The sequence below is a fragment of the Paraburkholderia fungorum genome, assembly GCF_046027605.1.
Lineage (GTDB): Bacteria > Pseudomonadota > Gammaproteobacteria > Burkholderiales > Burkholderiaceae > Paraburkholderia > Paraburkholderia fungorum_F.
In genome coordinates this window covers 56606-109949 of sequence record NZ_JAQQEF010000026.1, presented here as the reverse complement: position 1 = coordinate 109949, position 53344 = coordinate 56606, and the positions used below count along the sequence as shown (strand labels likewise).

At 62.3% G+C, this 53344-nt stretch carries 44 protein-coding genes (1 of these 44 only partly in view); 12 read left to right on the top strand and 32 right to left on the bottom strand.

Annotated features, from left to right (window positions below):
• Positions 1-102: 102 nt before the first annotated feature.
• Positions 103-1758 carry a Na+/H+ antiporter gene (locus tag PQR53_RS31285; RefSeq protein WP_408462950.1) on the bottom strand — a complete coding sequence of 552 codons (1656 nt, stop codon included), beginning with the start codon at positions 1756-1758 and terminating at the stop codon, positions 103-105.
• Positions 1759-2142: 384 nt separating this feature from the next.
• On the opposite strand from PQR53_RS31285, the gene PQR53_RS31280 reads away from it, so the two are divergent.
• Both PQR53_RS31280 and PQR53_RS31275 read left to right on the top strand, forming a co-directional pair.
• Positions 2143-3411, top strand: a complete 1269-nt coding sequence (locus tag PQR53_RS31280) for a sensor domain-containing phosphodiesterase (RefSeq protein ID WP_408462947.1) — start codon at positions 2143-2145, stop codon at positions 3409-3411.
• 180 nt (positions 3412-3591) lie between these two features.
• The gene (locus PQR53_RS31275; RefSeq protein WP_408462944.1) at positions 3592-4293 is read left to right on the top strand and encodes a copper homeostasis protein CutC; all 702 of its coding nucleotides are present in this window, start codon (positions 3592-3594) and stop codon (positions 4291-4293) included.
• Positions 4294-4410: 117 nt separating this feature from the next.
• On the opposite strand, the gene PQR53_RS31270 is transcribed toward PQR53_RS31275, so the two are convergent.
• The 9 genes from PQR53_RS31270 to PQR53_RS31230 form a co-directional block, all read right to left on the bottom strand.
• A complete protein-coding gene (locus PQR53_RS31270; RefSeq protein ID WP_408462942.1) occupies positions 4411-7998 on the bottom strand; it encodes an indolepyruvate ferredoxin oxidoreductase family protein in 3588 nt (1195 codons plus the stop codon).
• A gap of 238 nt (positions 7999-8236) precedes the next feature.
• Complete coding sequence (locus PQR53_RS31265; RefSeq protein ID WP_408462939.1) at positions 8237-9244, bottom strand: ion channel; 1008 nt, start codon at positions 9242-9244, stop codon at positions 8237-8239.
• A gap of 229 nt (positions 9245-9473) precedes the next feature.
• Positions 9474-9719 carry a hypothetical protein gene (locus PQR53_RS31260; RefSeq protein ID WP_408462936.1) on the bottom strand — a complete coding sequence of 82 codons (246 nt, stop codon included), beginning with the start codon at positions 9717-9719 and terminating at the stop codon, positions 9474-9476.
• A 61-nt stretch (positions 9720-9780) separates the two neighbouring features.
• Entirely contained in the window at positions 9781-10008 is a 228-nt protein-coding gene (locus PQR53_RS31255; RefSeq protein ID WP_179735633.1) for a hypothetical protein, read from the bottom strand.
• 129 nt (positions 10009-10137) lie between these two features.
• Positions 10138-11055: a carbohydrate kinase family protein gene (locus PQR53_RS31250; protein WP_408462933.1), complete on the bottom strand. Its 918-nt coding sequence runs from the start codon at positions 11053-11055 to the stop codon at positions 10138-10140.
• A 5-nt stretch (positions 11056-11060) separates the two neighbouring features.
• Positions 11061-12332 carry an AGE family epimerase/isomerase gene (locus PQR53_RS31245; protein ID WP_408462930.1) on the bottom strand — a complete coding sequence of 424 codons (1272 nt, stop codon included), beginning with the start codon at positions 12330-12332 and terminating at the stop codon, positions 11061-11063.
• Positions 12329-13315: a LacI family DNA-binding transcriptional regulator gene (locus PQR53_RS31240; protein WP_408462927.1), complete on the bottom strand. Its 987-nt coding sequence runs from the start codon at positions 13313-13315 to the stop codon at positions 12329-12331. The genes PQR53_RS31245 and PQR53_RS31240 overlap by 4 nt, the downstream gene beginning before the upstream one ends.
• Before the next feature lie 183 nt (positions 13316-13498).
• Complete coding sequence (locus PQR53_RS31235) at positions 13499-15352, bottom strand: EAL domain-containing protein (RefSeq protein ID WP_408462924.1); 1854 nt, start codon at positions 15350-15352, stop codon at positions 13499-13501.
• 279 nt (positions 15353-15631) lie between these two features.
• Positions 15632-16660, bottom strand: coding sequence for a bile acid:sodium symporter family protein (locus PQR53_RS31230; protein ID WP_408462921.1), 1029 nt, complete (start codon positions 16658-16660; stop codon positions 15632-15634).
• A gap of 555 nt (positions 16661-17215) precedes the next feature.
• Between PQR53_RS31230 and PQR53_RS31225 the strand changes: the two genes are divergently transcribed.
• The 4 genes from PQR53_RS31225 to icmF all read left to right on the top strand — a co-directional run bounded on the left by PQR53_RS31225 (position 17216) and on the right by icmF (position 24367).
• Complete coding sequence (locus PQR53_RS31225; RefSeq protein WP_408462918.1) at positions 17216-17797, top strand: hypothetical protein; 582 nt, start codon at positions 17216-17218, stop codon at positions 17795-17797.
• Between the two features lie 675 nt (positions 17798-18472).
• Complete coding sequence (locus PQR53_RS31220; RefSeq protein ID WP_408462916.1) at positions 18473-19561, top strand: porin; 1089 nt, start codon at positions 18473-18475, stop codon at positions 19559-19561.
• 293 nt (positions 19562-19854) lie between these two features.
• A complete protein-coding gene (locus PQR53_RS31215; protein WP_408462913.1) occupies positions 19855-20793 on the top strand; it encodes a LysR family transcriptional regulator in 939 nt (312 codons plus the stop codon).
• A gap of 127 nt (positions 20794-20920) precedes the next feature.
• Entirely contained in the window at positions 20921-24367 is a 3447-nt protein-coding gene (gene icmF, locus PQR53_RS31210; RefSeq protein ID WP_408462910.1) for a fused isobutyryl-CoA mutase/GTPase IcmF, read from the top strand.
• A gap of 76 nt (positions 24368-24443) precedes the next feature.
• Here the strand turns inward: icmF and PQR53_RS31205 are convergent, their stop codons facing one another.
• On the bottom strand, positions 24444-25403 hold the full coding sequence (locus tag PQR53_RS31205; RefSeq protein WP_408462907.1) for an NAD(P)H-dependent flavin oxidoreductase: 960 nt from the start codon (positions 25401-25403) through the stop codon (positions 24444-24446).
• Between the two features lie 310 nt (positions 25404-25713).
• On the opposite strand from PQR53_RS31205, the gene PQR53_RS31200 reads away from it, so the two are divergent.
• Positions 25714-26604: an alpha/beta fold hydrolase gene (locus PQR53_RS31200; protein WP_408462904.1), complete on the top strand. Its 891-nt coding sequence runs from the start codon at positions 25714-25716 to the stop codon at positions 26602-26604.
• Between the two features lie 127 nt (positions 26605-26731).
• On the opposite strand, the gene PQR53_RS31195 is transcribed toward PQR53_RS31200, so the two are convergent.
• Positions 26732-27202 (bottom strand): Lrp/AsnC family transcriptional regulator, encoded by a 471-nt coding sequence (locus PQR53_RS31195; RefSeq protein ID WP_408462901.1) that lies wholly within the window; start codon positions 27200-27202, stop codon positions 26732-26734.
• A gap of 114 nt (positions 27203-27316) precedes the next feature.
• On the opposite strand from PQR53_RS31195, the gene PQR53_RS31190 reads away from it, so the two are divergent.
• On the top strand, positions 27317-28216 hold the full coding sequence (locus PQR53_RS31190; protein WP_408462898.1) for a DMT family transporter: 900 nt from the start codon (positions 27317-27319) through the stop codon (positions 28214-28216).
• A gap of 321 nt (positions 28217-28537) precedes the next feature.
• On the opposite strand, the gene PQR53_RS31185 is transcribed toward PQR53_RS31190, so the two are convergent.
• The 6 genes from PQR53_RS31185 to PQR53_RS31160 form a co-directional block, all read right to left on the bottom strand.
• Positions 28538-29458, bottom strand: a complete 921-nt coding sequence (locus PQR53_RS31185; protein ID WP_408462895.1) for an MBL fold metallo-hydrolase — start codon at positions 29456-29458, stop codon at positions 28538-28540.
• Positions 29455-29964, bottom strand: coding sequence for a MaoC family dehydratase (locus tag PQR53_RS31180; RefSeq protein ID WP_408462892.1), 510 nt, complete (start codon positions 29962-29964; stop codon positions 29455-29457). The genes PQR53_RS31185 and PQR53_RS31180 overlap by 4 nt, the downstream gene beginning before the upstream one ends.
• Positions 29961-30197, bottom strand: coding sequence for a DUF1289 domain-containing protein (locus PQR53_RS31175; protein WP_408462889.1), 237 nt, complete (start codon positions 30195-30197; stop codon positions 29961-29963). The genes PQR53_RS31180 and PQR53_RS31175 overlap by 4 nt, the downstream gene beginning before the upstream one ends.
• A gap of 4 nt (positions 30198-30201) precedes the next feature.
• Positions 30202-30723 carry a YbaK/EbsC family protein gene (locus PQR53_RS31170; RefSeq protein WP_408462886.1) on the bottom strand — a complete coding sequence of 174 codons (522 nt, stop codon included), beginning with the start codon at positions 30721-30723 and terminating at the stop codon, positions 30202-30204.
• A 29-nt stretch (positions 30724-30752) separates the two neighbouring features.
• Positions 30753-31679, bottom strand: a complete 927-nt coding sequence (locus PQR53_RS31165; protein WP_408462883.1) for a hydroxymethylglutaryl-CoA lyase — start codon at positions 31677-31679, stop codon at positions 30753-30755.
• Positions 31680-32011: 332 nt separating this feature from the next.
• Entirely contained in the window at positions 32012-32953 is a 942-nt protein-coding gene (locus PQR53_RS31160) for a 2-hydroxyacid dehydrogenase (protein WP_408462880.1), read from the bottom strand.
• A 378-nt stretch (positions 32954-33331) separates the two neighbouring features.
• On the opposite strand from PQR53_RS31160, the gene PQR53_RS31155 reads away from it, so the two are divergent.
• Together PQR53_RS31155 and PQR53_RS31150 are read left to right on the top strand one after the other, a co-directional pair.
• Complete coding sequence (locus PQR53_RS31155; protein ID WP_408462877.1) at positions 33332-33934, top strand: RBBP9/YdeN family alpha/beta hydrolase; 603 nt, start codon at positions 33332-33334, stop codon at positions 33932-33934.
• A gap of 86 nt (positions 33935-34020) precedes the next feature.
• Positions 34021-35046 carry a sulfate ABC transporter substrate-binding protein gene (locus tag PQR53_RS31150; RefSeq protein ID WP_408462874.1) on the top strand — a complete coding sequence of 342 codons (1026 nt, stop codon included), beginning with the start codon at positions 34021-34023 and terminating at the stop codon, positions 35044-35046.
• Between the two features lie 146 nt (positions 35047-35192).
• Here PQR53_RS31150 and bioB read toward each other — a convergent pair whose 3' ends face one another.
• From bioB to bioA, 4 genes are read right to left on the bottom strand one after another with little or no spacing between them, the layout of a single operon-like run.
• On the bottom strand, positions 35193-36281 hold the full coding sequence (gene bioB / locus PQR53_RS31145; RefSeq protein WP_408462871.1) for a biotin synthase BioB: 1089 nt from the start codon (positions 36279-36281) through the stop codon (positions 35193-35195).
• 34 nt (positions 36282-36315) lie between these two features.
• Positions 36316-37035, bottom strand: coding sequence for a dethiobiotin synthase (gene bioD / locus PQR53_RS31140; protein ID WP_408462868.1), 720 nt, complete (start codon positions 37033-37035; stop codon positions 36316-36318).
• Positions 37032-38216, bottom strand: coding sequence for an 8-amino-7-oxononanoate synthase (bioF, locus tag PQR53_RS31135; RefSeq protein ID WP_408462865.1), 1185 nt, complete (start codon positions 38214-38216; stop codon positions 37032-37034). The genes bioD and bioF overlap by 4 nt, the downstream gene beginning before the upstream one ends.
• Positions 38216-39565 (bottom strand): adenosylmethionine--8-amino-7-oxononanoate transaminase, encoded by a 1350-nt coding sequence (gene bioA / locus PQR53_RS31130; protein ID WP_408462862.1) that lies wholly within the window; start codon positions 39563-39565, stop codon positions 38216-38218. The genes bioF and bioA overlap by 1 nt, the downstream gene beginning before the upstream one ends.
• A gap of 1050 nt (positions 39566-40615) precedes the next feature.
• Between bioA and PQR53_RS31125 the strand changes: the two genes are divergently transcribed.
• Positions 40616-40876 (top strand): hypothetical protein, encoded by a 261-nt coding sequence (locus PQR53_RS31125; RefSeq protein ID WP_408462859.1) that lies wholly within the window; start codon positions 40616-40618, stop codon positions 40874-40876.
• On the opposite strand, the gene PQR53_RS31120 is transcribed toward PQR53_RS31125, so the two are convergent.
• The 8 genes from PQR53_RS31120 to PQR53_RS31085 all read right to left on the bottom strand — a co-directional run bounded on the left by PQR53_RS31120 (position 40873) and on the right by PQR53_RS31085 (position 49655).
• A complete protein-coding gene (locus tag PQR53_RS31120; protein ID WP_408462856.1) occupies positions 40873-42177 on the bottom strand; it encodes a dienelactone hydrolase family protein in 1305 nt (434 codons plus the stop codon). The genes PQR53_RS31125 and PQR53_RS31120 overlap by 4 nt on opposite strands.
• Positions 42178-42773: 596 nt before the next feature.
• Positions 42774-43223, bottom strand: a complete 450-nt coding sequence (locus PQR53_RS31115; RefSeq protein ID WP_408462853.1) for a YchJ family protein — start codon at positions 43221-43223, stop codon at positions 42774-42776.
• Positions 43224-43230: 7 nt separating this feature from the next.
• Complete coding sequence (locus PQR53_RS31110) at positions 43231-44361, bottom strand: acyl-CoA dehydrogenase family protein (RefSeq protein WP_408462850.1); 1131 nt, start codon at positions 44359-44361, stop codon at positions 43231-43233.
• A 36-nt stretch (positions 44362-44397) separates the two neighbouring features.
• Complete coding sequence (locus PQR53_RS31105) at positions 44398-45075, bottom strand: SDR family oxidoreductase (protein WP_408462847.1); 678 nt, start codon at positions 45073-45075, stop codon at positions 44398-44400.
• A gap of 47 nt (positions 45076-45122) precedes the next feature.
• Positions 45123-46331, bottom strand: coding sequence for an acetyl-CoA C-acetyltransferase (locus tag PQR53_RS31100; protein WP_408462844.1), 1209 nt, complete (start codon positions 46329-46331; stop codon positions 45123-45125).
• A gap of 7 nt (positions 46332-46338) precedes the next feature.
• Positions 46339-47115 (bottom strand): carbonate dehydratase, encoded by a 777-nt coding sequence (gene can / locus PQR53_RS31095; RefSeq protein WP_408462841.1) that lies wholly within the window; start codon positions 47113-47115, stop codon positions 46339-46341.
• Positions 47116-47208: 93 nt separating this feature from the next.
• Positions 47209-49038: a bifunctional isocitrate dehydrogenase kinase/phosphatase gene (gene aceK / locus PQR53_RS31090; RefSeq protein ID WP_408462838.1), complete on the bottom strand. Its 1830-nt coding sequence runs from the start codon at positions 49036-49038 to the stop codon at positions 47209-47211.
• Positions 49039-49250: 212 nt separating this feature from the next.
• Complete coding sequence (locus PQR53_RS31085) at positions 49251-49655, bottom strand: MerR family transcriptional regulator (protein WP_408462835.1); 405 nt, start codon at positions 49653-49655, stop codon at positions 49251-49253.
• 254 nt (positions 49656-49909) lie between these two features.
• Between PQR53_RS31085 and PQR53_RS31080 the strand changes: the two genes are divergently transcribed.
• Positions 49910-50983, top strand: a complete 1074-nt coding sequence (locus PQR53_RS31080) for an MBL fold metallo-hydrolase (RefSeq protein WP_408462832.1) — start codon at positions 49910-49912, stop codon at positions 50981-50983.
• 89 nt (positions 50984-51072) lie between these two features.
• Here PQR53_RS31080 and PQR53_RS31075 read toward each other — a convergent pair whose 3' ends face one another.
• Both PQR53_RS31075 and PQR53_RS31070 read right to left on the bottom strand, forming a co-directional pair.
• On the bottom strand, positions 51073-51456 hold the full coding sequence (locus tag PQR53_RS31075) for a DUF3828 domain-containing protein (RefSeq protein ID WP_408462829.1): 384 nt from the start codon (positions 51454-51456) through the stop codon (positions 51073-51075).
• Positions 51457-51846: 390 nt separating this feature from the next.
• On the bottom strand, positions 51847-53344 hold the 3' portion of the coding sequence (locus PQR53_RS31070; RefSeq protein WP_408462826.1) for an ABC transporter substrate-binding protein. 89 nt of this gene lie beyond the right edge of the window; 1498 of the gene's 1587 nt are visible here — the last part of the coding sequence; its start codon lies off the right edge, out of view — the gene reads right to left on this strand; its stop codon occupies positions 51847-51849.

Genomic DNA, 53344 nt, shown 5'->3' with positions numbered 1-53344 from the left:
ATAGGCAAACAGAAACAACCGCCACGCAGGCAAAAGACCAACCAAAGGCCAACGCCATAGGCAAAACAGACACCACTGCGAACGCAAAATACCCCCAATCTTTCACTTCCTCCGCGCGGTCAGCGCAGTCTCCACCAAATCCACCTCCCGCATCAGCTTATTCAAAGTCTCATCATTAATCGCTTGAGAATTGCGCAGCGCCAGCAGCGCCTTGCGCTCAGCTCGCATAGCAGCCAACTTCATCCGAAACTCCAGCGCATCGGCACGGCGCGCCATTTCCCGTGGCTCCCGCTCCTCGTACAACGTGGCGAGCCGTCGCCGATACACATCCATCACCCTCGCGGTGACATCCGCCGCATACGCGGATGCCGACTCATCCAGATCCACGCACTCAGTATCGTGCACCTCGTCGACAGCACGAATCGCCGCTTGCGCCGCCATCGTGCGTGCCATCGCCTCCTCCGCGGCGTGCGGATCCCTGCCGCGCCGCCAACCGCGCAACAACAGCGGCAACGCCACAACTGCAACCAGCAGCGATAAAAGAATCACCCCCGACGCAATGAAAATCGCCAGGTCCCGTCCCGGCAGCGGCGCACCGCCCGGCAACACCTCGGGCAACGACAACACACCCGCCAACGTCACCGCGCCGCGCACGCCAGCCACCGTCGTCACGGTGACCGTGCGCAACCCCGGCACAGCATTCACCACGCCATGCTTCGCCGCGCCGCGGCTCGCGAACCAGCGTAGCAGCCAGACCCACACAAAGCGCATCGCATACAACGCCGCCGCCACGGCGCCGATATAGCCGATCAGCAGCCATACCTGCGCATTGCCGGTCTCGTGCGCGTCGAGCAACGCGCGGCCGAGAATATGCGGAAACTGCAGCCCCAACAGAATGAACACCATGCCGTTGAAGACAAACTCGATCATCGTCCACGTGCTATTCGCGCGCACTCTCGATGACACCGGCCCGACATGCACAATGCTCGCGTAATTCATCATCATGCCGGCCGAGACCGCGGCCAGAATGCCCGACAACTCGAAGCGCTCAGCAGTCAGATAAGCGGTGAAGGGGATCAGCAGCGTCATCACCACGCCCGGCGCCGGATCGCCGTCTTCGTCAAGACTCAGAAAGTGTGCCGACACAAAACTGAACAGCCAGCTCACCGCCGCGCCCGTCGCGAGACCGCCCGCGGCGATGATCACGAAACTGATCGACGCATCGCGCAGCGAAAACACGCCCGTCAGCGCCGCGGCAATCGCAAACTTCAACGCGACAAGACCCGACGCGTCGTTCATCAACGCCTCGCCTTCAAGAATATGCATCAGCCGTCCAGGAATCTTGCCCTTGCCGACGATGCCGGTCAGCGCCACGGCATCGGTCGGCGACAACACAGCGGCAAGCGCGAATGCAACCGGAAGCGAAATCGACGGCACCAGTGCGTGCACGAAGTAGCCCACCACCAGCACCGTCATGAAAACCAGGCCGAGCGCGAGCATCAGAACAGAGCGGCGCGCCATGAACAATTCGCGCTTGGGAATGCGCCATCCATCCGCGAACAGCAGCGGAGGAATAAACAGCATCATGAAAATTTCCGGATCGAAGGTGACGTGCAGCCCGAGCCGCGGCCATGCGAGCAAAGCGCCGATCGCGATCTGCACGAGCGGCAGCGGCAAGGCGACCGGCAGCATCCGGGTAACCACGCCGGAAGCGGCGACGGCGAGCAAGAGAATCAGTACGGTAAAGACAATGTCCATCGGTCTATTTCTGGAGATATAACGGTGCTTCCACCGCTATCATCTGCGATGTCGCCGCATAACGGTCATGAGGCGCGCGGAACGCGGTAAGCCCGAAGTTTAGCCCGACGGCGCGTCACGCCAGCGCCAGCTGTGCAGTGTCCAGCGAACGTGGCCAGCAAGGGTTCCCGTAAGGCGGTGCACTGTAACGGTGCGCGGCGCGCCCACCGGCGGCGCATCGACCCTTTCACCGGTGCAATCCTTCATGCAATTTTCAGTCGAATGTGCGCCAGCGTGCGCATGGAGCTTGCTTAACGTATATCGATGACGCACATTTTGAGAAACGGTGCCGAGGTTGTTCGCCTCCGCGTTCGGACCGGCCCGGCTCTCGCGTGAGAGGATTGCATGACGATTGCGCAACAGGAAAGAACGGCCAGCGTGCCGCATGGCTTCGATGTCGAGGTGACGTCGGGGCTCGAGCGTTTTTCAGCGCAGCATGGCGAGCTGACGCTGACCAGCGTGTTTCAACCGATTTTCAGTCTCTCGCATATGCGGGCGGTCGGCTACGAGGGGCTGCTGCGCGCGCACGATGCGCTCGACCGTCCCGTGTCGCCGCTCGACGTCTTCGGCGAAGCGGCACGTCTCGGCGACGTGTTGCAAGTCGATCGGCTCGCCCAGACTCTGCATCTGGAGAACTTCAAGGTGCTCGGCGCCGAGCGGGAATGGCTGTTCTTGAACGTCCATCCCGGCGCGCTCACCGATCCGTATCTCGCCGCTGCCTTGCTGGCCAACCTCAAACGGCTCGATCTGTCGCCGCGGCGGATCGTGCTCGAGGTGCTCGAGCAACGCGCGGAGGATCTCGAACGTCTCGCCGAGGCAGTACGTCAGTTCCGTGAGCGCGGTTTCCTGATTGCTCTCGACGACTTCGGCGCGGGTCACTCGAATGTCGAGCGGATCTGGCAATTGAATCCCGATATCGTGAAGCTCGACCGCATCATGCTGTCGCACGCCGCGCATCGTGCGGATATGGCGACGATCCTGCCGGGGCTGGTGGCGTTGCTGCACGAAGCGGGCAAGCTCGTGTTGATCGAAGGCGTGGAAACGGAGCATGAAGCGCAGATGGCGCTCGCCTGCGACGCCGACTTCGTACAGGGCTTTTTCTTCGGACGACCCAATCCGGGCGCGGCCGATGCGGCGCACGCCACGACTTGCATCAGCGAAGTCACCGACCGTTATCGCGATCAGGCCGAGGCGCGCGAGCGCCGCAATGCGAGCCGCCTCGCACCGTACCTGCGGGCGTTCGAGCGCGCCGCGGAGCGGCTTGCCGCCGGCGAACCGCTCGAGGAGGTGTGCTGGAATTTCCTCGCGCTCGACCATGCCGCGCGCTGCTTCCTGCTCGACGCGAACGGCAAGCAGGCGGGGCGCAACGTCGTATTGCGCGCCGATCGCGCGGCGCATGAGACGCGCTTTTTGCCGTTGGCCGATGCGCAAGGGGCGAACTGGCTGCGCCGTCCGTATTTCCGCGCGGCGATCAGCGCGCCGGAACGCGTGCATGTGACGCGTCCGTATCTGTCGATCAACGAGGCGTTGCCGTGCGTGACGCTCTCGGTGGCGACGCATGTCGGTGAGCAGACGTGCGTGCTGTGTGGCGATATCGATTGGGTTGAGGAATAGCGGTTCGGGTAGTTTGTTTCGGTAGGTAAGCGGCGATGCTGGCGGTTCAGATCGGAACGGAAGGCGGCGATTCCAATGGTTCGATCTGGAGCGTGAGTAGCAATCCTGGCGGTTCATATTGGGAGGGCGCGCGTGGCGGTTCTGAGATCATGTCGTTTTTAACGACCCTCAGCCACGCCTATGTCCGTCCTACTCGAAGTGATCGCCACGACCGTTGCCGACGCCCGCCTTGCAGCGCAGGCGGGTGCGAACCGTCTCGAACTCGTCACCGCGATGGGTGAGGGCGGTCTGACACCGAGTCTCGGGTTGATCGAAGCGGCGGTCGCCGCGGCGAGCATCCCCGTCAACGTCATCGTGCGACCGCATAGCCGCTCGTTCGTATATGACGCCGACGACTACGCCGTGATGCTGTGCGACGTGCGCGCCGTCAAAGCGGCCGGTGCGAACGGCGTGGTGATCGGCATGCTGACGGCAGACGGTGAGATCGACCGCGAAGGCCTCGCGCGCGCGATCGATGCGGCGGACGGTCTGGCCATCACCTTCCATCGTGCGTTCGACGAAACGCGTGATCAGCGAAAAGCGCTCGACGTGCTGCTCGGTTTCGATGCCGTGACAAATGTCCTGACCTCGGGCGGCAAACCTTCGGTACTGCAGGCGGAGTCGATCATGCGCGACATGGTGCGGCAAGCGGCCGGGTCACATTGCACGGTGCTAGCGGGCGCGGGATTGACGATCGATGCAGTGGCCGGTTTCGTGAGCGCGACGCAGTTGCAGGCGGTTCACTTCGGTTCGGGCGTACGGGTTGGCGGCAACGGACTCGCACCCGTCGATGCGGCGAAAGTCGCGCAGGTGCGAGCGCTGCTGGACGCAAGGCACGGCTGATTCGTCAGGCGGAAATCGAAGCAGCCGGACGCAACGCCCAGCAAAACTGTCAGGCAAAAAAATGCCGCTTCGAGGTTCAACCCGAAGCGGCATTTTTCATCGCACGTGCGAAAGAACCTACTTCGCGACGACCACCGGAATCCCGCGCAATTGTCCGGCGCCCTTCACCTCTTCCAACGACTTCTTCACCGACACGCTCGTCGCAGCTTCGATCTGCAAGCGCGCAGCGAGATCACGCTCGCCGCGCTTCACGCCTGCCAGATTCGCGAGCTTAACGTGACCATAACCCCGTACACGCGCATGCAGATCGGCGAGCTTCGCGACGTCTTCGAGATTGTTTGCATCGAGCTTCGAGAGCGCGCGTTGCAAGGTGGTCTCGTAGTCGCCGGCGAGTTCGCGTTCCATTTTGCGTTCGAGCGTGCGGCCGAACGGATCGAACATCGTGTCGCGCAGACCGCTGAATTTCGCCATCACGCCGAGAACCGGCCACATCCATTGACCGAAAGTCTTCTTGGTCGGATTCACGCCCGCCGGAGCACGCGTGAGTGTGGGCGGCGCGAGGTTGAACTTGATGCCGAAGTCCTTGCCCGCCACACCTTCGAATTGCGCTTCCAGTGCTTCACGGAACGTGCTATCCGTATGCAGGCGCGCCACTTCGTATTCGTCCTTCACCGCAAGCAGACGATAGAACGTCGTCGCTATTGCGCGCGTGATGCGCTCGCTCTTTGCATCGACCGCGGTTTCGGCGCGCCGCGCCGCATCGACCAACGCGCGATAACGCTGTACGTAGCGCGCACCGCCGTACGTCTGGAGACGGCCCTCGCGATGCGCGATCAGTTCGTCGAGCGTATCGACACGCACCGGTTGCGTGGCCAGATGGCGTGCTTGCCACAGCGATTCCAGCGCGGCCGGGTCTTCCGCGGCAACACGCCCGATTGAGAACGCCAGTTGATTCATTTGCACGGCAACGTTGTTCAACTCGATCGCGCGCATCATCGCGCTGAACGAGACCGGGACGAGGCCGAGTTGCCAGGCGTAGCCGAGCATCAGAATGTTCGCGCCGATGGTGTCGCCGAGGAAACGTGTAGCAAGCGCCTGGGCGTCGCACGTCGACATGCGCTCGGCGCCTGCCGCGTGACGCATCTTGTCGATTAGCGCGTCGGCATGCAGCGTCGCGTCCGGGTTCTGCACGAAGGTCGCATTCGGAATCGCGTGCGTGTTGACGACGATCCGCGTGCGGCCATGACGCACCGTTTGCAGCGCATCGGCGCTCGCGCCCACCACCATATCGCAGGCGAGCAGCACGTCGGCCTGTTGCGTGTCGATGCGGACCTGGTTGAGCCACTCGTCGCGCGCGGCAAAGCGCACGAACGACAGCACCGAGCCGCCCTTTTGCGCAAAGCCCATGAAGTCGAGTACCGACGCGCTCTTGCCTTCCAGATGCGCAGCCATGCTGATCAATGCGCCGACCGTCACGACACCCGTGCCACCGACACCCGTCACCAGGATGTCATACGGCGCGGCATCGAGATGCGTCGCGGGAATCGGCAACGCTTCGACGCGTGCGGCGAGCGCGGCCGGATCGAACGCGGCGCCCGCGGCTTTCTTCAGCTTGCCGCCTTCCACGGTGACGAAGCTCGGGCAGAAACCGTTCACGCACGAATAGTCTTTATTGCACGACGATTGATCGATGCGGCGCTTGCGCCCCAACGCGGTCTCAACCGGTTCAACCGACAGACAGTTCGACTGCACGCCGCAATCGCCGCAGCCTTCGCAAACTTCCTCGTTGATGAACAGACGCTTGTCCGGATCGGGAAACTCGCCTTTTTTCCTCCGACGCCGTTTTTCCGCCGCACAAGTCTGGTCATAGATCAGCACGGTCACGCCGTCGGTGTCGCGCAATTCGCGCTGCACGGCGTCCATTTCGCTGCGATGGTGGAACGTCGTGCCCTTCGGAAACTGGTCGTGATGCCCATCGTATTTCTCCGGCTCATCGCTGACCACGACGAAGCGCGACACGCCTTCGGCTTCCACCTGACGCGCGATCTGCGGCACGGAGATACTGCCGTCGACCGGCTGGCCGCCCGTCATCGCGACCGCATCGTTATAGAGAATCTTGTACGTGATAGTGGCTTTCGCGGCCACCGCCTGACGGATCGCGAGAATGCCCGAATGAAAGTAGGTACCGTCGCCGAGATTCTGGAAAACGTGGCGCGTTTTCGTGAACATCGAATGCGAGGCCCAATCGACGCCTTCACCGCCCATCTGAATCAGGCCGGTGGTATCGCGCTCCATCCACGACGCCATGAAGTGACAGCCGATCCCCGCATGCGCGATCGAACCTTCCGGCACTTTGGTCGACGTGTTGTGCGGGCAGCCGGAGCAGAAATACGGCGTACGCTTCACGCTATCCGCGGCATTCGAGAGAATCTGCGGCGCGACCAGGTCGACCACACGTTCGCGGCGATCCAACGCCGGCTTGTGTTTCGCGAGCCAGTTCGCGAACACAGGCAGAATGCGCGACGGCCGCAATTCACCCAGCGACGACAGCAGCAGCGTGCCGTCTTCGGCATTCTTGCCGATCACGATCGGACGCGTGCCTTGCGTGCGGTTATACAGATAGTCTTTGATCTGCTGCTCGATGACCGGACCTTTTTCCTCGATCACCAGCACTTCGGACAAACCGGACACGAACGCGTCGATGCGCGTCATTTCCAACGGGAACGACAGCCCCACCTTGTAGATCCGCACGCCGGCCGTTTCCAGATCGGCGACGGTCAGATCGAGCCGGCGCAGCGTTTCCATCAAGTCCAGATGCGCTTTGCCGCACGTGACGATACCGACGTCCGCGTGCGGACTCGGCGCAATCCATTTGTCGATGCTGTTGGTGCGCGCGAAATGACGGACGGCGTCGAGCTTTGCGTGCATCCGCGATTCAATTGTCAGGCTCGGCAGATCGGGCCAGCGGTTATGCAGGCCGCCTGCCGGTGTTTCGAAATCCTGTGGAGTCGCCCATTCGGTTTGCAGCGCGTCGAGGTCGACCGTCGAGCCGGATTCGACCGTTTCCGAGATCGCCTTGTAGCCGACCCACGCGCCCGAGAAGCGCGACAGCGCCCAGCCATACAGGCCGAACTCGAGCATGTCGGCAATGTTCGACGGATTCACCACCGGCATATGCCACGCCATCAACGCGAAGTCGCTCTGGTGCGGCATCGACGACGACACGCAGCCGTGGTCGTCGCCCGCCACCACCAGCACGCCACCATGCGGCGACGAGCCGTATGCGTTGCCGTGTTTCAGCGCATCGCCCGCGCGATCCACGCCGGGGCCTTTCCCATACCACATCGCGAACACGCCTTCGACGGTGCGCTCCGGGTCCGACTCCACCCGCTGCGTACCGAGTACCGCGGTGCCGCCGAGTTCTTCGTTGATTGCCGGCAAAAAGCGAATATCACTCGCCGTGAGCAGTTTTTTTGCTTTCCACAACTGCTGGTCGACCATGCCGAGCGGCGAGCCGCGATAACCGCTAATGAAGCCGGCCGTGTTCATGCCGTGCGCGCGGTCGGCTGCGCGCTGCATCAGCACGAGGCGCACCAGCGCCTGCGTGCCGGTGAGGAAGATGCGGCCGCGCGTGGCGGTGAGGTTGTCGGACAGCTTGTAGTCGGCGAGAGCGGGCGTGCCGTCGACGGGCAGGCGAGCGGTCATGGGTGAGTCTCCAGTGTTTTTGCATCCGCGCGCCGTGGTGTGGGGGCCACAAAGGTGACGCGGCGAAAGAGACTCTATTTTTTAGCGCCGATTGGAGTGAATTTTTTCTACTTGCTCGGGTGAATGGCGAATGAGCGCGACGAGCCGCGCGTTTTAATGAAGTTTTGAGATGGATCTGCCACGCGGCGGGCGGGTTCGGGTATGCCCTGGTATATTGCCGCCCGCAAGGCGCGCGATTTTAGCTCCGCGAATCCGCGGCCGGTTCTACCGCTGCGGAAGCCTGCACCACAGTCGCGACGGACGGCGGGTCGAGCGGCACGACCTCGTCGAAATGCGAGTAATCGATATGACTCACGCCGTTTTCCTCGCGCATGATGTCGACATATTTGTACTGCCAGCAAATCTGCTCGCATGGCCACATGTGACGCGCCTGCATGGTCTGTGAGGTCGATTCGTCGACCCCGTCGAGCGTAAGCAGCAGCGACGCGTCGCGCCCCTTGAGCGTCTCGGCGTTTTCGCCGAACAGCGGGCTGTTTTCGTCGATCACGTGCATCAGGACCCAGCCCAGTTTGAATACGGGATGTTGGTCGCGCACCAGCGTCAGATCGTAGAGCTTGCGCAGCGTAAAACCTTCGACGGTGGTGTCCAGGCGCATGATGCGCAGCCTCGCACGCGCTTCGGCGATCACATTCTGGCGCGCGTTGGCAGCGCGCACCATCAGCGTCATACGGCCGTCGAGCGGCCGCACGACCGCATAGCGGGCAAACACGATCTTCGCGTGCGGGCGCGAGAAGCGCGCGAAGATCAGCCCCGTTGCCAACGCAATGCCGGACATGCCGACAAAGATCTCGAGCGTTGCGACCGAGTGCGCGTAGACGGTTTGCGGATGCATGTCGCCATAGCCGACCGTCGCGAGCGTTTCGACGCTGAAAAAAAATGCGCCGCCGAAGCCCGATGGAAACTGATTGGCGATCGGCGCGTTGCCGAGCATGTAGAGCGCGGCAAACAAGGTGTTGAGCAGCAGGAACAAGACGCCGAGCGAGATAAAAAACATCGGCCAGCGGACGACGAGTGCACGGTGATAGAGGTCCTGCCAGATAGGCGTCGGCATGCCGTGGGTAATGACGACGCGGTCGTCGAGGCGCATCTCGCGGCTACCGCGCGGGCGACGTTTTCGCGCTAGTGCCTCGGCTTCGGCTTCGGTGTCGCCGATGGCGGGAAAGCGGTCTGACTGTTCGGTAGCCATCGCCTGCTCGGGAAGGTGAGAACGCGCAAAGCGTAGCACGCCGCCTTGCGCGCGAAAGGTGATTTTCGGCGTGCTGCGCGCAGGCCGTGACGGCGGCGCCACGGCGCCGCGGTGGTGCGCGCGTGGTGCTCTGGGCGAGCCTGCGGGGGGCACTTCAGATGAGCGTATTCGAGCTACTGCGATTGCGCTCGCCTGGTGCACACCGTCGATCAACGCGCCTGCCTTCGGCCTACGGAAAGGCTCGCGGTTTCGGAATGCCGGCGCCGTGTTCGATGTCGTCGACGGCTTGCTGGTGCGCCGCGGCGACCGCTTCCGCCTGGTCGGCGTAGCCGCTATCGCCACCGATCGTGGTCCACGGCTTGACGGCTTTCTCGCGATGCCGGATTTCGTATTCCGCGTCCCAGCGCGCGCCGTTCAATTCGAGAGGGCGGACGTGAATCGAGTACACGCCGTAGAGGAAGAGCTGTTCAGCCATGATCGCCTCCAGCCGGTTGCTTCAGAGGTGGCGCAGTGCGACGGGCGCGGCGCCGGGTTGCCTAAAGTTCGATTTCCCCGAGGATGCGGTGCGCGAGGGCCTTGGCTTCCTCGAGGGCTTCCTCCGGCGTGGACGAGGTGGCGTCGACTTCGTAGACCGTATTCTCCTGGTCGGATTCATCGCCTTCGTCGCGGGAAAGGGTGACCACACCCTGCCACGTGTCGCTCTTTACTTCTCGTGTTGACGCGGTGGCTGTGTAGATGCCTTTGGTATAAGTGATGTCATCCATGGCGATGCTCCTTGTTCCAAAGGTGTGGGTTTTTTCATCCTAGCACCGTTGGTCGAGGTTCGGTTTTTTGCCCGAAACCCGGCTTGACCACCGCGTTGACCACCCTACACGCCGCACAGGACAAACAGGCTACAGCAGCGCCACCACTTCATCCAGGGTAGGCGCGTGCGCACCCGCATGACGGCAAGCCGCCGCGCCGGCCGCGAGAGAAAAGGCAAGATGCTCCGGCCACGCGCGCTGCGGCGCGGTCATCAGGCTGAACAGCAAGCCGCCGATAGAAGCATCGCCGGCACCCACGGTATCGACAACTTCAACCCGGGGCGGCCGCGCCTCCACAATCATCGCGCCGTCGATCAGCACGGACGTCTCGGGCCCGCGCGTCACCAGCACGGTGGCGGCCGGGTTCATGGCCCGCAGCTGGGCAAGTGCGCCGGCTTCGTCCTCCGTCTTGAACAGCATCCGCAAATCCTCATCCGACACCTTGATCAGATCGGCCAGCGCGGCCATCTTCCGCAACGTCGGCTCGTAACCGTGCTCCATCAGGTTCCGGTAATTCGGATCGAAGCTGATCTTCACGCCACGCGCGCGCAACTCGGCGGCCAACGCGGCAAGCGTGTCGCCCAGCGGCTGACGCACGAGGCTGATGCAACCAAAATGCGCCCACTTCACCTGTTCGATCCAGCCAGCCGGCAAGCGAGTGGGATCGAAGGCCAGGTCGGCGCCGTTCTCGCCCATGAAAAAGTAGGCAGGCGGATGGGTTTGATGAACGATCGCCAGAAGGGGCGGGCGCTCCACACGCTGCATGAAGCGCATGTCGAGCCCCGCGGCGACGCTTGCGTTCCACAGCTCATCGGAGAAATTATCGACGCCCAGCGAGCCGGCACACGCGGTCGGCAAACCGAGCCGCGCCACGCAGCGCGCGACGTTCCAGCCGGCGCCGCCAGGACGCGAGAGCCATTGCGAGGCGCCGGTCCGCACGAGATCGGTGAGGATGTCGCCGGCCGAGACGAAGAAGGGGAATTCGGTGTTCGCGCTCAAGTTGCTCATTTTGCTTACTCCGCGGATTCGGACGCAGCGGCCGCGCCGTCAGGCAGTGCGTGCGCCAGCACCTCGTAGCACGCGCCCATCGTGTGATAGTCGGTCTTGCCGGCGGGACTCTTTTCGTCGCTGTACTTACGGTTGTCGCACGTGAGGATGCGGTACCACGCGCCGTACTTGTGATCGACGAAATGCGCCCAGCTGTAGCGCCAGATCTCGTCGTACCAGTCCCAGAAGCGTTCGTTGCCGGTGCGCTTGCCGAGCAGCGCCGCGGTCGCGAAGGTCTCCGCCTGGACCCAGAAATACTTGTCGTGGTCGCACACGGTGCCGTCCGGGCCGAAGCCGTAGTAGAGGCCGCCGTGATCTTCGTCCCACGCATGGGTCATCGCGGCGTCGAATAGTTCGATCGCGCGCGGCAACAGCCACGGCAACGGGCGATAGCGCTCGAGAATCAGCAGCAGCTTGGCCCACTCGGTCTGGTGCCCCGGCTGGAATCCCCACGGACGGAAGATGTTCGAGCTGTCCTCCTCGTTGTAATGCCAGTCGACCGACCAGTCCGCATGAAAGTGCTCCCACACGAGACCCTGCGAGAGCTTCGCCTGGCGCAGCGTGATGTTCGACGCCACCCGTTCCGCGCGATCGAGATAGACCAGGTGGCCGGTCGCCTCGTGCGCGGCCAGCAGCGCCTCGGTGGTGTGCATGTTGGCGTTCTGGCCACGGTACGAACTGACGCGCCAGTCGGGCGTCGCTTCGTCCGCGTAGAGACCGGCGGCGGCGTCCCAGAAGCGGTGTTCCATCAACTCGAAGGTCGCGCCGATCATCGGCCTGGCTTCCTCGATACCGGCCATCGCCGCATGCGAATACGCAAGCAGCACGAACGCGAGGCCGTAGCAGTGGCGCGTCGCGTCGAGCGTGCGTTTGCGGCCGTCACGCCATTCAAGTTCCCAGTCGTAGCCTTCGTGCGCGGCGTCCCAATGCGCTTCGCGCAGGAAGCGCAAACCGTGGCGGGCGTACTCGAGATGCTGCGGGTCGCCGAACTGGCGATACGCCATCGCGTAGTTGAAGACGTAGCGGCACGTGCTCACCAGATGCCGCGTGGTCGTGTCGTAGACGGAGCCGTCGTCGCGGAAGAAATGGAAGAAGCCGCCGCTCGGATCGAACACGTTGGGCGCGTAAAAGCGCAGCGTGTCCTGCACATGGGAGAGCAGAAAGTCGCGGCTGCGGAAGCTGTCGACGGCCGGCACGGCGGCGCCGTTGGCGGGGTGAAGCGGATCGGATTGCGTCATGGCGTTTTTACCAAAGTACTGGCACGGGCAATGAGATGGACGGGCAGATGGACTTCGAGTTCGGCGGGTGCGTCTTCCAGCAGCAGCTCGACGCCGCGCCGGCCGAGCGCTTCCTTGTCGACCGAAATGGTGGACAGCGGCGGCGTGGCATGGGCGGCGGCGGGAATGTCGTCGAAGCCGATGATGGCAATGTCCTCGGGCACGCGGATGCCGCGCGCGAGGCACGCGCGCAGCGCGGCGAGCGCGGCCGCGTCGTTGTAGGCGAAGACGGCGTCGGGGCGTGGGCCGGGCGCGTCGAGCAACCGGTGCATTGCGCGCGCGGCGCCGCTGTCAGGGTCGAGGCCGGCGTCGATGGTGACTTCCAGCGACGGGTCGAACAACAAGCCCGCTTCGAAAAACGCGCGCCGGTAACCGAGCGCGCGCTGGGCGATGCTGAAGTGCGCGAGCGAGCCGCCAATGAACGCGACGCGCTTGCGCTGCTGTTCGAACAGATGCCGCATGGCGAGCGTGGCGCCGGCGGCGTTGTCGAGATTCACTGAGCGCAGGCCGGGCGCCCACAGGTCGATCAAGACGAGCGGGCGTTGCATTGCCACCAGCGTGCTCAGCGTTTCAGGTTCGACAAAACCGGCGATCGCCACCGCATCCGGCGCATGCAGCCGCATCTGCTGGATCACGTCTTCTGTCGGACCGGCGGTCAGCACCGAAGGGACGATGCCGCGTTCGCGGCAGGCGTCTTCCACGCCGTGCAGCACGTGCGAGAAGAACGGGCTGACGGCGAAGTTGTTGTGCTGACGATGCAGCAGAAACGTGAGGCGGCGGATGCGCGGGCGCAGCTGGGCGGCGTCATAACCCAACTGCCGCGCCGCTTCGACGACGCGTTCGCGGGTGGCCTCGGAAAGGCCCGGCTGGTTCTTCAATGCGCGTGAGACGGTGCCGATCGACACGCTGGCCGCGCGGGCGACGTCGCGGATGGTGGTGGCCATCGAATGAAGCGGCCGCAAGAGGGCGGCCGCACGCTGTTTAAGTTCGGCCGATTGTATAGTAAAACGTGGCTAAAACAGCTTTGCAAACACCTGATCTACACTCGGAAATACCCGTAGATGGTAGTGCTGGCGTGTTTTATGTTGTTTAGTAAAATGACTAAACAAGCTTTGGCTTTGCTTCCCTCAGTCGAAAGGCCTCGCCGCCACATCGGCCTGCCCCCGCAGCAGCGCCACACTCTCATCCGCGTCGATCAGCACGAAACCGCTCGTCTCCTGCTTCGCGCGCCGCTTCGCCAGCGCCGCGACCGACGCAATTTCCTCGCTGCTGTAGAACGCCGGGCCGCCAGCCGACTCGACGCGCACGCAGCCGATCGCCATCGTTACGAAGGTAAAGAAGGTCGGATTGCCGCGCCGGTCTTCACCGTGAATGCCACCGCCCAGCCGGTCGGCGGGCGCGTAGAAGCGCTGCGCGCCTTCGTTGAACAGGTGAATTGCGCGCAGCACGCGGTCCTGCCAGTCCTCGCTCTGGAACAGGATCAGGAAGTCGTCGCCACCGACGTGACCGAGGAAATCGCGAGTCGGCTCGCAGGCGTCGGCGAGCACGGCGGCGGCGAATTTCAGCACTTCGTCGCCCTGCCAGTAGCCATATTGGTCGTTGAAGGGCTTGAAGTGGTTCAGATCGACGTAGCAGGCGTAGAAGCCGGCGTCGTTGCCCAGCAGGCGGGCAATGTGCGAACTGATCGGAATGTTGCCCGGCAGGAAGGTCAGCGGATTCGCGTAGCGCGCGGCTTCGATGCGCACCTCGGTCACCGCGCGCACCAGGTTCTCTCCGGTGCCGAGACCGACATACTTGCCGTCGTTGTCGGTGATGACGAAGCCGTCGGCGAGATAGCGCTGATCGTCGCTGGCGAGCAGCTTGGCCATCTGCTCGACGCTCATCGACTTCTCGATGATCACCGGCGATGCGTTTGCAAACAGCAGGCACGGCCGCTTGCCGAACAGCTCGCGGTGATAAGGCAGCGCGTAGCGGTCCATGAAACTGCGCCGGTTGATCAGCGCGACCGGCTCGTCGTGCTCGACCACCGCCACCGCGTGCAGATCGGGCAGGCGGTTGAACAGTTCGAGCACGTCGTTGTTGGTGGCGTGGCGCGGGAGCGCGGGCGCGTGCACCAGCATCTTGGCCGACGCCATGCCGCCCGACGGCGACGCGCTGCTTACCGTGCGCGTGGTTTCCGGGAACACGGCGATGTGGCCTGCGCGTAGCGCGTCGCGGGCGTCGTCGGTGACGCTGCTGGCCGGCTGCGCATGCGGCCGGCCGAAGAAATAGCCCTGCCCGCAGCCGATTCCCATGTCGCGCACCACGATCAGATCCGCTTCGTCCTCGATGCCTTCGGCCACCAGCCTGGCGCCGCTCGCATTCGCGAAGTGCTGCATCGCGCGCACGGCCTCGAATTTGAGCGAATCCCCGGAAATACCGTGGATAAAGAAACGGTCGATCTTCACGACGTCCGGCTGCAGCCGCACCCAAAGGCTCATGCTGGCGTTCGCGGTGCCGTAATCGTCGAGCGCAAACTGTGCGCCGGTCGTGCGCAGCGCCGAAATGACGGGCACGAAGCTGCCGATGTCCAGAATCGTGCTTTGCTCGGTCAACTCGATCACGATTCGCTGCGGATCGACGCCGCGATGACGCAGCAGCGCGACGATGTCATCGCGTGCATCGGCCAAGTGACGCATCGCGCCCGCACTGAAATTGAGAAACAGCTTGCCTTCGACATCGAGCTTCGCGAACGCCTCGATGCAGGTGCGCGCGGCGGCCTGTTCGAGTTGCAGCGCGCAGCCCTCGGCGAGCGCCTGCGAGAACAGGGCGAAGGGCGCCTCGAGCGGCGTGCCGGCCGGCCCGCGGATCAGACCTTCGTAACCGAGGATCGTGCCGTCGTCGAAATCGATGATTGGCTGGAATACGGCGGACAGTTCACGCCGGGCGATCAACTCCTCGATGCGCGGCGTAGCGGATCGGGAGGGCGAGCGAAATTGCATGGCAGTCAGGCGTGGCGATCGACCTTTGTCTTATCGGCTCATTCGGTCTGGGAGTTAAGTGAATTTTTAGTGAACGCTGAGACCGGAATGGTGCGTCGCGAGCCCGTGGCTCGCCGCGGGCTGGTTTCGCCACGGCCAGGACATTGCCTATGCCATCCGGCTGAGGCGACAGCGACCGCGTTTGAGCGTGAAATAACAAAAAAGCCGCACGAGGCGGCTTTCTTCAAATGACGCTCAGGGAGGGCGCTTATGAATGTCCTGTTTGCATTGCGCGCGTATTCAACGGCGCGCGACGGCGGCGGCGGGCCGCTCGCGCAAGGCAGCGCGGGTTTCGCCGCTCATGTCGCGAGCACCCCAGCGCTGCGCGAGCGCGGCGCACACCATCAGCTGGATCTGGTGGAACAGCATCAGCGGCAAGACCACGGCGCCCACCGCTTGCGAGGCGAAAATCACCTTGGCCATCGGTACGCCGGCGGCGAGGCTCTTCTTCGAGCCGCAGAAGATGATGGTGATCTGGTCGGCGCGGCTAAAGCCGAGCCGCTTGCTGACGAAAATCGTTACGGCAAGTGCGAGCGCCAGCAGCACCACGTTGATCAACAGCAGGCCGCCGAGCGCGGACAACGAGATCTGATGCCACAGGCCCTCGGTGACGGCCTCGCTGAAGGCGCCGTACACCACCAGCAGGATCGAACCCTGGTCGACGAACTTCAGCACGCCACGATTACGTTCGATCCACTTGCCGATCAGCGGGCGCAGCAACTGCCCGGCCACGAACGGCACCAGCAGCTGCAGCACGATGTTGCCCACCGTATGCCACGGCGAGGCGCCGTTACTTGCAGCCTGATTGGTGACCACGAAGCTGACGAGTGCGGGGGTGATGAAGATGCCCAGCAGGCTCGAGGCCGACGCGCTGCATACGGCGGCCGGCACGTTGCCTTTACCAATGGACGTGAACGCGATCGACGATTGAACCGTCGACGGCAGCGTGCAGAGGAAGAGGACCCCCGCATAGAGCGTCGGCGTGACAAGTGGCGAAAGGAGCGGCTTAAGCGCGAGGCCGAGCAGCGGAAACAGCGCGAACGTGCTGAGCAGCACTACCAGATGCAGACGCCAATGCGTCGCCCCCGCTACGATCGCCTCGCGTGAGAGCTTGGCGCCGTGGAGGAAGAACAGCAGACCGACCGCGATATTCGTCACCCAGTTGAACGCAACGGCGGCCTGTCCGTGCACCGGCAGGAAGCTGGCAAGGATCACGGTACCCACGAGGCACAAGGTGAAATTGTCGGGAAGCAGTTTCGGGCGAGCCATGGCGGAATCTCAATTCGGTGATGCGGAAGCAAAGGCGTGCGCAATGCGTCGCCTCAAGCTATGGGAAACGCCTATTGTTATTGAAAACCGATTGAATAGGCAAATTCATTTGCCGAATCGATTAATGAGCATCGCGCATCAAGTTGCTACATCGATCGGCGTCGGGCGACGTCCGGGGCCGATTCCAGTATTGGCGAGCGTATTTGTTTGGTCCACTCCCGTTTGACAATCTAACGAAAAAAAACGGCGGTGATTTGTCATACGCATGGACGCTCCGCGGGCCTCGCCGAGTCGCTCCCGCAAGCGGTTTCAGGGCTTTCATGCAAGGGCTCTGTCGCGGAAAAACGTCGCAGTAACAAGGTGTTACAACAGCGCTCGAGGCCTAACACTTTTTGCCTCGACACCCTTTGCCGGCGCCCATAAATTACTGGTCAAAGGCCGTCGGGAAGCCCCGCGCCGCGACAGATGCGCAGCGCTCGTGCCAGTCCCAGAAACAAGTCCATCGCAGCTCGAACGGTGGGCTTCAGGCAAGTCTTCGGGCATGTGAGTCACTTGGTGGACGGGTTGTCGAGAACGAAGCACTGGGCGTTGGGCGCGGTTATCGCCGCGCTGTGCTCGTTCGCCTATGCGAAAGGGTCGGACATGCCGCATGGCGGTGGCGGCGGTGGTTACCCGCATGCGCCTGCGGGCCACGCGATCGGGTATCCGCATGCCGCTACGGGCTACGCCATGCGCGGCGATGCGCGTAACGGCGGTTATGCCTATGGCGCTGCCAATGTAAGGCCGGCTCGCAACAACGTGGCCGATGCTCACGCGCGCTTGCCACACGGCGGCGCGAACTTCGCCGCAGGCAGCTACGCCAATGGCTTTGGCGATTACAACTCGGGCATGCGCCGTGTCGCCGGATCGTTCGGATATCCTAACGACGGCCGTGGCAGCGTGCAGTACGCCGGGGCTATCACGCCCGTCAGCGCCGAATCGCGCTCGGTTCCGCGGCCACCGGCCAATGCGCCGGTTCGCGCCGGCTCGATTCGCGCCGATGTGGCCCGCTACAACGAAGAGCGCGGTGCCTCGCGTGCCATGCAGCGCCCCCCGGACGATCCACGTCAGCAGGAAGGTTCGCCGTACCGTAACTAGCGGCACCGCTTCTCGCTTCACCGGACGCCCTCGCGTTACCGAATGCCCCTTCACCGAATGCTCTTTGCATTGCCGAACATCTTTTGTCTCACCGAGCGCCTTTCGCCTCACCGAACGCCTCTCTCACCAGAATCCCCCGTCTCACCAAACTCCCCCGTCTCACCAAACTCCCCCGTCTCACCAAACTCCCCTCCCACCCTTCGCTCAATCCGCTTCCTGGCTCTGACAGCCGGTTTAAAGCGGCACTCCGCGTCGCCGCCATCCAAAAAGCCTCTGTCAATCTGACGTTTCGACACCACACTTTTTTGAAAACATTCGGCACAAAAACGCCTCCCGTCGTCAAATTTGGTCGTTTCTCCCGCGGCGCGTCATCCGTATGTCATCTGAACCGTTATCACCCGGTCGGGTGCAATGTCAGTAACGCTTTGCGCCGGACCGCGAGGTTCGCGGCGACGCGGTGACGACGTGCACGGCCATCGCGTTATCAGGCCGATAAGCGACAAAACTAATCAGACCGCTATACCCGCAATAAGCCACGATATTTTTGTTCATAAAAATGGTCCGCAAAGATGGTCCCGCCCAGATTGGCTCGATGATCGGACGGACAACAACAATGGTTCGCGCGAGCTCCCCCATTCGCACAGCCAAACCTTTTTGACAAAGACAGGAGAACCCATGAAAACAAGCATCAGCAGTGCGCTGAAGACCACCCTCAAGGCAACCGCGTGTGCCGCTCTGCTGGCCAGTGCATCGTCTGCTTTTGCGCAATCGAGCGTGCAACTCTACGGTCAGGTCGACGAATGGGTCGGCGCGCAAAAATTTCCGGGCGGCAAGACGGCCGTCCAGGTGTCTGGCGGTGGCATGTCGACGTCATACTGGGGCTTGAAGGGGGCTGAGGATCTGGGCAACGGCTACAAGGCGATCTTCGCGCTGGAAGGCTTCTTCCTCGCGCAGAACGGCCAGTACGGCCGCTTCACGGGCGACACGATGTTTTCGCGTAACGCGTACGTCGGTATCGAATCGCCGTACGGCACGGTGACGGCAGGCCGTCTGACCACGCCGCTGTTCGTGTCGACGATTCTATTCAACCCGTTCGTCGACTCATACCAGTTCTCGCCGATGGTATGGCATACGTATCTCGGCCTCGGCACGTTCCCGACGTATTCGACCGATCAGGGCGTCACGGGGGACTCGGGCTGGAGCAACGCGGTGTCGTACTCGTCGCCGAACTTCAACGGACTGTCGGCAACGGCGATGTACGCGCTCGGCAACACGGCCGGTGAGAACGGCGCGAAGAAGTGGAGCGGCCAGGTGCTGTATTTCCACGGTCCGTTCGCGGCGACCGCGGTGTATCAGTATGTGAACTTCAACAATGTGCCGGGCGACCTCGGCAGCTTCGATACGTCGGGCGTTCCGGGCCTGAAGAGCCAGAGCGTGGCGCAAGCCGGCGTCACGTACGATCTGAAGTTCGTGAAGTTCTTTGGGCAGTATATGTACACGTATAACCAGCAGACCATTTCGAGCTGGCACGTGAATACTGGCCAGGGCGGCGTCACGGTACCGGTCGGCCCGGGCACGGTGATGGCGTCGTACGCCTATTCGCGCGACGGCGGCGGCTTCGACCAGACCCGTCAGACGGCGTCGCTCGGCTATGACTATCCGCTCTCCAAGCGCACGGATATCTACGCGGCGTATATGTACGACAAGATCAGCAGCCAGTCGAGCGGCAACACATACGGCGTCGGTATGCGCGCGAAGTTCTAGGCGTTTGGGGCGAGGCAAGGGACGCTTGCTTGCGAGCGGCGCCTGAAGCCAATCCGCTGAATTCAGGCAACCCCAAGCCCGCGCTGCAGAACTGGGGGCAAGTCCCCAAAGGTCGCCCAGCTGAATCAGGCAACCCGAGTCCGCCCCGCCGAATCAGGGCAATTCCCCACAGCCCACCTTCTCCGGAAGGTGGGCTTTGTCGTTTCTGGTCCCCGCGCCGGCCGGATTTGCCGACTACCTTTTGATAAACCCGGCAAAATGGAGCCGATTAATTCCTCCAGCGAGTGATTGAGATGGATACCCTCGTCAGCATGAAAGTGTTTCGTCAGGTGGTCGAAGTCGGCAGCTTTGTCGGCGCGGCCGAACGGATGGAGATGTCGGCGGCGATGGCGAGCAAGCACGTGATGCACCTCGAACAGCAGCTCGGCGCGCGCCTGCTGAACCGCACCACGCGGCGTGTCGCGCCGACCGAGGCGGGCCGCGAATACTACGAGCGCTTGAGTCAGGTACTCACCGAACTCGAGGAAGCCGAGCAAGTGGTCAGTGCGGCGAGCGTCGTGCCGCAAGGACGCTTGCGGGTGTCGTCGCTGTCGGCATTCGGTTTGAGCCACGTGATGGTCGCTGTGGCCGACTACGCCTCGCAGTACCCGCAGGTCACCGTCGACATGACCCTGTCGGACCGCGTGGTCGAACTGATCGACGAAGGCTTCGACGTCGCGATCCGGGCTTCGCCGAGCGGGCTCAAGTCGTCTTCGCTGATCGCGCGGCAGATCGCGACCGCCCATCTGGTGTTGTGCGCGTCACCGGCCTATCTGCGCCGGCATGGCACGCCGAAGACCATCGCCGATCTGGCGCGCCACAACTATCTGCAATACGCGGGCGTGTCCGCGCTCGAAATCGCCTCCGCGACCGGCGATGGCTCGCCGCGCGTGCGGCTGTCCGGCAATCTGATCGTCAACCACCTGGAGGCGCAGCGCGTCATCGTGCTGCAGGGCGCGGGCATCGCCATGCTCGGCACCGAGGTGATCGGCGACGATCTGGCCGCGGGGCGCCTTGTGCCGCTGCTGGTGGATGACGTGCCGCCGCGCGAGTTGCCAATCTATGTGGTCTACGCGAGCCGCCGGCATCTGTCGGCCAAGGTGCGCTCGTTTGTCGACTTTCTTGCTGAGCGCTTTGCGAACGAATCGCTTTGGCCTTCGCTCGAGCAGATCAAGGCGCTGGCGGTGCGTTAGGCGGCTTGAGACGCACACTCCCATCATCCGCGCGACAGGTTGTACGGCCTCGAGCCGTTCGAGGCGCGCCGACCCGTTTAGCTATACTGGCTTCCAACACCCATACGCGTCACGATCTGGGGGAGATATGACCGATCTGTCCACGCCGCAGCGTGCCACCAATCACAAGCTGCCCGCGGGCCGGCGCCTGCGCTTTGTCACCGCCGCTGCCTTGTTCGATGGCCACGACGCGTCGATCAACATCATGCGGCGCATTCTGCAAACGAGCGGCGTAGAGGTGATCCACCTCGGCCACAACCGCTCGGTCGATGAAGTCGCCACCGCTGCCCTGCAAGAAGACGCCGACGGCGTCGCCGTGTCGAGCTATCAGGGCGGCCACAACGAATACTTCCGCTATCTCGTCGATCTGCTGCGTGCACGCGGCGGCGAGCGTATCAAGGTGTTCGGCGGCGGCGGGGGCGTGATCGTCCCCGAAGAAATTGCCGAACTCGAACGTTATGGCGTCGAGAAAATCTATTCGCCGCATGACGGCCAGCGGCTAGGCCTGCAAGGCATGATCGACGACATGATCGCGCGCTGTGCTGAAGCCGCGCGTGCCGCTGCCGCCGTTCGGCAAAGCCCGATTGGCGAGTGGGTAGGCGATCTGTCGGCGTGCGGGTTGCCGCGTTTCGAACCGCGCGCTGAGTTGCTCGTCAAGTCGCACGACGAGGCGTCGGCCGACCCCGCCGCCATCACCTTCCGCCGCCTCGCACAACTGATCAGCGCGTACGAAGCGGGCCGCGTCAAATCGGCCGAGCAGGAAATACTATCCGTCCTCGCTGATGCGACCGACGTTCCAGTGCTCGGCATCACGGGCACCGGTGGCGCGGGCAAGTCCTCGCTCACCGACGAACTGATTCGCCGCTTTCGCCTCGACTATGGCGACGCCCTCACCATCGCCGTGCTGGCGATCGACCCGTCGCGCCGCAAATCCGGCGGCGCGTTGCTCGGCGACCGTATCCGCATGAACGCAATCGGCGACTGGGGCGGTGGCGCGCGCGTCTACATGCGCTCGATGGCGACGCGCGACGCATCGAGTGAAATTACGAGTTCATTGGAAGACGTGCTCACGCTGTGCAAGGCCGCGGGCTTCGATCTGATCATCGTCGAGACGTCCGGGATCGGGCAGGGCGACGCGGCGATCGTGCCGTTCGTCGACGAACCGCTCTATGTGATGACACCGGAGTTCGGCGCGGCGAGCCAGTTGGAGAAGATCGACATGCTCGACTTTGCCAGCTTCGTCGCGATCAACAAGTTCGATCGCAAGGGCGCGCCGGATGCGTTGCGCGATGTGGCGAAGCAGGTCCAGCGCAACCGCGGCGACTTCACGAAGGCGCCCGACGCGATGCCGGTATTCGGCACGATCGCTTCGCGCTTTAACGACGACGGCGTGACGGCGCTCTATCACCATGTTGCCGAAGCGTTGAGGTCGCATGGCTTGCGCGCCGGCGGCGGTCGTCTGCCGCCGCTCGGCGACTTGCGCTTTTCGAGCGGCCGCAACGACATCGTGCCGCCGGCCCGCGTGCGCTATCTGGCCGATGTCGCGCAAACCGTCCACGCGTACCGCGAGCGTGCCGACGCGCAAGCGCGCGTGGCGCGTGAGCGCTGGCAACTCACCGCAGCGCGCCGGATGCTCGACGAAGCTGATGCGGGCATGGACGCGCCTTCTGCAGTCTCCGGCTCGAGTGTCACGGCAAACTCCGCAAGCGCCCCTCAAACGCAACTCGAGCAACTCGACACGCTCATCGCCGAGCGCACCGCCGCCCTCGGCGAACACGAACGCAAGCTGCTCGACGCCTGGCCGCAAACCGTCGCCGCCTATTCCGGCGATGAACACATCGTCCGCATTCGCGACCGTGAGATCCGCACAGCACTCGCCGTCACGACATTATCCGGTTCCGAGGTCCGCAAAGTCGCGCTGCCGAAATTCGTGGATCACGGCGAGATCCTGCGCTGGCTGATGCTCGACAACCTCCCCGGCTACTTTCCGTTCACCGCCGGCGTGTTCCCGTTTCGCCGCGAAAACGAAGACCCGACGCGCATGTTCGCCGGCGAAGGCGATCCGTTGCGCACCAACCGTCGTTTCAAATTGCTCTCCGAAGGCATGCCGGCCAAACGTCTTTCGACGGCCTTCGATTCAGTCACCCTCTACGGTGAAGAGCCGCACGAGCGGCCCGACATCTACGGCAAGGTGGGCAATTCCGGTGTCTCCGTCGCGACGCTCGACGACATGAAAACGCTCTACGACGGCTTCGATCTGTGCGCGCCGCAAACATCGGTGTCGATGACGATCAACGGTCCGGCGCCGACGATTCTCGCGATGTTTTTCAACGTCGCGATCGATCAGCAGATCGCCTGCATGGCGCAGCAGCAAGGCCGTCCGCTCACGGAAGACGAACTCGCCGCCGCACGCCGCACAGCGCTGGAAAACGTGCGCGGCACGGTACAGGCCGACATCCTGAAGGAAGACCAAGGCCAGAACACCTGCATCTTCTCGACCGAGTTCAGCCTCAAAGTCATGGGCGATATTCAGGCGTACTTTGTCGATCACGGCGTGCGCAATTTCTATTCGGTGTCGATCTCCGGCTATCACATCGCCGAGGCCGGCGCGAATCCGATCTCGCAGTTGGCCTACACGCTCGCCAACGGCTTCACCTATGTCGAGGCCTATCTCGCGCGTGGCATGTCGATCGACGATTTCGCGCCGAATCTGTCGTTCTTCTTCTCGAACGGCATGGACCCGGAATACACCGTGCTCGGTCGTGTCGCGCGACGCATCTGGGCGATTGCAATGCGCGAACGCTATGGCGCCAATGAACGCAGCCAGAAGCTCAAATACCACGTGCAGACCTCGGGGCGCAGCCTGCACGCGCAGGAGATCGATTTCAACGATATCCGCACCACCCTGCAGGCGCTGATCGCGATCTACGACAACTGCAATTCACTGCACACCAATGCGTTCGACGAAGCGATCACCACGCCCACTGAAGACTCGGTGCGCCGTGCAGTGGCCATCCAGTTGATCATCAACCGCGAATGGGGTCTCGCGAAGAATCAGAATCCGAATCAGGGCAGCTTCGTGATCGAGGAGCTGACCGATCTGGTGGAAGAAGCCGTGCTGACGGAATTCGATCGACTCACCGAACGCGGCGGCGTGCTTGGCGCGATGGAAACCGGCTATCAGCGCGGGCGCATTCAGGATGAGTCGATGCTGTACGAGCATCGCAAGCACGACGGCTCGTATCCGATTGTCGGTGTGAACACGTTCTTGAGCGCGCATCCGCATGAAGCGCCGCAGCCGATTGCGCTGGCCCGCTCCACCGACGAAGAAAAGCAGAGCCAGTTGAAACGTCTACGCGATTTTCAGGCGCGGCATCGCGACGACGCGCCCGCGGCGCTCGAGCGTTTGAAGCGCGCGGTGATCGACGACGACAACGTGTTTGCGGTGCTGATGGACGTTGTGCGCGTCTGCACGCTGGGGCAAATCACGCACGCGTTGTTTGAGGTAGGCGGGCAGTACCGCCGCAATATGTGACACCGTTGTTTGCTGTGCAGCGGCTTCGCCTCAGGCGGCGCCGCTGCAATGCCGTCACGCAATCAAACTCAACGGCTTACCGCGCAATCCCGAGCCGGGCTTTCGCGTCGTTATATTCGTCCGTCAAACGCTGAACCAGCTCACCCACGCTCGGCACGTCGTCCATCAGGCCGACCCCCTGGCCTGCGCCCCAGATGTCTTTCCACGCCTTCGCCTTGTCGCTGCCGAAGTTCATCGCGGTCTTGTCCGATTCCGGCAGCGCCTCTGGATCCAGCCCCGCGTTCACGATACTTTCGCGGATGTAGTTGCCATGCACGCCGGTGAACAGGTTCGTGTAGATGATGTCCGACGCCGTGGAATTGACGATCGCCTGCTTATAGCTGTCGACCGCGTGCGCTTCTTTGGTCGCGATGAAGCGCGTGCCCACGTACGCGAGGTCCGCACCCATGGCCTGCGCGGCGAGAATCGAGCCGCCGTTGGCGATCGAGCCGGACAGCACGATCGGGCCGTCGAACATGCGCCGCACTTCGCCGACCAGCGCGAACGGCGAGGTCGTGCCCGCATGGCCGCCGGCACCCGAGGCCACCAGGATCAGCCCATCGACGCCCGCTTCCAGCGCCTTCTGCGCATGCCGCAGATTGATCACGTCGTGCAGCACGATGCCGCCATAGCTATGCACCGCGTCGACGATCTCACGCGCCGGTGCGCGCAGGCTGGTGATGAAAATCGGCACCTTGTGTTCGACGCACACGCGCACGTCGTGCTCGAGCCGCGTATTCGACTGATGGACGATCTGATTGACGGCGATCGGGCCGATGATTGCATCGGGATGGGCGGCCTTGTGTTCGGCGAGCTGTGCCTGGATCTGCGTGAGCCATTCGTCGAGCAGCTCGGCCGGGCGAGCGTTCAGCGCGGGGAACGAGCCGACAATGCCAGCCTTACATTGCGCTAACACGAGTTCGGGATAGCTGACGATGAACATCGGCGAAGCGACAACGGGCAGCGCGAGTTTTTGCAGGACGGCGGGCAATGCCATGATGCGAGTCTCCTGATAAGCGGGCCGGTGCGGTGCGGAGCGCCCGGCAGATATGAGTTTAGCGGCACATGGCCTAGGGTGCGTCGAGGCTGACGAGCGTTATGCTGCCGTCATAACCCCACCACACGTTGCCACGGTCGCTCTGGCATTTAAGAACGATCGTTCGATTATAGGCGAAGCTGCCACGTCGCGTCTGTTTAGAACAGTTGGAAGGAGTGTTCAGTTTCTATGCTTGAGTGGGCTAGCCCACCCCGCGTCGACACAGTGCGCTCCTACAATGCTTTGACTTCCAAACGACAAGAGACTCGCTATGGCCTTCGAGGATTTCACGCCCTTTCGCGTCGCCGTGGGCGACGTCGATATTTTCGGAGTGAAGGGCGGGGCAGGGCCGCCCCTTCTATTGCTGCACGGTCACCCGCAGTCGCATCTGATCTGGCAGCGGTGCGTAACGCAACTGGCCGAACACTTCACCGTCATCGCCACCGACTTGCGCGGCTACGGCGCCTCGGGCAAACCGCCCAGCGACGCCGAACACACTCCGTACTCCAAACGCGTGATGGCGGCCGATCAGGTCGCCGTGATGCGCCACTTCGGCTTCGAACGATTCCTGGTGTGCGCGCATGATCGCGGCGCCCGGGTCGCGCACCGGATGGCGCTCGATCATGCCGACGCCGTCGAACGGTTGATGCTGCTCGACATCGCGCCCACGCTTGCGATGTACGAAGCCACCGACCGCACCTTCGCGACACATTACTTCCACTGGTTTTTCCTGATCCAGCCGGAGCCGCTCCCGGAGACGCTGATCGGCGCGAACCCGGCCGCCTATGTCGACGCGGTAATGGGCGGCCGTCACGCGGGGCTGGCGCCGTTCGCGCCGGAAGCGCTGGACGCGTATCGCAGCGCGCTGGCGCAACCTGGCGCCGTGCATGCGATGTGCGAGGACTACCGGGCGTCGGCGAGCATCGACCTGGAACACGACCGGGCCGACATCGAGCGTGGCCACAAGATCGGCTGTCCGCTGCGTGTGCTGTGGGGCGACAAGGGTGTGATCGAGAAGTGCTTCGACGCGCTGGCGGAGTGGCGTCACGTCGCGCGGGACGTGAGCGGGCGGTCATTGTCGTGCGGGCATTACATTCCTGAAGAAGCACCGGACGAACTGGTCGCGGAAATGCTGTCGTTCTTCGAAGCGGTCGATCAGTAAGGCACTTTCGTTTATACGCAATGCAGGCGCCGGCTCGCTGACGCCCGATGCGGCCACCGTTTCGTCTACTGCACGACGCAGCAACGGTTTCGCTCAAGCTCGACGCAACGCAACCGCGCGCTTTCCCTCAGCCAAGCGGCGGCAAACGGCGCGCAACCGGCGTCGACTTAACGATCGCGGTGCTGGTCTCCGCGCGCTCGGTGACCTTCGATAGAATCTCGTCGAGCTGATCGATCGAATGCAGATACAGGCGGCAGATGAAGCAATCGTCGCCCGTCACCTTATCGCATTCGACAAACTCCGGAATCCGCCGGATCACGTCTTCCACCAGATGCAGCTGCCCGGGCAACGGCTTCACGCGTACGATTGCCTGCAACGTGAAGCCGAGCGCGCGCGGATCGATCTGTACGGTGAAGCGCTCGATCACGCCTTGTGCTTCGAGCCGGCGGACGCGTTCGGACGTACTCGGGGCCGAGAGGCCAACCAGACGCGCCAGTTCGCTGACCGGTTGGCGGGCGTCGGCCGCTAGCGCGGCGAGCAGCGCACGGTCGGTTTCATCGAGTGTCGCCGGCATAGGGGACGTAAGGCGTTTGGTCATGGCGGCCTTCGATTATGAGGTTGCCTTGTGGAACGACTTAAGTTTAGCCATGTATTCGGGCGCGCGGATTAATTACACTGCTGGTCATACAGGAATTCGTTCGAGGATCGAATCATGGCGTCAAATGAAATTCGCCGCGGCGCGGCCGAAATGACCATGGCCATGCTGATGTCCGGCACCATCGGCTGGCTGGTGGTGTCGTCGCAGCAGAGCCCGTTCAATGTGGTGTTCTTTCGCTGCATCTTCGGCGGCGCGACGTTGGCGCTCGTGTGCGCCGTGCTCGGCCTGTTCAGGCGCCAGCTCTTTTCGTGGAAGATGCTAGGCCTCGCGCTGCTCGGCGGCGCGGCGATCGTCATCAATTGGGTGTTGCTGTTCGCGGCCTATTCGCGTGCTTCGATCTCGATGGCAACCGCCGTCTACAACACGCAGCCGTTCATGCTGGTCGCGCTTGGCGCGTTGGTGTTTCGCGAGCGCATCAGCGCGTCGACGCTCGCCTGGCTGCTGGTCGCGTTCATTGGCCTCGTGTTCGTGGTGAAGGTCGAGCCGGCGGTGCTGGCGATGCCGGGGCAGTATCTGGTCGGGATTGCCTATGCCGTGGGCGCGGCGGCCATGTATGCGGTCTCGTCGATCATCACGAAGCACTTGAAGGGCACACCGCCGCATCTGATCGCGCTGATTCAGGTGTCGCTCGGCATCGTGATGCTGGCGCCATTCGTGCGATTCGATGCGCTGCCGACCAGCGGCGTGCAGTGGCTCGAATTGATCGTGCTCGGTATCGTCAACACGGGGCTCATGTATGTGCTGCTTTACGGCGCGATCCAGAAGCTGCCGACTTCGATGACCGGTGCCTTGTCGTTCATCTATCCAGTGGTGGCGATCATCGTCGATCGGGTTGCGTTCGGGCAGACGCTCGCGTGGATTCAGGTGCTTGGCGCGGTGCTGATCCTGCTCGCGGCCGCGGGTGTAAATCTCGGCTGGCGGATCGTGCCGCAGAAACGGTTGTCCTCAACCTGAGAAGCGCAACGCAGATGCGGTAGCGGAAAATATTACGGATTACGGAGCAACTGGATGCACGCATTGTTCATATAGACAAACCAATGGCGTCCCATTCGCGCGACTACGTGGCTTCGTATCGTTGTCTGTATACGGGTTTAAAAGGCGGCGTCAAGCTTCTGTAGGGAAATCACTGATGCGGTCAAAAAACCGGCGCGCGTATCATTCACCTCGACGCTGATCACGTCCGACAGAATTTCCGCCGCTCGCCTTGATGGTTGAGCGGCTTTCTTTTTGTGGCGACGGTTTTGGTGTTTTCCCGCTCCCGCCTGACCCGCGACGTCACGCCTCGCGCGCGACGATGCGCTCGCCATCGATTGCCAGGGGGCCGTTTCTGGCCGCCAACTCCTCGACGATCGTGTGGATCAGCGCTGGCCATTCGCCACGCGGCTTAAGCATGGTTGCCGCGGCGCGCATCACGGCGGCGTCGTCGAGCATTTGCAGCAACGTGTCAAAGCTCATCGCGCGGACTTCGAGCAGCTTGAACACGATCAGCACCTTCAGTGCATTCTTCGCATTGCGCGCCGGATCGGCGCGCAGCCACGCAACGCGTGAAAACGCCCGTTCAAGCGCCTCGTCGACGTTGGTGAAGGGCGAACCATGGCCGGGAATCACAAGCCGCACCTCGAGCTTCGCAATGGTTTCGAGCACCGCCTGTTCTTCGGCGAAACCGCTTTCACCTTCCAGCTCGGGGAAAATCACGCCAAAGCCGTTTTCCCACAGCGCGTCCGCGCTGATCAGGATGCGTTCGTCAGCGCAATACAGCATCAACGAATGTGGATCGTGGCCAGGCGCGCCGAGCACCTGCCAATCCAGCGCGCCGAGCCGTAGTTGCGCGCCGGGCGCGATCGTTTCGGTGAAGGTGAAGCGCTCGCAGCGCTGGCCGGTGGCGCGAAACGTCAGACGGGTTTCGTCCCACTCGCCGACTGCATCGGCCTCGGATGCGGGAATCGCAGTACGGCACGGCCACGTCGATTGCAATAGCGCGTTGCCGCCGCAGTGATCCGAATGCAGATGCGTGTTGACGATCAGATCGAGCGGTCGCGCGCCGAGCGTGTTTTGCACCAGCGCGACGGTTTGCGGCGCGTGCGTTGCGTAACCGGTATCGACGAGCGCGGCAGAGGTGTCGTCGACCAGCAGCACGTTGTTCGACGAAAGCCAGCCGCGTTCGAAGACTCGGATCGATTCTGGCAGCTTCGTCATGGTGTGTTTGCGTTGGTGCGTGTGGTTGCGCTTGTGCCCACGTCCCTGTCCGCGTCTGAACGCTCCGATGCTTCGGGTTTCGCCATCACCAGGATCGTCGACGTGCCAATCAACATGGTTTCGCCGTGCTGGTTCACCACGCTCCCTTCGAGATGCGTCAGATCGCCGTTCAGACTCGGCTTCCAGTAAGCATCGCGCACGCGCCAGGTGATTGTCAGCGTGTCGTTCGCATGGACCGCCTTCTTCAGCTTGATATCGAATTCGAGGCCGAGCGGCTGCGCGTAGGTCGAGAAGTGCGTGGCCAGCAACGCCATGAAATGCGCGGTGGGCTGCGTGCCGGATGCGATCAAACCGCCAAAGCGGCTTTGCGCGGCGTACGCCTCGTCGTGATGCAGCGGGTTGAAGTCGTTGACGAGCGTGGCGAAAGATTTCACCGAGTCCACCGATAATTCCAGCGTCGAGTGGAACGTCTCGCCGATCGTCACGATGCGCGGTGCGGCATTCATCGCTGCTCCTTCGCCGGGTGTGCCTGCTTTGCCATGAACTGCACGTGACGTTCCTCGACCGCGTCCCAGACGGCGCGCTTCGCATCGTTGTCCAACAACGACCAGCCCGCGATCTCGTCGATCGTGCGCAAACAGCCTTCGCACCAACCGGTTGATGCGTCCATCTTGCACACGCTGATGCAAGGTGAGGGCACGGCCGCCTCGTCGTCTTCGCTATCGATGCCCGCTGTCATGGCTTCATACCGTCTCGCGCAATGCCACGTCGATGACCGGCGCACCCGTCAACGCAATCAGTTCCTGCGCGCTCAGATTGAACACCGCATGCGGATGACCCGCGGCGGCCCACAGGCTGCCGAGCGCCAGCAGATCGGCATCGATCAGCGTGACCGGTTCCGTGGCGTGGCCGATCGGGCACACGCCACCGATCGCGTAACCGGTTTTCTCGCGGACGAACTTCGCATCCGCGCGGCCGATTTCGCCGACTTGCGCCGCGACCTTCTTTTCGTCGACGCGATTCGCGCCGCTCGCGATCACCAGAACCGGCGCATCGTCTTCACGGCGGCGAAACAGGATCGACTTGGCAATTTGCGCAACCGAGCAGCCGAGGCCGGCCGCGGCTTCGGCGGAAGTTTTGCCGGTTTCCGGCAGCATCACGACCCGTCCCGCGTGGCCGCGTTCGCGCAACAATAGCGCGACACGGCGGGCGGAATCGGGCAACGCGGCGAGATCGTCGGAATCGAGAGAAGCGTGGTCCGTCATTGTTCTAGGTCCTGAATGGATGGCAAGCGTCAAACGCAGTTGGCCTGTTCGCTGCGCGCTTTGGCGAGCAGCGCCTTGCCGGCGCGCGATACGTTCGGCCGGCTAATCGACGTCGAAATGAAATCGCCGATCGCGACGACTTGCGCCAGGTCGATGCCGGTCTCGATACCGAGGCCGTTCATCAGATACAGCACGTCTTCGGTCGCGACGTTGCCGGTTGCGCCCTTCGCATACGGGCACCCGCCCAGTCCCGCCACCGAAGCGTGATAGATCTCGACACCTTCCTGCAACGCGGCGTAGATATTGGCGAGCGCCTGGCCGTAGGTGTCGTGGAAGTGACCCGACAGACGTTCACGCGGAAACACCCTGGTGACGGCCTCGAACACTTCGCGCGTGCGTTTCGGCGTGCCGACGCCGATCGTATCCGCGATATCGATCTCATCGCAGCCGAGCGCAGCAAAACGTTCGACCACATCGACTACCGACGCCAGCGGCACTTCGCCCTGATACGGACAACCCAGCGCACACGATACGCTGCCGCGAATCCGCAGGCCGTGTTCCTTCGCCGCCTGCGCGACAGGCGCGAATCGATCGATGCTTTCCGCGATGCTGCAATTGATGTTTTTCTGCGAGAACGCTTCGCTGGCCGCGCCGAAGATCACGATCTCGTCCGCGCGCGCGGCGAGTGCGCCTTCGAAGCCGCGCAGGTTCGGCGTCAGCACCGAGTAGATCGTGCCGGCACGGCGTTCTATACCGGCCATGACATCGGCGCCGTCGGCCATCTGCGGCACCCATTTCGGCGATACGAACGACGCGGCTTCCACGTTGCGAAAGCCCGCCGCCGACAAGCGGTTGATCAACTCGATCTTGATCGCGGTGGGGACGAATTCTTTCTCGTTCTGCAGTCCGTCACGCGGACCGACTTCGACGATTTTGACGTGCTGGGGCAAGGCCATGATATGTCTCCTGTGTCGACCGGAGTTTGCGCTTTAGCGCATTACTCCGGTCCCATGCAAAGCTGTCGACCGGAGTTTGCGCTTTAGCGCGTTACTCCGGTCCCATGCAAAGCTGTCGACCGGAGTTTGCGCTTTAGCGCGTTACTCCGGTCCCATGCAAAGCTGTCGACCGGAGTTTGCGCCTTAGCGCGTTACCCCGGTCCCATGCAATGAGCCCGCGCGTGGCGGCGCTCCTTCAGTTTGACTCGATAGTGCTCAGAACAGTGTTCGATATTCGTTTCCAGTATCCGAGCTCGGCGTCCACGTCGAATACCCATGCCTGGTACCCACGCTTAGTACCCACGCTCGATGTCAACCACCCCGCTCACCGTTTCGCCGCGCATCAGCGCCGCCATTTTTCCGGCGACTTGCGCGACACTCTCTTCGCGCAACGTGAGCGCGGACACATGCGGTGTGATCGTAATGCGTGGCTCCCGCCAGAACAGATGATCGGGCGGCAAGGGTTCCTCGCGGAACACGTCCAGCGTCGCGGCGGCGAGCTGGCCGCTGGAGAGCGCTTCGAGCAGATCCTGTTCGACCAGATGCCCGCCACGCGCGACGTTGATCAGATACGCACCCTTCGCGAGCTTCGAGAAGGTGCGCCGGTTCAGCACGTCGCCGGTATCCGGCGTGTGCGGCAACAGGTTGACCAATACTTTCACGCCGTCGAGAAATGCATCGAATTGCTCAACGCCTGCGAAGGTCGTGATGCCGTCGATTTGCCGCGCGCTGCGGCTATATCCGCGCACCGGCATGCCGAAGGCCGCGACTGCTTGCGCGACATGCGCACCGAGCACACCCAGGCCGAGCACGCCGACGGTGAAGGTCTCGCGCGGATGGGGATCGAGTACTTGCCAGCGGCGCTCGCTTTGCAGCGTTTGATACTCGTCGAAGCGGCGCAGGTAGCGCAGCACGGCATGGGTGACGTACTCCGCCATCTGCGGGGCCATGCCGGTGTCTTCGAGCCTGATCAGATGCGCGTTGCGCGGCAACGTACCGGGGTGCTCGTGTTCGAGCGAGAGGATCGCATCGACGCCCGCGCCGAGATTGAAGATGGCGCGCAGATCGTCGCGGCCGGCTAGCATCTCGCGTGGCGGACGCCATGTCACCGCGAAATCCGCCGGTTCGGTGTCGCCTGCCTGCCATTCACGCAGCTCCGCTTGCGGCAGCGCGTGGGTAAGGTCGTGAAGCCACGCGGCGGAATCGGCATGCGGCATGTAGAAGAGGATTTTCATACGGTCTGGATGGCGTGTGCGTTGTCGAGTCTGATGGCGGGAAGGGCCCGGTAGATGGGCCGCAACGCCCGCGGCGCTTCAGACGACGCTTGCGGCATGGGCCACCTCCTTTTCTGGATAGGCTTCATTCTACTTTTTCGACGCCAATCGCGCGCGTTTGCGCACGGGCGTGCGGTTTGGGTGGTGACGCCGGCTTGACCCTATACCTCGGCTGGGCTCGGCCGCGCGCCTCGAACCATTGAACTGCGGGCAAGGGCCGCCCGGGTCGATCCGCCATGGCCGCGCATTTACCCCATAAACAAAGCACAAAAACTTGGTTCGCCCTTGCGGCGCCCGGCGGGACAATCACTTTCCGGATTCCGGCAGCGAGGGACTGACATGCTTTCATGCATCAAATCGACATGGCCGCCGCGGCTCGTCACCGTTCCCGGCCTGCACGGCAGCGAGGGCGCGCACTGGCAAACATGGCTCGAACGGCAATTCGCGCGCTCGCTGCGCGTCGAACAGGCCGACTGGGAAGCCCCGGACCTTGCTGTCTGGGCGAAGTCGCTGCGCGATCTGCTCGCGCGCGAACGTGGGCCGTTCGTGCTGGCCGCCCACAGCTTTGGCTGTCTTGCGACTGCGCACGCGTTGCAGCAGGCCTCGTATGCGAACGATGTGGTCGGCGTGTTGTTCGTTGCGCCCGCGAGCCCGGAGAAGTTTGCCTTCGCGGGCCCGTTCGACGCCCGGCGTCTCGGCGTGCCGTCGATTCTGATCGGCAGCGAAACCGATCCGTGGATGCCGCTCGCCGGTTCGCGCGATCTAGCGCAGCGTTTCGGCAGCGCATTCGTCAATCTCGGGGACGCGGGACATATCAACACGGCGGCGGGATTCGGGCCCTGGCCGCGCGCCAAGTATTTCATCGACACGCTGGTGCACTGCGCGGCGCCGCTGCGCTTTCGCGAGGAGACGCTCGAGGTCGCGCAGCACGCGTTCGTTTGAGCGACCAGAAAGCGATCCGTTAGAATCCCGCTTCACGCCGCGCGCTCGTGCGGCTGCAGATTTTTTCATCGATAGGCGGGGACAAGATGGCAGGCAAGACGGGGACATCGCGCTGGCTGGCAGCCGGCATGACGGCAATGACGCTCGCGCTCGGCGGCGTATCGACAGCGCACGCGGACACATCGCTGCTCAACGTGTCGTACGACGTGACGCGCGAGTTGTACAAGGACATCAACGCCGGCTTCATCGCGCAATACAAACAGAAGAGCGGCGAGACCGTGTCGATTCGCCAGTCACATGGCGCGTCGAGTGCACAGGCGCTGTCCGTGCTGCAAGGATTGCAGGCAGACGTCGTGACGATGAACCAGCCGAACGACATCGACCTGCTCGCCGAAAAGGGTCAACTGGTGCCCGCCAACTGGCGCACGCGTCTGCCGGACGATAGCGCTCCGTACACCACGACGATGGTGTTCCTCGTGCGCAAGGGCAACCCGAAGCACATCAAGGAGTGGGACGATCTCGCCAAACCCGGCATGCAAGTCGTGATCGCCAACCCGAAGACCTCGGGTAATGGCCGCTATGCCTATCTGGCCGCATGGGGTTATCGCAAGCAGCACGGCGGCACGGATGCGCAGGCGATCGATTTCGAGAAGGCCATCTTCAAGAACGTGCCGGTGCTCGACACAGGTGGCCGCGGCGCGACGACAACCTTTACGCAACGCGGTATTGGCGACGTGCTGGTGACGTTCGAGAATGAAGTGTCGTTGATCGACACGGGCGTGGGCGCGGGCAATTTCGAAGCGGTCTATCCGTCGGTGAGCCTGCTGGCTGCGCCGCCGGTGTCGATCGTCGACAAGGTGGTCGACAAGCGTGGTACGCGCAAGGAAGCGCAGGCCTATCTCGACTATCTGTGGTCGCCGGCCGCGCAGGAAATCATCGCGCAACATCATCTGCGTCCGCGCGACAAGAATGTGCTCGCGAAGCACGCGGCTGAGTTCAAGCCGATCAAGTTCTTCACGGTCGAGGAGATATTCGGCAGCTGGCAGAAAGCGCAGCAAACGCATTTCTCCGACGGTGGGACGTTTGATCAGATCATCGTGGATAAGAAGTAAGTCTCTGCCTCAGATGTAGAAAGGCCGCCTCGTTTCCGAACGGCACCCAGGATCGTTGGACGGAGGTCCAAATCAAGGGGGCAGTTCTTTGCGAGGCGGCTTTTTTATTGCGCGTGTTCATCACGCGCGGTTGATACTTCGGATCTTCAGTTCGGCGCGCCGTGTTTATCGCAGCCATGCTCACAGCCGCTCTGATCCAGCGGCATCTGTTGCGCCGCTTCCGCGCGAATGCCGAGGCGTTCGAGCAGCTTGCGGTCCGCTTCGGCTTGCGGATTGCTCGTGGTCAGCAACTGGTCGCCGTAGAAAATCGAGTTCGCGCCGGCAAGGAAACACATCGCCTGCAACGCTTCGTCCATCTGCTCGCGGCCCGCCGACAGACGCACCATCGCGCGCGGCATCGTGATGCGGGCAATCGCGATCGTACGGACGAATTCGAACGGATCGATGGCTTCGGTGCCGGTCAGCGGCGTGCCTTCCACCTGCACCAGGTTGTTGATCGGCACCGATTCTGGATACGGCTCCATGTTCGCGAGTTGCGCGATCAGGCCGGCGCGTTCACGGCGCGATTCGCCCAGGCCGACAATACCGCCGCAGCACACATTGATGCCCGCCTCGCGCACGCGTTCCAGCGTGTCGAGACGGTCCTGGTACGTGCGCGTCGAAATGATCTGGCCGTAAAACTCCGGCGACGTATCGAGGTTATGGTTGTAGTAGTCGAGGCCGGCTTCGCGCAGACCTTGCGCCTGATGCGTTTCGAGCATGCCGAGCGTCACGCAGGTTTCGAGGCCCATCGCCTTCACGCCGCGGATCATGTCCTTGATCGGCTCGAGGTGACGGTCCTTCGGATTGCGCCACGCCGCGCCCATGCAGAAGCGCGTCGCGCCGTTGTCCTTGGCGACCTTGGCGGCGGCCAATACTTCATCGACCGGCATCAGCTTGTCGGCTTGCAGGCCGGTGTCGTGATGCACCGACTGCGGACAGTACGCGCAATCTTCTTCGCAGCCGCCGGTTTTGATCGACAGCAGTGTGGACAGTTGCACGGTGTTGGCGTCGAAATGTTCGCGATGGGTTTGCTGCGCGCGGAACATCAGGTCGTTGAACGGCAGTTCGTACAACGCGACGATGTCGGCGACGCGCCACTTGGCGGCCGGCCTGGCGCCCGCTGCTGCATTGTTGGCGTTGTGATTCGAGGCAGCCGTGTCGGCTGGGCTCGGAGCGATGTTCAGTTGCGTCATGTCGTCAATCCTCATGGATGGATGTGATGGATTCTCAGCGTTGCGCGTGGCGCAGCATCTGCAGGAGTCGGTTGATATCGAGTTGCCCGGCCGCGAGTTCGGGCGAAGCCGGCGTCAAATGCGGCACGATGCCGAGCAACGGTGCGTCGTATTCACGCGCGAGATGCTCGCGGATCGACGCGATGTTTTCGTCGGGGAACGTCATGTCTGGATCGATGCGATTCGCCACCCAGCCGGCAAGCGTCAGCCCGCGCCTGGCGATCGCTTCAGCGGTGAGTAATGCGTGGCTGATGCAACCCAGGCGCATGCCGACCACCAGCACGACCGGCAGCTTCAGCGCGACGGCGAGATCGGCGGTGTCTTGCGTTGCGCTCAGCGGCACGCGAAAACCGCCGACGCCTTCCACGACGACGATCTCCGCCTGTTCAAGCGCTCGCGCATGGCAATCGACGATGTGATCGATGTCGAATGTGACATTTTCCAGCGCGGCGGCGATATGCGGTGCGGCCGGTTCCTTCAGCAGATACGGCGTGCGAACCTGCGGCGGCAGCAGGACGCTCGACGCGGCGTCGAGTTGATCGGCGTCTTCGTTATGCAGCACACCGTTCAATTCGAATGCGCCCGCGGCAATCGGCTTCATCGCGGCGGCTTGCAGTCCTTCGCGAACGAAGCCGCGCAAAAGCGCCGCGGAGACGAAGGTCTTGCCGATTTCCGTATCGGTGCCGGTGACGAATAGGGACAGCGCCGTGCTCATGCCGCTTTCGCCCCGAGTTGTTGCAAGCCCGCTTCGAGCCGGTCCAGATCCGCGTGCGAGTGCGCAGCGGAGAGCGAAATGCGCAGCCGCGATGTACCCGTGGGCACCGTGGGCGGGCGGATCGCCGGGACCCACAAGCCGGCGCGATCGAGCGTGGCCGCAATGTCCAGCGTGGCGTCGTTCGCGCCGATGATCAGCGGCTGCACAGCGGTGTGCGAATCGACCGGCAACCACGGCGTCGCCTTCAACATCGCACGCGTGCGTTCGATCAACTGCTGAAGATGCGCACGCCGCGCGTCGCCTTCTTCGCCGCCGATGATACGCAGACTCGCGGACACCGCATGCGCCGCGGCGGGCACGGAAGCTGTCGTGAAGATGTACGGACGCGCGCGCTGCACGAGCCATTCGATCACCGTTCCATGCGCGACGACGAACGCGCCCGACACCCCCGCGGCCTTGCCGAGCGTGCCGATCGAAATCAGATTCGGCGAGCGTAGCGCGGCTTGTGCAACCGCGCCGCGTCCTTGTGGACCGAGCACGCCGAAACCGTGCGCATCGTCGACGATCAGCCATGCGCCGTGCTGTTCCGCGAGTTCGAGCAGACGCGGCAAGGGCGCGATATCGCCGTCCATGCTGAACACGGTATCGGAGACGATCACTTTGACGTCGGCGTCCGACGCGTCGAGCATCGCGCTCAACGCTTCCATGTCGCAGTGCGGATAGATCTGCACATCGGCGCGAGACAGGCGCGCGCCGTCGATCAGCGACGCGTGATTCAGTGCATCGGAGAAGAGCGTGGTGCCGCGGCCCGCGAGCGCGGTGAGCGTGGCGAGATTCGCCATGTAGCCCGTGCTGAAGTAAAGCGCGCGCGCGTTGTCGACGAAGCCGCCGGCGAATTCAGCGAGATCGTCTTCGAGTTGTGCGTGCGCGCGCGAGTGGCCGCCGAGCAGATGCGAACCGCCGCTGCCCGCGCCGTAACGCTGCGCGCCCTCCGCGATGGCCGCGATCAGTTGCGGATGTGCCGCGAGCCCGAGATAGTCGTTACTGGCGAAGCCGATGATCTCGCGGCCGTCGACGGTCATGTGCGCGGCGCACGGCGTGTCAGCAGTGCGGCGGCGACGGCGCAGGCCGCGCGAGTCGATGTCCTTGAGGCCTTCGGTGAGTGTGTCGAGCAGGTGCATTAGCAGGTCTCCGCGAGCGTTGCTTCGAAGGTTTCGCGAGTGCGCGAGGCGAGCAGCGCGATTTCTTCGTCGTCGAGGATGTACGGGGGCATCAGATAGACCGTCGTCGAAATCGGCCGTAGGAGCAGCTCGCGCTGCAACGCGTTTTCGAAGAAGCGGCGCGAGAATGTTTTGGCTTGCTGAGCGTCGTCGATCACTGCGTCGAAGGCGAAGATCGTTCCGCACTGACGCAGATTGCGCACCTGTTGGTGATCGGCGAGCGGCGCGAGCGCGGCTTTCAGCTTTGCGGACTTGTGTGCGTTGACGGCGAGCACGTTGTCGCTCGCGAACAGATCGAGCGTGGCGAGCGCCGCGCGGCACGCGAGCGGATTGCCGGTGTACGAGTGCGAGTGCAGGAAGCCGCGCGCGGTATCGTCGTGATAGAAGGCCTCGAAAATTTCATCGCGCGACAACACGATCGAGAGCGGCAGATACCCGCCGCTGATGCCTTTCGACAGACACAGGAAGTCCGGCCAGATACCGGCTTGTTCGCAGGCGAAGAAGGTGCCGGTGCGTCCGCAGCCGACGGCGATTTCATCGGCGATCAGATGCACACTGTACTGATCGCAGAGCGCGCGCAGTCCGGCGATATACGACGCGTCGTGCATCGCCATGCCGGCCGCGCATTGCACGAGTGGCTCGACGATCAGCGCGGAGATTTTCGTGGCGCGAGCTTCGAACAATGAGCGAACCTGATCGAGCGCACGGCGCGCGACGTCGGCCGGGTTTTCACCGGCTTGCGCGAGGCGCGCATCGGGCGAAGCGACGACGTGCGCGCTGCGGATCAGCGGATCGTAGGCATCTTTGAAGAGCGCGACATCGGTGACGCCGAGCGCGCCGATGGTTTCGCCGTGATAGCTGTTGGCGATGCAGACGAATTCCTGCTTGTCCGCGAAGCCGCGATTGCGCCACGCGTGGAAGCTCATCTTCAGTGCGATTTCGACGGCGGACGCGCCGTCGGATGCGAAGAAGGCGTGGCCGAGCGTGTTGTTGGTGAGCGCGCTGAGGCGCTCCGCGAGTTCGATGGCGGGCTCATGCGTGCAGCCGGCGAGCATGGCGTGTTCTAGCGTGTCGAGCTGGTTTTTCAGCGCCGCGTTGATGTGCGGGTTGGCGTGGCCGAAAAGGTTGACCCACCAGGAGCTGATCGCGTCCAGATAGCGGTTGTTCGAGCGGTCGTAGAGCCATGCGCCCTGGCCTCGCGCGACGGCGATGAGCGGCAGGTGCTCGTGGTGTTTCATCTGGGTGCAGGGATGCCATACGGCACGCAGGCTGCGGGTGATCCAGTCTTCAGGGGATGCTGACTTTTCCAAAAGGTACTCCGAGGTGCTTTTTTGCCGTTGCACGGCTGGCTTTTTTAGGGCCTTTCATTCGCGGTTTTTCTTTGCGCTGCGCGCGGCCTTGGGGAGGCTTGCGGAGGTGAGATTAGCGGTTTATTTCGTGCTGCGCACTAGGGGTTGGGGGGTGGTTTTTGCCTGCGGCGCTGGGGTTTGGTGCTGTTCGATGCAGGTGGTTTCAGATTCGGTCTGAAGGTCGCTGATCGACGGAGTTGACGACGGCAAAGTAGTTGGAGCTTGTGGGGGGAATTGCCTGCGGCGCTGGGGTTTGGTTTGGGGTTTTTGCCCCGGGGGCGTGTGTTTTTTGGCTGGCTGCCTATGGTGTTGGCCTTTCCTTGATTTGATATTGGTGTATTAGCGTCGCCCCTGTGCGGGGCGGGCACCTACTTTTCTTTGCCTGCCGCAAAGAAAAGTAGGCAAAAGAAAGCGGCTCACCCCGCTAGTTCTTAAGCGGGTCCCCCGCACAGTGACGGTAGTGGAGCATCTGGAATCCGTGCCCTCGCGCATTCAGCGTGAGTGACAAGGAAGTCATACTTCCCGCCTCGCCCTACGTGCTCGCCGGAAGGGCGAGCACGCAAACCAGTGGCTTTGTTAGGGCGCGGTGGGGGCCAGCGGCTTCGCCTCGGCGAAATGCCGAATGAACCGGAAATGAACCCAATTACCCGAATGCCGAATGCCGAATGCCGAATGCCGAATGCCGAATGCCGAATGCCGAATGCCGAATGCCGAATGCCGAATGCCGAATGCCGAATGCCTGAGTGCCCTAAATGAATTGACGAGGGTAATAAATTCGAATGGGGCTTGAATGGAACGCGAGAGTGAAACGCAGGAATTGGTTTTGAGAAATGCGTTTCGGCGCGCGCAGCGCCGCGGGAAGAATGACTGCTGTGTCACTCACGTTGAATGTGCGAGGGCACGGATTCCAGATGCACCACTACCGTGACTGTGCGGGGGACCCGCTTAAGAACTAGCGGTGTGAGCCGCTTTCTCTTGCTTACTTCTCTTTGCGGCGGCAAAGAGAAGTAAGTGCCCGCCCCGCACAGGGGCGACGCTAATAGACCAATATCAATTCAAGGAAAGGCCAAAAAGCCAGATCAAGGAAAGGCCAAAAACCCAGATCAAGGAAAGGCCAAAAAGCCAGATCAAGGAAAGGCCAAAAAGCCAGATCAAGGAAAGGCCAAAAAGCCAGATCAAGGAAAGGCCAAAAAGCCAGATCAAGGAAAGGCCAACACCATAAAAGCACAGACAAACAAGCGCCGCGCAGGCAACCCCAACCTTAATTATTAATTCCGACTAGCAATGGCCGGCCGCCCATTATCAGCCCCTGAAGAAGAGGAGGAGGAAGGCGAAGAGGACGAGGAAGAAGAATCCGCCGTCTGCGAAGACCCACTCCCCCATACAACGGAGTTATCAACCGCATATAACCGGCAGGGCGCCGAACTCTGCTTCTGGCAATTAGCAATGGCAACCGACATCGGATTATCACCACCTTCAGCCCACGACCACGCACCCGAATCCGACACAGCAAAAGCCCGGCTAGGATACTGGTGCAAAAAATTCCGATACCCATTGCGACCCGCTTCATCCACAAACGGCACGGAGTCGACCGCATCGACAGCGGCAAACCCACTCGCCTTCGGCGCTGAAGGATCATCGACCCGATATTGCACGCCGGTAGGCATCCCCGCCTGAGCAAGGAACGCCTCGACCGCCGGCCACCAAACATGTACGCCATCGCGATCGCCCACGAGCCGATGCGCGTCATTCTTGTAGTTGCCGAAATCCACCATCTTCGCGCTCGCGCCGTGCGCGGCATACGCGGCAAACATGCCGGCCACCAGCGGCGGAGTCCACACTGAATCGTTATCGCCATACAGCCACAGCGACGGCACCCTGGTTTTCTCGCCATACGCGCCGAATGCGCGCGTCAGATTGGCCTGCCAGTCCGTGCACGCGTCCTGCCGCAAACCGCCCGAAAAATTGATCAAGGCCCGCACGCCCGGTGCAGCCTCGGGGCCGTATGCCATCGTCGCAAGGCCGCCGTGCGAAGTGCCGGCCACCACGATGTGGGTCGCGTCCACGTAAGGCTGCTTCGACATGAAATCGATCGTCGCGGCCACGTCGCCAGCCTGGCCGACGCCGTTAAGTGCGACGTCGCAACCATCCTGCTGATAAGTGCCGTCGGAATGGCCGAAGCCCTGGCGATTCGGCGCCACCACCACGTAGCCGCGGCGCACGAATTCGCGCGCGAACGGCAACGGGTCGCTGCGCTCCTGCGTGCGCGGGTCGCCTGGAATCTTGCCGTGGTTGAAAACAATCATCGGAAACGGACCTGGACCGTCCGGTTTGTAGATCGTCGTTTCGAGCGTGACCGTGCCGGCAGCGTCGACCGGCACGCGAATAATCTGTTCGTTGAGGCCGGCGCTGGGGAGATAGACGTCGTCGTCGAGCGCGATGCGCGGCACGTGTGCCCGAGTGAGAGGCCCCGCCTGGATGTCGGCGAGCGGGTCGGCATGCGCGAGCGCGACAGCGCATATCGCCGTTGCACACGTCACCGCACACTTCGTCAGAACCTTGCTGAACACCATTGACGCACCTGCCTCAAAAACCTGCCCTGAACACCGTGATGCCTTGTCTGTCGAATGCCATTGCTGACAACTGCCTTTCGGCGGTGTTTTCGACACACAAAAACACACTCGCGTACGGAGTGCGCCAGGCGCACGCACGCTAATCGAGATCGCACGGGATGAACCCAAACGGCCGACGCGACCCCACGCGCCGATGATGAGCGTCACATCTGCTGCCCGGAACCGCTGTCGAACCCTTACTGAAGGCTATCGGCAGGGCGCCTGCGCATTTGCGGAAGCGGTATGGACCAGTTCTCGCAACGTGACGTCATAAACCTACAGCCTCATCCTGGCACGACAATTTTGTTTTGTGCAATCAAGGAGAACCCGCGACGAAGAAAATTGCCGCGTGTGAAGCTCGCCACATTCGCCCGCCGGAAGGCGGCATAACGCCCGTCGCGCGGTGCTTGGCTGCACGAAGTAATGTGTCGCAACACGCGCGCTTGTGGTGTCGAGCCAACACGAAAAAAAAAGCCCTCGTTTGAGGGCCATATGTGGTCACGGCGCGATCGGCGTCGCTGCGTCGCTGAGTTGTGTAAGGCTTTGAAAGGCTTGGGTTATTCGCTCACGTCGCCATCGACATAGCGCCAGTGCCCGTCTTCGCCGCGTACGAAGCGGCTCAACTCGTGCAGCCGGTGGGCGCGACCGCCTACCTTGTATCGTGCGACGAATTCGACCGTGGCATGATCGGCGTCAATGTCCGCGAAGGCCTTGATCTGCAGTCCGAGCCAACGCGGCGCGTCGGGGGCCGCAGGGTCGGCGTCGAGATCCATGGGGCAGGTGTGCGGTGCCCAGGTAGCACGCAAATAATTGGTTGCGCCGACAACATATGCGCTGTAACGCGAGCGCATCAGTTCGAGCGCACGCGGCGCTGTTTCACCGCCGTCGATATAGCGTCCACAGCATTGTTCGAAACGCGGCGGCTTGGCGCCATTGCGTTGGTCAGGCGCGGCGCCGCCGCAGGGGCACTCGGATGGTCGTTGCGTTGACAACAGTTGCTTATTCATCAGACCTTCAGCCAAGACCGCGCGCGATCAAAATTTTCTGGATGTCGCTGGTGCCTTCGTAAATCTGGCACACGCGGACATCCCGGTAGATGCGTTCGACGGGGAAGTCGCTCAGATAGCCGTAGCCGCCATGAATCTGCAAGGCCGCCGAGCAGATGCGCTCCGCGGCTTCGGAAGCGAACAGCTTGGCCATCGCGGCCTCCGTCAGGCAGGGCTGGCCGGCGTCTTTCAGTGAGGCCGCGTGCCAGATCAACTGACGTGCCGCTTCGAGTTGGGTTGCCATATCGGCGAGACGGAACTGCACGGCCTGGTGCGAAAACAGCGGCTGACCGAAACTCTCGCGCTCCCTGGCATAGGCCAATGCCGCCTCGAACGCGGCGCGCGCCATGCCGACGCTTTGCGCCGCGATTCCGATGCGTCCGCCTTCGAGCCCCGATAGCGCAATCCGATAGCCTTCGCCTTCCGCGCCAATCAGATTCGCGGCCGGCACGCGGCAATCCTCGAAAATTATCTGCGCGGTGTCCGACGAATGCTGGCCAAGCTTGTCTTCGATGCGCGCAACGACGTAACCCTTCGTATCGGTGGGGACAATAAATGCGCTGATGCCGCGTTTGCCGGCGGCCTTGTCGGTCACGGCCATCACGATCGCGACGTTGCCGTTCTTGCCGCTCGTGATGAACTGTTTGACGCCGTTCAGCACGTAGCCGTCGCCATCGCGTGTCGCGGTGGTGCGCAGCGCGGATGCGTCGGAGCCCGCTTGCGGTTCGGTCAGGCAAAACGCACCGAGCATCTCGCCGCGCGCGAGCGGCGTGAGCCAGTCGCGTTTCTGCGCGTCGGTGCCATAGGTCAGCAGAATGCTGCACACCGGGCAGTTGTTGACGGAGATCGCAGTCGAGGTGCCGCCGTCGCCCGCCGCGATTTCCTCGAGGATCAGCGCGAGCGCCAGCGCGTCCATGCCGGCGCCGCCATACGCTTCGGGCACCAAAACGCCATAGGCGCCGAGTTCGGCGAGCTGCCGATGCACGTCCTTCGGGAACGCGCGCTCGCGGTCCCATTGCGCCGCATGCGGCGTAACGGCTTCGCTCACGAACGTGCGCAGCGCATCGCGGACCATCAGATGATCCTGATCAAGCACCATGGCCCGGTCTCCTTGTTAGTCTCGCCATTTGTCTGCTCACCACTCGAGCGCCGTGCCGTCGTATTGATAGAAGCGGCCATTGAACGCCTCACGCGATGCCGCGGCCTGCGCGAGAACATCACGCATGCCGGTGACGCTGCGCGCCGGATCGATCGCCGCTTGCGCGCCGCCCATGTCGGTGCGCACCCAGCCAGGATGCAGCGAAATACACGTTGCGCGCCGTGCTTCCAGCGAGGCGATTTTCAGCGCGTCGTTCAGCGCGGCCTTACTCGCCCGGTATAGCCAGCCGGTCGTGCCACTGGCGTCGCCGATGCTGCCCATCTTGCTCGATATCACCGCGAACACGCCGCCGGCTTCTTCGACGAGCGGCAGCAGGATCGGCATCAATTGCATCGGTCCGCGCACATTGGTATGCATGACCTGGTCGAAGTCTTCGGCGGTGATCGCCTCGAGGCCTTCGGTTCGCGGGCCATATACGCCCGATACCAGCACCGCCGCGTCGAGCCGTTCGCCGTCGAGCTTCCAGCCGAGCGCGGCGATTTCCTCGGGGGCGGTGACGTCGAGTGAAAAGGTCTCCGCGCCGAGCGCCTTCAGCGCGTCGAGCGCGGCGCCGTCGCGCGCGGTGGCGAGCACGCGCCAGCCGCTCTTCTTGTACTGATGCGCAAACTCCTGGCCGATGCCGCGCGACGCACCGACGATCAACACTGTCTTCATCGAATCACCTCAAGCCCTTAAACCCGCTAGCGCCTGCAAACCGCGCATCAAACCAGTTCAATGCCCATCGCCGTTGCTTCGCCGCCGCCGATGCACAGCGTCGCGACGCCGCGCTTCAGACCGCGCTTCTTCAACGCGCCGATCAGCGTGACGAGAATCCGTGCGCCCGATGCGCCGATCGGATGGCCGAGCGCACAGGCGCCGCCGTTCACGTTGACCTTTTCATGCGGCAGCCGATGTTCCTTCATCGCCGCCATCGTGACGACCGCGAACGCTTCGTTGACCTCATACAGGTCGACTTCGTCGGCGCGCCAGCCGTTCTTTTCGAACAGCTGGCGAATCGCCCCGACCGGCGCGGTGGTGAACTTCGCCGGTTCCTGCGCGAAGGTCGAATGGCCGACCACACGCGCCAGCGGCTCGACGCCGAGACGTTTCGCGGTCGATTCGCGCATCATCACGAGCGCTGCGGCGCCGTCGGAAATCGACGACGAGTTCGCCGCCGTCACCGTGCCGGTTTTGCTGAACGCGGGCTTGAGCGTCGGAATCTTGTCGAGGTTCGCTTTGAACGGCTGCTCGTCGTGATCGATGGTCACGTCGCCCTTGCGGCTTGCCACCTTCACGGGTGCGATTTCCCAGCCAAACGAACCGTCTTCATTCGCGCGTTTCGCCCGATTCAGGGACTCGACGGCGAACGCATCCTGCGCTTCGCGCGTGAAGTCGAACGACGCCGCGCATTCCTCGGCAAACGTGCCCATCAAACGGCCCTTTTCGTACGCGTCTTCGAGACCGTCGTAGAACATGTGGTCGATCACCTGGCCGTGGCCCATGCGCATGCCGTTACGCGCCTTCGGCAACAGGTACGGCGCGTTGGTCATGCTCTCCATGCCGCCGGCGACGATGACATCGACCGAGCCCGCGGCCAGCATGTCGTGCGCGAACATCGCCGCGCGCATGCCGGAGCCGCACATCTTGTTGACGGTGGTGCTGCCGGTGCTCAACGGCAAGCCGGCGCCGAGCGCGGCCTGACGCGCGGGCGCCTGGCCGAGGCCCGCGGGCAACACGCAACCCATCACGACCTCGTCGATCTGTTCGGGCTTCAAACCGGCGCGTTGCACTGCAGCTTCGATTGCAACCGAACCCAACTGGGGCGCGGTCAACGAAGCGAAATCGCCCTGAAATGCCGCCATCGGCGTGCGGGCCACACCTACGATTACGACCGGATCAGACTTTGTCTCACTCATGTTTGCCTCACTCATGCGGGTTTCATTCATGCTTAAGTTCTTTGATCACACCTTCGACGATGGCCGGCACGTCGCCGAGCTGGGCCGCATCGGCCGCGACCATGTCGTTGTCCGCTTTATGCGCGCCGCTGGCCGACACCGCCGCAACGCAGCTCCTGTAGGTTGCATCCAGCGAGGCAGCGTCGCTAATCGTCATGCCGAGGTTGCGCACCTTGCCATCGTGCACGCCATACACCCAGCCATGCACGGTGAGTTCCTGACCGCGTGCCCACGCATCGTTGATGATGGTAGTACGGCATACGTTCATGACCTGCTCGATCGCATTCAGTTCGACCAGACGCCGATGGCGCGCCTCACCCAGCGGCCACTCCTCGATCAACGCGGCGTGTTTGGTGCGCACGTCCTGCACGTGATGCAGCCAGTTATCCGCCAGACCCACACGCCGGCCGTGCAGCGCTGCGCCAACGCCCGAGCAGCCATAGTGGCCGACCACCATGATGTGCTTGACCTTGAGCAGATCGACGGCGAACTGGATCACCGACAGGCAGTTCAGATCCGTATGCACCACCACGTTGGCAATATTTCTGTGCACGAACACTTCGCCCGGCGGCAGGCCGATGATCTGGTTGGCCGGCACGCGCGAATCGGAACAGCCGATCCACAGATATTCGGGTGTCTGCTGGTGCGCGAGACGTGAGAAGTACTCCGGGTCTTCGGACAGCTTGCGGGCCACCCATGCGTCGTTGTTGTCGAACAGATGGGCCAGCGGATTGGCAGCGGGAGAAGCGTTTTCGTTCATGGTGAGTCTGGCGGTTGCTCGACCGATTGACGGGTCGATGTCGTTACATGAAGTTCGGACGATGCAGTCAACAATGCGAGTGGCGCATGAGGCTCACGCCACGCGCACGGTGCGCTCATCTGCCTGGTTCTCCGCTATGCCGGACGCCGCATCGGCGAATCGTTCCGGATAGCGGATGCAGAAGCGCACGCTGCTGTCGTACGGGAAAAAGTCGGGCAGTTCGCCTTTCAATAGATGATCCTTGTGCCGTTGCCATAGCGCTGGATCGAAGAAGTCCGCGTGATGCTGCATGAAAGACCGGCGCACGCGTGGGTCGCCGAGCAAAAACGTGCCGTATGTCTCCGGGAAGATGTCGTGCGGGCCGACCGAATACCACGGCTCGCCGGACATTTCGTCTTCCTCGTTACGTGGCGCCGGCACCGCGCGCACGTTGCATTCCGTCAGGTACTCGATTTCATCGTAGTCGTAGAACACGACGCGGCCATGACGTGTCACGCCGAAGTTCTTGTACAGCATGTCGCCGGGGAAGATGTTCGCCTGCATCAATTCCTTGATCGCGTTGCCGTATTCGTTGATGCCGTGATCGACGTCGTCGTCGCTGCCGTTTTGCAGGAACAGGTTGAGCGGCACCATGCGGCGTTCGATATACATGTGACGAATCACCAGGTTCTCGCCATCGGGTTCGATCAGGGACGGCACTTCCTTTTCGAGTTCGCGCAGCAGTGCTTCGTCGAGCCGCGAGATCGGCAGCGCCACGCTCGAATATTCGAGCGTGTCAGCCATGCGGCCTAACCGGTCATGCCGTTTGACGAGCTGATACTTGGCCTTGATCTGCTCGCGCGTGGTTTCCTTTGGCGGCGGGAAGTGGTCTTTGATCAGCTTGAATACATACGGAAACGACGGCAGCGTGAACACCAGCATCACGAGCCCCTTGATGCCGGGCGCGATGATGAACTGATCGCTTGAATGTTTCAGATGATGCAGCAGATCGCGATAGAACAGATTCTTGCCCTGCTTCTGCAAACCCACCGACGTATAGATTTCAGCCTTCGGTTTGCCTTGCATGATCGTGCCGAGAAACTCGACGTAAGCGGACGGCACTTCCATATCCACCAGGAAATACGAATGCGAGAAGCTGAAGATGATCAGCAACTGGTCGCGTTTGAGCAGCACCGTATCGAGTGCGAGCACGCCCGGTTTCACATGGCGTATCGGCACCGCGATGGGCAACAGCAAATCGCCGTTGATGATCCGTCCGACGATATACGCCGACTTGTTGCGATAGAACAGCGACGAGAGTACGTGGATCTGGAAGTTGGGCGCTTCGTCGAACACGCCGAACGCATCCTGGATCGTCTGCATCACGCACTCGACGTCGCGCTTCAGATCCTCGAATGGCGGCTCCAGCTGAAAGTTGGTGACGATGCGTTCGAGCGTCGCGGCAAGACCGTCCTTGCCAGGGTAATACGCGCGATAGGTCGGCTTCGCGGCCGGTTCGTCGTTCTCGATGTATTCGGTCGAGATCGCCGGACGCACAAAAATGAAGTCGTTGTTGAAATACGAACGGTGCAGGATCTTGCAGCACACCGAATTGAAGAACGTCTCCGCGCATTCGGGTTGGCGGTGCGTGGTCAGAAGGCCGATGTAGTGCAGTTTGATCTGCTGCCAGACCTCGTCGTCGATATTCTCGGCGTCGTATTCGTCTTCGAGCAGTTCGACGCATTCCTCGACGCGATCGTCATACGAGGTAATGCGCTCGCGCGCCAGCGTTTGCAGGCCGTGCCAGTCGCCGGCTTCAAAAAGCGTTTTGGCATGGATCGCGGCGTCGCGGAAGATCCGGTAGTGCCGATCGAATCCTTCGAGCATCGTCTGGGCGACGTCAAAGCCGATCTGCGACGACAACAGTTTGGGGAAGTGATTCATGTCGACCGTGCATTCGTACCATGTCGTGAAGACACCCGTGATTGTATCGTTCGGGTGGGCCCGCGACGCATCGCGCCGCTTAGCGTGCGCCCTGGCGTCTTCTGGACGTTGGCAGGCGTTCGCCGACTTTCAGACTATCTCCGCTCAATCTCTCTGTTTGGCATGCCTTAATCGGCGCAACTTGCCGCAAAAAATATTTGCCTGATTGCCGCCTACGCGGACTTGGTCTCGCGTGCCCCGCTCTCCAGCAGCGCGCGCGCCTGGCTTTCATATTGCGCGAGGTCTTCGAGCGTCGCGTTCAGATCCTCCAGTTGACGTTCGAGTACGTCGCGATGGCGCGCCACCGTTGCAAGGAAGGCGTGCAATTGCGGCACGGTATCGGTCGGCGACTCATAGACATCGAGCAGATCGCGGATTTCCGACAGCGTGAAGCCGAGCCGCTTGCCGCGCAGCGTGAGCTTCAGGCGCGTACGGTCGCGGCCCGAATAGACGCGCCGCAAACCGCTCGATCCCTCACGGCTGGGCGAGAGTAAACCCTGGTCTTCATAGAAGCGGATCGCTCGCGGCGTGACGTCGAATTCCCGCGCGAGCTCGGTGATCGTATATTGCGTGTTCATCGGGGCGTGCCGTGACCGGGCAGAAAATCAGATTGAACGATAGAATCGACGTTTACGTTATCGTCAACTTGATCGGAACGCAACAGCAACGCAACAGCAACGCAACAGCAACGCAAGAGCAACGCAAGAGCAACGCAAGAGCAACGTAACTACGGCGCAATACGGCACCGGTATGTCCCGGCCGGGCCGCAACCACGCCGTGCGGCATCGCATACCTCGCCATGCCGGACGGCCGACGGAGGAAGACACACACAATGAATGCACTCGAACATCAACTCGATTACCCGTTCAACGACACCTTGCCGGAAGCAGGCCACGCGATGGAAGTCGCCCCCGGCGTGTTCTGGTTGCGCATGCCGCTACCGTTCGCACTCGATCACATCAATCTGTGGCTGCTGCGCGATGAAATCGACGGTCAGCAAGGCTGGACGGTAGTCGATTGCGGCATTGCCTCGGACACGATCAAGGAGAACTGGGAGAAAGTGTTCGACTCCGTGCTCGACGGCTTGCCGGTGCTGCGCGTGATCGTCACGCATTGCCATCCGGATCACATTGGCCTCGCGCACTGGATTTGCGCCGGTGGCGACAAGAAACGCTGGGACGTGCGCTTGTGGACGACCCTCGGCGAATACATGCAGGCCCGCGTGATGGCATCCGGAGACGGTTCGAATGCGGGCGGCGAGGGCGCCGCGCGGCACTTCGCGCGGCATGGTTTGGGCGATCCGGAGTCGCTCGAAAAACTGCGCAATCGCACGAGCTACTACTCGACTCTCGTGCCGGCGCTTCCCGGGCAGTACCGCCGTCTGCGCGAAGCCGATGGCGTGAAGATCGGCGGCAAGACGTGGCGGGTGGTGACCGGTTTCGGCCATTCGCCGGAACACTGCGCATTGCATTGCGAAGAGACCGGCACGCTGATCTCCGGCGATATGGTGCTGCCGCGGATTTCGACTAACGTCTCGGTGTTCGACATGGAACCGGAAGGCACGCCGCTCGCGCTGTATCTGGAGTCGCTCGGCCGCTACGAGACGATGCCCGAAGACACGCTTGTGCTGCCGTCGCATGGCAAGCCGTTTCGCGGCGTGCGTACGCGCATCAGGCAATTGCGTGAACATCATGACGCGCGTCTGGCTGAAGTGCGCGAGGTATGCGCGGAGAAGCCGCAAAGCGCCGCGGATATCGTGCCGATCATGTTCAAGCGCCAACTCGACATCCATCAGATGACATTCGCGATGGGCGAGGCGTTGGCTCACTTGCATCTGCTATGGCTCGCGGGTGAGTTGAAGCGCACGGAGGATGCGGATGGGGTGATCCGGTTTTCGGCGGTGTGATTACGGTGATGTGCAGGAAGTAAAGCCCGCGGATGCGGGCTTTACGTTAATCGGTGGACGCCGCGTTGGTCAGGCGGTGTTCCCAAAAGCTACTTGTCATCCTGCGTGTCGTCCACTTTGGTGATCTTCCAGATTCCATTCTCTTTGCGTAGAAATGCGAGGATGGTTTTCTTTTCCGTCGATCCGAACGTCACAGGAACAAGCGCAACATCATCAAGCAGGATCATCGGATGGGGCGCAATATGAGCGAGCCAATCCCCTTGGTCGTAGTCCTGGACCTTTGTGAAGTACTCGGCCTTCTCAGCAAACTTGTTGTGCTTATATTCTGCTCTCAGGAAGTCGACGGTTGGCTTTGACACATAGCGATAGACGTCTTTGTCCATGAGCGCATAGCCGCGGTCTTCAGAGTCGCGCTTGATGAACCATGTGTAGAAGGCCTTTGCGCTGGCTTCAGGCGTCGTTGCCTTGTGCACTTCCGTTTGCGCGATCGCAAACGGGGGGGGCAAAAGGCGCTTGGGACAATAGCGAGGGTCGCAATAAGAAGAACCAGGGATTTCCGCATGATTGCGCTCAGTCGTGACGGTAGATCTTATAGGGCGGACGCGCCCATTGACACGTACAGTAGGTATCCAAATCAAATTGAATGGACATCGTGGTGTTGCCTAACGAGATTGAGTTAAAAAATTAACAACTGTTTAACCTTTACTGGTGATTAAAGCAGTCTCTGGAAATATTCTTCCTTGAGCTACCTGTAACGCATACTGTATTGCTTGAATGCGAGAGCGGTATCGCGATGCTTGCGATAAAAAAAGCCCGATTCTTTCGAACGGGGCTTTTTTACGTACATTCAGACGAGAGCGCGCTTACTGCACCGCCACCGTCCCAAAGTTCTGCCGTCCAAACGGACTCACGTGATAGCCGCTCACATTCGTACGCGCGATCGCCGCCGCAGTCGGATAACCCAGCGGAATCCACAGCGCCTGATCATGGATGATCTGCTGCGCCTGCTCGTACGCCTTCGCGCGTTTGGCCTGATCGGGCGTTGCCTTGCCGTCGGCGATCAGTTTGTCCAGGTCCTGATCGCAGAAGCGCGCAAAATTGATCCCTGACTTCACCGCATTGCAACTGAAGAGCGGCGACAGATAGTTATCCGGGTCGCCGTTATCGCCGGCCCAGCCCATGAACAGCGTGTCATGCTGGCCTTGTTTGGCCTGCTTGATTAGCTCGCCCCATTCGATCACCTTCACGTCCGCCTTCACGCCGATCTTCGCGAAATCGGCTTGCAACAGTTCAGCGCCGGCTTTCGGATTCGGGTTCAGCACGCTACCGTTCGGACGCACCCAGATCGTCGTCTCGAAACCATTCGGATAGCCCGCGTCCGCGAGCAGCTTCTTCGCCTTCGCCGGATCGTACGGCCACGCCTTCACCGCCTTGTCGTAGCTCCACGTGTTCGGCGGATACGGATTGACCGCCGGTGTCGCGGTGTTGTCGAAGATTGCCTTCAGGTACGTGGTGCGGTCGAACGCCATGTTCAGCGCGGCGCGCACCTTCTGGTTGTCGAGCGGCTTCTTCTGCGTGTTCAACGCGACGAACGCCGTCATGAACGCGGGCGTCTGCACGATGGCGAGCGACTTGTCGCTCTTCGCTTCGGCGAGATCTTGCGGCTTCGGCGACAACGCGATCTGGCATTCGCCGGCCTTCACCTTTTGCGCGCGCACGGTGGCGTCGGGCGTGATCGCGTAGATCAGACGGTCGATTTTCGGTTTCGGGCCCCAGTACGTGGGGTTCACGTCGTAACGGATCACGGCGTCTTTGGTGTAGCTCTTCAGTTCGAACGGACCGGTGCCGATCGGTTTCGAATTCAGGTCGACCTGCTTGCCGGCCTTGAGTAACTGATCGGCGTATTCAGCCGAATAGATCGACGCGAAACCCATTGTCAGGATCGACACGAAGGTCGCGTCCGGTGCGTTCAATTCGAACTTGACGGTGTTGTCGTCGACCTTGCTGATCGACTTGATCAGCTTCGGCAAGCCCATCGATTGCGCATGCGGGAAGCCGCTTGCGCCCGCTACCTTGTGCCACGGATTGCTGTCGTTGAGCATGCGGTCGAAGGTGAAGACGACGTCGTCGGCATTCAGCGCTCGGGTGGGCTTGAAGTAATCCGTAGTCTGGAACTGCACGTTGGGACGCAGATGGAACGTATAGGTGAGGCCGTCGGCGCTCACGTCCCACTTGTCGGCTAACGCGGGCACCACTTTCTTCGTGGCCTCGTCGTACGAGACCAGCGAATTGAAGATCACGTCGGCCGATGCATTGGTCGTCACGAGCGAATTGAACTGCACGACATCGAAGCCGTCGGGG

Bases quoted from the DNA above. Each gene is read 5' to 3' on its own strand.
- PQR53_RS31285 (WP_408462950.1), bottom strand. From the start codon at position 1,758: ATGGACATTGTCTTTACCGTACTGATTCTCTTGCTCGCCGTCGCCGCT.
- PQR53_RS31280 (WP_408462947.1), top strand. From the start codon at position 2,143: ATGACGATTGCGCAACAGGAAAGAACGGCCAGCGTGCCGCATGGCTTC.
- PQR53_RS31275 (WP_408462944.1), top strand. From the start codon at position 3,592: ATGTCCGTCCTACTCGAAGTGATCGCCACGACCGTTGCCGACGCCCGC.
- PQR53_RS31270 (WP_408462942.1), bottom strand. From the start codon at position 7,998: ATGACCGCTCGCCTGCCCGTCGACGGCACGCCCGCTCTCGCCGACTAC.
- PQR53_RS31265 (WP_408462939.1), bottom strand. From the start codon at position 9,244: ATGGCTACCGAACAGTCAGACCGCTTTCCCGCCATCGGCGACACCGAA.
- PQR53_RS31260 (WP_408462936.1), bottom strand. From the start codon at position 9,719: ATGGCTGAACAGCTCTTCCTCTACGGCGTGTACTCGATTCACGTCCGC.
- PQR53_RS31255 (WP_179735633.1), bottom strand. From the start codon at position 10,008: ATGGATGACATCACTTATACCAAAGGCATCTACACAGCCACCGCGTCA.
- PQR53_RS31250 (WP_408462933.1), bottom strand. From the start codon at position 11,055: ATGAGCAACTTGAGCGCGAACACCGAATTCCCCTTCTTCGTCTCGGCC.
- PQR53_RS31245 (WP_408462930.1), bottom strand. From the start codon at position 12,332: ATGACGCAATCCGATCCGCTTCACCCCGCCAACGGCGCCGCCGTGCCG.
- PQR53_RS31240 (WP_408462927.1), bottom strand. From the start codon at position 13,315: ATGGCCACCACCATCCGCGACGTCGCCCGCGCGGCCAGCGTGTCGATC.
- PQR53_RS31235 (WP_408462924.1), bottom strand. From the start codon at position 15,352: ATGCAATTTCGCTCGCCCTCCCGATCCGCTACGCCGCGCATCGAGGAG.
- PQR53_RS31230 (WP_408462921.1), bottom strand. From the start codon at position 16,660: ATGGCTCGCCCGAAACTGCTTCCCGACAATTTCACCTTGTGCCTCGTG.
- PQR53_RS31220 (WP_408462916.1), top strand. From the start codon at position 18,473: ATGAAAACAAGCATCAGCAGTGCGCTGAAGACCACCCTCAAGGCAACC.
- PQR53_RS31215 (WP_408462913.1), top strand. From the start codon at position 19,855: ATGGATACCCTCGTCAGCATGAAAGTGTTTCGTCAGGTGGTCGAAGTC.
- icmF (WP_408462910.1), top strand. From the start codon at position 20,921: ATGACCGATCTGTCCACGCCGCAGCGTGCCACCAATCACAAGCTGCCC.
- PQR53_RS31205 (WP_408462907.1), bottom strand. From the start codon at position 25,403: ATGGCATTGCCCGCCGTCCTGCAAAAACTCGCGCTGCCCGTTGTCGCT.
- PQR53_RS31200 (WP_408462904.1), top strand. From the start codon at position 25,714: ATGGCCTTCGAGGATTTCACGCCCTTTCGCGTCGCCGTGGGCGACGTC.
- PQR53_RS31195 (WP_408462901.1), bottom strand. From the start codon at position 27,202: ATGACCAAACGCCTTACGTCCCCTATGCCGGCGACACTCGATGAAACC.
- PQR53_RS31190 (WP_408462898.1), top strand. From the start codon at position 27,317: ATGGCGTCAAATGAAATTCGCCGCGGCGCGGCCGAAATGACCATGGCC.
- PQR53_RS31185 (WP_408462895.1), bottom strand. From the start codon at position 29,458: ATGACGAAGCTGCCAGAATCGATCCGAGTCTTCGAACGCGGCTGGCTT.
- PQR53_RS31180 (WP_408462892.1), bottom strand. From the start codon at position 29,964: ATGAATGCCGCACCGCGCATCGTGACGATCGGCGAGACGTTCCACTCG.
- PQR53_RS31175 (WP_408462889.1), bottom strand. From the start codon at position 30,197: ATGACAGCGGGCATCGATAGCGAAGACGACGAGGCGGCCGTGCCCTCA.
- PQR53_RS31170 (WP_408462886.1), bottom strand. From the start codon at position 30,723: ATGACGGACCACGCTTCTCTCGATTCCGACGATCTCGCCGCGTTGCCC.
- PQR53_RS31165 (WP_408462883.1), bottom strand. From the start codon at position 31,679: ATGGCCTTGCCCCAGCACGTCAAAATCGTCGAAGTCGGTCCGCGTGAC.
- PQR53_RS31160 (WP_408462880.1), bottom strand. From the start codon at position 32,953: ATGAAAATCCTCTTCTACATGCCGCATGCCGATTCCGCCGCGTGGCTT.
- PQR53_RS31155 (WP_408462877.1), top strand. From the start codon at position 33,332: ATGCTTTCATGCATCAAATCGACATGGCCGCCGCGGCTCGTCACCGTT.
- PQR53_RS31150 (WP_408462874.1), top strand. From the start codon at position 34,021: ATGGCAGGCAAGACGGGGACATCGCGCTGGCTGGCAGCCGGCATGACG.
- bioB (WP_408462871.1), bottom strand. From the start codon at position 36,281: ATGACGCAACTGAACATCGCTCCGAGCCCAGCCGACACGGCTGCCTCG.
- bioD (WP_408462868.1), bottom strand. From the start codon at position 37,035: ATGAGCACGGCGCTGTCCCTATTCGTCACCGGCACCGATACGGAAATC.
- bioF (WP_408462865.1), bottom strand. From the start codon at position 38,216: ATGCACCTGCTCGACACACTCACCGAAGGCCTCAAGGACATCGACTCG.
- PQR53_RS31120 (WP_408462856.1), bottom strand. From the start codon at position 42,177: ATGGTGTTCAGCAAGGTTCTGACGAAGTGTGCGGTGACGTGTGCAACG.
- PQR53_RS31115 (WP_408462853.1), bottom strand. From the start codon at position 43,223: ATGAATAAGCAACTGTTGTCAACGCAACGACCATCCGAGTGCCCCTGC.
- PQR53_RS31110 (WP_408462850.1), bottom strand. From the start codon at position 44,361: ATGGTGCTTGATCAGGATCATCTGATGGTCCGCGATGCGCTGCGCACG.
- PQR53_RS31105 (WP_408462847.1), bottom strand. From the start codon at position 45,075: ATGAAGACAGTGTTGATCGTCGGTGCGTCGCGCGGCATCGGCCAGGAG.
- PQR53_RS31100 (WP_408462844.1), bottom strand. From the start codon at position 46,331: ATGAGTGAGGCAAACATGAGTGAGACAAAGTCTGATCCGGTCGTAATC.
- can (WP_408462841.1), bottom strand. From the start codon at position 47,115: ATGAACGAAAACGCTTCTCCCGCTGCCAATCCGCTGGCCCATCTGTTC.
- aceK (WP_408462838.1), bottom strand. From the start codon at position 49,038: ATGAATCACTTCCCCAAACTGTTGTCGTCGCAGATCGGCTTTGACGTC.
- PQR53_RS31085 (WP_408462835.1), bottom strand. From the start codon at position 49,655: ATGAACACGCAATATACGATCACCGAGCTCGCGCGGGAATTCGACGTC.
- PQR53_RS31080 (WP_408462832.1), top strand. From the start codon at position 49,910: ATGAATGCACTCGAACATCAACTCGATTACCCGTTCAACGACACCTTG.